Here is a 57,671-nt window from a genome sequence, read left to right as displayed (position 1 = left end):
TTCGCTGAGCCACAAGGCGGGCAGCGACAGATTAAGTTTTTCTCACGTTTCTTCAGCGCGTACGGGTACGTGCTAAATACGGTCGTCGCTGTACTCCATGGACACTCATGGGCCGTACGGCACCTACCGGCTGAACTGGAGAATACTGATGAATAAATTACTGATTTCGCTGCCGCTGGCTTTGGTCCTGATCACGACTTTTGCCTCGGCAGCGGGCTGGCCGCCAGAGACCGGGGCCAAAGTGGTGGGCAACGCACTGGAGGTTCCGACCAAGCTGGAAGCGACCGACGTTTCGCTGGAGAAGATGCTCAATGACGGCGCCCACGTGGTCTCTTCCTACGTAGCACAGGACGGCCCGGTGGTGACGGTGCTCAACAAGAAACACTATGCCATCTGCATGCTCAAAGGTGCCGGCATGGGCTCGGACCAGAACGTCGCGACGTCGAAATGTTATGTGATGAATTAGGTTGTGGCAGCGTTGCACGCTGCCTCCGCTTGATTCATGAGAGGGCAGGCTTTCGGTCTGTGCGTATGTTCATGGCACGGCACTGCCTCGTAGCAAACACCGGACCGTGGGAGGCGGCTTGCCGGCGATGCAGTCGACGCGGTTTGTCAGGAGAACCGCGTAGTCGTTCATCGCCGGCAAGCCTCCTCCCACAGGCTCCGCGCTCATGCATTGCAAACGAGCAGAAGATGGGCACAACCGGGTCCAGCCACAGACGTGTAATCTGACGGCAACCCACCAATCACGAGGGACCGATGCGCTGGCTCAACCGCCATAAATTCCTGCCTTTTCTGGCCTGGCTTCCTCAGCAGACCCGCGCCAGCGTCGGACGTGATGCGCTGGTGGGGTTGAGCGGTGCCATTCTGGCCCTGCCGCAATCCATCGCCTACGCGCTGATCGCCGGATTGCCTCCCGAGTACGGTCTGTATGCCGCTATCGTTCCGGTGATCATCGCCTGCCTGTGGGGTTCTTCCTGGCACCTGATCTGCGGCCCGACCGCCGCCATCTCCATCGTGCTGTACGCCAGCGTCAGCCCGCTTGCGGTTCCGGCCAGTCAGGATTACATCACCCTGATCCTGTTGCTGACGTTCATTGCCGGGGTCTTCCAGTTGCTGCTCGGCATGGTGCGCTTTGGCGCGCTGGTGAATTTCGTCTCGCACTCCGTGGTGATCGGATTCACGCTGGGGGCTGCTATCGTGATCGCGCTGGGGCAGATGCCCAATCTGATGGGCATTGACCTGCCCAGCCAGACCACAGCCCTCGACAGTCTCACAGCGCTGCTGGAACACCGGGGCGAGGTTGACACGGTGTCGCTCGCGCTGGGCCTGATGACCCTCACGCTGGGCATCGTGCTGAAATTGCTGGTGCCGCGCTGGCCCACGCTGTTGATCGCGTTGGTCGCGAGCAGCCTGCTGGTCTGGTTGTGGCCTGCAATGTTCGGCCACGTCAGGCTGGTCAGCGCCTTTGCCGGAAGCCTGTCGCCCTTGGCCCCTTTACCGCTGGATGCCGAATTGATCCTCAAACTGCTGCCGACGGCCGTGGCAGTCGGCATGCTCGGGCTGGTCAACAGCCTTTCGATTGCCCGCTCGCTGTCGACGCGCTCGCAACAGATGCTCAACGCCAACCAGGAAGTTCGGGCACAGGGTCTGTCGAACATGATCGGTCCGCTGTTCTCGGGCTATCTGTCGGCAGGCTCGTTCACCCGTGCGGCACTCAACTACGAAGCCGGGGCCCGCTCGCCACTGGCCGGGGTGTTTTCGGCGTTGTGGGTCGCGTTGTTTGCGGTGGTCGGGGCCTCGGTGATCGCGCACATCCCGATCCCCAGCATGGCGGCGTCCATTCTGTTGATCTGCTGGGGCCTTGTTGATCGTCGCGGCATTGCGGCGCTGTTCCGGGTCAGCCGTTCGGAGTTCTTCGTGATGGCGCTGACCTGTCTGGCCACGTTACTGCTGGAGCTGCAGACCGCGATTTATGCGGGCGTGCTGGCGTCGCTGTTCTTCTACCTCAAGCGCACTTCACAGCCACGCGTGCAGCAGCTGCGTGAAGGCGACGAAGATATCCTGCGCGTCGGCGGCTCGATCTTCTTCGGTGCCAGCCACTACCTGCAAACCCGCCTGCAACGCACCCATGGCCAGCGCGTGGTGATCGAGGCGCAGCAGATCAACTTCATCGATTACTCAGGCGTTGAAATGCTGCATCAGGAAGCGCGTCGACTGAACAGACAGGGCAGGGCGCTGGTCCTGCGCCATGCACGACCTCAGGTAATCGAAGAGCTGCACAAGCTGGAAGGGGCTGATCAATGCCCGATTGTGTTTGAGGATTGAAGTCGATCAGTGTCGGGATCATTACCTGACTCAGCCCGCCAACTGCCGGCGCAACTCAGCCAGCACCGGCGCTGAATCCGGACGGACACCGCGCCATAGCAGAAAGGCTTCGGCAGCCTGTTCGACGAGCATCCCAAGACCATCGACCGACTGCGCAGCGCCCTGCTCAGTGGCCCAGCGGCAGAATGCCGTAGGCTCCTTGCCGTACATCATGTCGTAGCAGAAGGTCTTGCCCGATTCAATCAGGCTGGGCGAGATCGGCGGCAATTCACCGGCAAGGCTGGCGGAGGTGGCGTTGATGATCACGTCCACGGACTCCTGAAGCCAGTCAAAACTGCTGGCAAACACCGGGCCCAGGTCCGCGAATTCCTGAGCCAGTCTTTCGGCTTTTTCCACCGTGCGATTGGCGATTACCAGCGCCAGCGGCTGTTGTGCAAGCAACGGTTCAAGCGCGCCACGGACGGCCCCGCCCGCACCCAGCAACAGAATGCGCTGCCCGCGCAGACTGACGCCGCAATTGATGGTCAGATCGCGTACCAGACCGGCACCGTCGGTGTTGTCACCCAGCACTGAGCCGTCATCCCGCTTGCTCAGCGTGTTGACCGCACCTGCGCGCTGGGCCCGTTCGGTCAGGTCGTCAGCAAGGCGAAAGGCTTCTTCCTTGAACGGCACCGTGACATTGGCGCCACGTCCTTGCAGGAAAAACGCTTGGGCGAACGCAGTGAAATCGTCCAGCGGTGCAAGCGACGCCTGATAATCCAGCGCCTGCCCGGTCTGCTCGGCGAACAGACGATGAATCAGCGGCGACTTGCTGTGGCCGATGGGATTACCGAAGACGACGTACTGATCCATTGAGGTTCCTGTTGATGTATTGCAGCGCTCGATCTGGCAAACGACGTTCAGCCTGCTGAAGAAACGCTATCTGACGTGGGAGGCGGCTTGCCGGCGGAGGCGTCGTGTCAGTCACTGAAGGGGCGCCTGAAGATTGCATCGCCGGCAAGCCGCCTCCCACATTTTCTGTTTGCTGCCAGACACCGCTATGTCAGAGAAAAAGAGGCATGTTCCACAGTCTTTCACTCACTGCACTATGCAATCACTCGTCGGCCAGCCAGTCCCGATCCGTCAGGAAGTATTCGGTCAGGCGAGCTTCTTCGCTGCCCGGCGCGGCTTTCCAGTCGTAGCCCCAGCGCACTTGCGGCGGCAACGACATCAGGATTGACTCGGTACGACCGCCGGATTGCAGACCGAACAGCGTGCCGCGGTCGTACACCAGGTTGAATTCCACATAGCGCCCACGGCGGAATTCCTGAAATTCGCGCTGCTGCACGGTGTAGGCGTTGGCCTTGCGGCGACGTACGATCGGCAGATAGGCGTTGATGAACGCATCGCCAATCGCCCGGATGAACGCAAAGCTGGTGTCGAAATCCCACTGGTTCACATCATCGAAGAACAGACCGCCGATCCCGCGCGGTTCATCGCGGTGCTTGAGGTGGAAGTAGCTGTCGCACCAGGCCTTGTAGCGCGGGTAGACGTCTTCGCCAAACGGCGCACAGGCCCGCTCGGCAACCCGGTGCCAGTGAATGCAGTCTTCTTCGACGCCGTAGTAGGGCGTCAGGTCGAAACCGCCACCGAACCACCAGACCGCCTCTTCGCCTTCTTTCTCGGCGATGAAAAATCGTACGTTGGCGTGGGACGTCGGCACATGCGGATTGTGCGGATGGATGACCAGCGACACCCCCAAGGCCTCGAAACCACGCCCGGCCAGTTCGGGACGATGCGCGCTCGCCGAAGGCGGCAGGTTGCTGCCGAACACGTGGGAGAAATTCACGCCGCCTTTCTCGATGACCGCGCCGTTCTCGATCACCCGCGTACGGCCACCGCCGCCTGCGGGGCGAGTCCAGGCGTCTTCGACGAAGTGCGCGTTGCCATCTTCCTGCTCAAGCGCAGTACAGATGCGATCCTGCAGGTCGAGCAGGTAAGCCTTCACGGCCTCGGTACGGGTACTCATGGCGATCCCTTACGGCTGACTTCAAACGGCTGAGCCCATGGAACACAAGCGGCGCAGGCAAATTGGCGCGTAGCATACCATCGGCGGGCGGGCGTGGCAGTTGACGAGGGTCGGGGGAAGGAGTTGGATAGGCGCTTTGCAGTCAGTTTAATCATCATGGAGAGAACAATGGCAAAGCGTATCCAGTTCAGCACCGTCGGAGGACCCGAGGTACTTGAATACATCGACTTCGAGCCCGAAGCGCTCGGTCCGAAGGAAGTGCTTGTGCGCAACAAGGCCATCGGCCTGAACTTCATTGATACCTACTACCGCAGTGGTCTGTACCCCGCGCCCGAATTGCCATCCGGTCTGGGCACCGAAGGGGCAGGCATGGTCGAGGCCGTGGGCGATGAAGTGACGCGCTTTGCGGTCGGTGACCGGGTTGCCTACGGCACCGGACCGCTCGGCAGTTACAGCGATGTTCATGCGCTGCCTGAAGCCAATCTGGTGAAGCTGCCCGACGCGATCAGCTTCGAACAGGCCGCCGCCGTGATACTCAAGGGACTGACCGTTCAATACCTGCTGCGCCAGACGTATCAGGTCAAGCCGGGCGAGATCATTCTGTTCCATGCTGCCGCTGGCGGCGTGGGCTCGCTGGCCTGCCAGTGGGCCAAGGCGCTGGGCGCAAAACTGATCGGTACGGTCAGCACACCAGAGAAAGCGGCGCACGCCAAAGCGCTGGGCGCCTGGGAAACCATTGATTACAGCCATGAAGACGTTGCCAAACGGGTATTGGAGCTGACCGATGGCCAGAAATGCCCGGTGGTCTACGACGGCGTGGGCAAGGACACCTGGCTGACGTCGCTGGATTGCGTCGCGCCGCGAGGTCTGATGGTGAGCTTCGGCAATGCCTCGGGAGCGGTCTCCGGGGTGAACCTGGGCATCCTCTCGCAGAAAGGCTCGCTCTACGTCACCCGTCCGACGCTGGGAAGCTACGCCAACAACGCGCAAAACCTCCAGACCATGGCCGACGAACTGTTCGACATGCTCGCCAGCGGCAAACTCAAGGTTGGCGAGATCAAGCAGTACGCGCTCGCTGATGCGGCTCAGGCGCACATCGAGCTGTCTGCCCGTCGCACCACGGGATCGACCATTCTGATCCCGTGAAGCGTGCCTCCGTTCGCGCCTGGCTCAGCCTGCGCGAACGACCTGCGCTGTCGCAATATCGCGAATCACGCTGGGGTTTCGGCGGCCGCCCAGGCTGCCGCCGAGCACCAGATCGATCTGGCCACGGAAATACTGCTCAACGCGCAGCCGCGACTTGGCAGCCGGCCGGCCCGCAGGGTTGGCTGATGTCGAGATCAACGGACCGACCAGCGCGCACAGTTCCCGCACCGTCGGGTGATCTGTCACGCGCAGGGCGACGGTCTCATGAATACCAGTGATCCACTCCGGCAACAGATTCTGATGGGGGACCAGCCAGGTGTTCGGCCCGGGCCAGGTGCTGGCCATGCGGTCCAGCCACAGTTCGGGAAAGTCTTCGAACAGAAAGTCGAACTGGCGAATGTTGTCGGCGATCAGAATCAGGCCTTTTTCCACAGGCCGTGACTTGATTGCCAGCAGGCGATAGACCGCCTCTTCGTCCCACGGGTCGCACCCCAGCCCCCAGACAGCTTCGGTCGGGTAGGCGATGACCGCTCCGGCTCGAATATCACGAGCGGCTTGTTGCACACGCCAACTGCTGACCATTGTCATCTCTCCACGAAATCCTGGCGGCAGTTTAACCTCAGGGCGCTCTGGCGAACCATCGTCCGGCTTCACTGCTGATCCGTCCATCGAGTTCCAGCTCGGTGAGTGCCGCCAGCACCTTGGGCAGCGGCCAACCGATCGAGACCGACAAGCCTTCGCTGGTGTGAGGAGCCGCATGCAGCAAATCGAGCAGGGGATGATCGCAAACGAGGAGCGAGGCAGACTCAGCGGTGTCGGGCGCAGTCACATGCCAGTGCTGCAAGCCTTCCAGAATGTGATCGACCGTTTCGACCAGTGTCGCGCCATCCCGAATCAACTGGTGACAGCCTTTGGCACCTGGGTGATGGATCGAGCCCGGAATCGCGTACACCTCGCGCCCATGTTCCGCTGCAAGACGTGCCGTGATCAGCGAACCGCTGGCAACGCTCGCCTCGACCACCAGCACGCCAAGGGACAAGCCGCTGATGATCCGGTTGCGCCTCGGGAAGTTGCTGGGCTGCGGTCCCGCGTCCAGCGGGAACTCGGAAATCACCGCGCCGCCCTGGGCGGCCATCTGCGCGGCGAGGGTCCGATGCTGCTGTGGATAAAGTTTTTCGAGTCCGGTGCCCAGAACGCCGATTGTAAGGCCTCCGACATCCAGCGCGCCCTGATGCGCGGCACCGTCGATACCGCGTGCCAGACCGCTGGTGATCACAAATCCGGCACCGGCCAGGCTTCGGGCGAACGCTGCGGCGGTGTCCAGTCCAGGTCTGGACGCGCGCCGACTGCCGACCATTCCCAACTGCGGGCGATCAAGGATCGAAGGGTCTCCAACAATGAACAGCAGAGGCGGCGGATCAGCGATCTGCGCCAGCAGGGCGGGGTAGCCAGGGTCGTCCCACATCAGTAAATGCTGGCCGGGACGCTCCAGCCAGGCCAAAGCAGCGCTTGCACCATCGCGTACCGACGGGTCGCGGCGAGCCTCCGCGCTGGCGGTAGGAAGACCCAGTGCACGCCATGCGCTGGCCGGTGCAGCGAGTGCCGCTGAAGCACTGCCGAAGGCATCAATGAGGCGGGAGAAGCGTTTCAGCCCGACCTCTGGCAAGCGATGCAGGCGAAGACGCGCTTCCAGTTCCGAAGGAGACGGAACGGCTTTTTCGAACAGCGGCATGAGATCGTCCTTGATCAATTGTGCACCTCAAGCAGTGCACAAACCTGTGGATAACTCTGTTGACAACAATTTGATAAGTGAGCGCCTCTCAGGAAAATTCCGTATCAAAACTGCAACATGGCGCTATGGGTTACGGACCTTGTCCATAATGGCCAAAGATCGGTTCGCGTGCAGGACCAAGGCGTAACTAAGCTTGTCGTAGGTGCGGAACACCATCAGCAGCCCCGACCGCTCGTCCGGGATTTTCACCGACTCGCCGGTTACCCGGTCACGCACTCTTTCGCCGGTCTTGTAGATCGCCAGCACGTTGCCTTCGGTCAGACCGTCGCGCCGCCCTCGGTTCAGCGTGACCACGTCCATGACACCAATCTGGGTCACGCCGCGAGGCACATCCAGAATCAATCCTTCGACCTGCGTTTGCGGCGCGCTGGGCATGAAAGTCGAGTTGATCGCCCGTTCTTCGCTGGCAAACAGACGGTCACCCAGCCTCACTTCCTGCGTTGAACGCTGAAGCATCAGGGTGGAGACATCGCCCTCGGTGGCCACGACTTCGCCGCCGCCGATGTCGTCGGCGTTGATGCCCAGCACCTCGTCAGTGTCCGGGTCGGTATAGACCTTGCCCTGACGGAAAATGCCGTAAACGGTATGGGCCGGATCCAGCGTGCCGCGTGCGTAAACCCGGTCGCCACTGCCGCTGAGCACGCGCTCGGCATTACCGGCAACGATATAAGGGGCCTGCTGGAATTGCTCGGCGTTATCGACGATACGGTTGCTGATCAGAAAAGCATTGATGGCACCCAGCGGGATGCTGGGGATCGCTTCGACCACCGGCGTGCTGCGCACACGCGGTGACAATTTGATCGTGCCGCGGGATTCGCCCCGGTTCAGAGTCACGCGCGGCTGACCATCGACGTAGGAGAGCGACAGCGTGTCGCCCGGATAGATCAGATCGGGATCACGCACCTGCGGGTTGGCGCGCCAGATCTCGCGCCATTTCCACGGTTCACGCAAAAATTTGCCGGAGATATCCCAGAGCGTATCGCCTGCGGCGACGGTATAACTCTGCGGATGGCCTTCCCTGAGCTGCACCTGCGCCTGGACAAGACCGCTGGCGGTCAACAGCAGCAAGGCGAGTAGTGATTTCCTCATGCGGTGAATCCCTTTATCATGTTGCCTCGCGTGAACAATAGAGTCCCATCATGGGCTGCCCGCTTTGACGTCCGAGCCCGCAGCCGACATTGACTTTACCTTAACAGTGCAGCTCTTACGTATATGGCTATTTTAAACATCCTCGAATTTCCCGATTCGCGCCTGCGCACCATCGCCAAACCTGTGGCGATAGTAGACGACGGCATTCGCCAGTTGGTCGACGACATGTTTGAAACCATGTACGAAGCGCCAGGCATCGGGCTGGCAGCGACCCAGGTCAACGTCCACAAGCGTGTGGTCGTCATGGACCTCAGCGAAGATCGCAGCGAGCCGCGCGTGTTCATCAACCCTGAAATCGAAATGCTGACCGATGAAATGGATCAGTATCAGGAAGGCTGCCTGTCGGTGCCCGGTTTCTACGAGAACGTCGACCGTCCGCAGAAGGTTCGCGTCAAGGCGCTGGGCCGCGATGGCGAGCCTTACGAACTGGTAGCTGAAGGTCTGTTGGCGATCTGCATTCAGCACGAGTGCGATCACCTGAACGGCAAGCTGTTCGTCGACTACCTCTCCAACCTCAAGCGTGACCGGATCAAGAAGAAGCTGGAAAAACAGCACAAGCTCAACGCCTGATCCGTCATCACCCCGAAAAGGCCTGTCGAAGGCCTTTTTCTTTTTTCAGAACGAGAAAGTCCATGACTGAGCCACTGCGCATCGTCTTCGCCGGCACTCCGGAATTCGCCGCCGAACACCTCAAGGCCCTGCTCGACAGCCCTCATCGGATCGTTGCGGTCTATACCCAGCCTGATCGCCCGGCCGGTCGCGGACAAAAACTGATGCCCAGCCCGGTCAAGCAGCTGGCGCTCGAGCACAACGTGCCCGTCATGCAGCCACCGACGCTGCGAGCCCCCGAAGCCCAGGCAGAACTGGCGGCCCTCAAGCCGGACCTGATGGTGGTAGTCGCCTACGGCCTGATCCTGCCGCAGGTGGTGCTGGATATCCCGCGTCTGGGCTGCATCAACAGCCACGCTTCGCTGCTGCCACGCTGGCGCGGTGCCGCGCCTATCCAGCGCGCCGTTCAGGCGGGTGATGCCGAAAGTGGCGTGACGGTGATGCGCATGGAGGCCGGTCTCGACACAGGCCCCATGCTGCTCAAGGCCGTCACGCCGATTACGGCGCAGGACACGGGCGGCACGCTGCATGATCGCCTGGCTGAGCTTGGCCCGCCTGCGGTGCTGCAAGCCATTGCCGGTCTGGCAGACGGTTCGCTGATCGGCGAGGTTCAGGACGACAGCCTGGCCAACTACGCCCACAAACTGAACAAGGACGAAGCGCGTATCGACTGGTCGCGTCCGGCCGATGAGCTGGAGCGTCTGGTCCGTGCATTCAATCCATGGCCGATCTGTCACAGCATGTTGAACGGCGAAGCGCTGAAAGTCCTGGCCGCCGATCTGGCTGAAGGGCAGGGCGCACCAGGCACGATTCTGAGCGCCAGCAAGGACGGTCTGACCGTTGCCTGCGGCGAGAACGCTCTGCGCCTGACACGTCTGCAACTGCCGGGCGGCAAGCCGTTGAGCTTCACGGATCTGTTCAACAGTCGTCGCGAGAAATTCGCCGTTGGCACGGTGCTGGGTCAATGAACCCGCGTCTGGCCGCCGCCAAGGCTCTGGCTGCCGTGCTCAGCGGCAAGGCATCGCTCAACAGCTCGCTGCCCACGCAACTGGACAAGGTCGAGTTGCGTGATCGCGGCCTGACTCAGGATCTGGCATTCGGCACCGCACGCTGGCAGCCACGCCTGTCGGCGCTCGCAGCCAAACTGCTGCAAAAGCCGTTCAAGGCCGCCGACGCGGACGTCGAAGCCTTGCTGCTGGTCGGCCTGTATCAACTGTTCTACAGCCGCATACCTGCTCACGCCGCCATTGGCGAAACAGTGGGCTGCGCCGACAAGCTGAAAAAGCCTTGGGCGAAGGGTCTGCTCAACGCGGTATTGCGCAACGCCCAGCGCGAAGGCGAGGCGTTGTTGATCGAACTGGAACACGATCCCGTCGTCCGCACCGCTCACCCGCGCTGGCTGCAGAAAGCCTTGAAAGCCGCATGGCCCGAACAGTGGGAAGCGATCTGCGCCGCCAACAATGCGCATCCGCCGATGATCCTGCGCGTCAATCGTCGCCACCACAGCCGCGATCAATACCTTGAGCTGTTGAAGGCAGCAGGCCTTGAAGCCAGCGCCTGCACGTTCAGTCAGGACGGCATCGTGCTGGCCGAGCCCTGTGATGTGCGTTCACTGCCCGGTTTTGCCGAAGGCTGGATCAGCGTTCAGGACGAAGCCGCGCAACTGGCCGCTGACTTGCTGGAACTTGCCCCCGGCCAACGTGTGCTGGACGCCTGCTGTGCACCGGGCGGCAAGACCTGTCACCTGCTGGAAGTCCAGCCGCAGTTGAGCGGCGTGGTCGCCGTGGATCTGGAAGCCAAACGTCTGGTGCGTGTTCGCGAGAATCTCGACCGCCTTGGTCTGGATGCCGAACTGATCGCCGCCGATGCGCGGGAAACCGCGCAGTGGTGGGACGGCAAGCCGTTCCAGCGCATCCTGCTCGACGCGCCCTGTTCGGCAACCGGCGTGATTCGTCGCCATCCGGACATCAAGCTGACGCGTCAGCCAGACGACATCGTCGCCCTCGCGACACTGCAAGGTGAGCTGCTCGATGCCCTGTGGCCTACGCTTGAGGTGGGTGGCATGCTGATCTACGCGACCTGCTCGACATTGCCGACGGAAAATACCGAGGTGGTCGAAGCCTTTCTGGCCCGCACTTCCGGTGCAAGGGAACTGGACATCGCCAGCGAGGCAGGTATCAAGCAGCCGCATGGTCGCCAACTGCTGGCCCAGCAGGGCGGGCATGATGGTTTCTACTACGCCAAACTGATCAAGATCGCCGCAACGCGGGCTTGAAGATGCGACGGGCAACAGTGCCCAGGAATTTCCACGGAGTGAACGGTTGAAAATCATCATCCTGGGTGCAGGTCAGGTCGGCGGCACGCTGGCCGAGCATTTGGCAGGCGAAGCCAACGACATTACCGTGGTCGACACGGACGGTGACCGGTTGCGCAACCTGGGCGACCGGCTGGACATTCGGACCGTGCAGGGCAAAGGCTCGTATCCGGCCGTGTTGCGTCAGGCCGGTGCCGACGATGCCGACATGCTGGTTGCCGTGACCAGCAGTGATGAAGCCAACATGATTGCCTGTCAGGTCGCGTACACGCTGTTCCACACGCCGACCAAGATCGCGCGAGTGCGTGAAGCCGCTTACCTGACGCGCTCGGAACTGTTCGACAACAGCGCCATTCCGGTGGATGTGCTGATCAGCCCGGAGCAGGTGGTCACCAATTACATCAAGCGCCTGATTGAGTACCCCGGCGCCCTGCAAGTGATCGACTTTGCCGGAGGCAAGGCTCAGCTGGTCGCGGTCAAGGCGTACTACGGCGGGCCGCTGGTAGGCCAGCAACTGCGCCAGCTCAAGGCGCACATGCCGAACGTCGAAACCCGCGTCGCCGCCATTTTCCGCCGCGACCGTCCGATCCTGCCGCAGGGCGACACCGTGATCGAAGCCGACGACGAAGTGTTCTTCGTTGCCGCCAAGGCTGACATTCGTGCGGTGATGGGCGAGATGCGCCGTCTGGACGAGAGCTACAAACGCATCGTTATCGCGGGCGGCGGCAACATCGGCGAGCGCCTGGCAGAGGCCATCGAGAGCCGCTATCAGGTCAAGATCATCGAAATGAACCCGGCACGCTGCCGTTACCTCTCGGAGAACCTGGACAACACCGTCGTGCTGCAGGGCAGCTCCTCGGATCGCGATCTGCTGATCGAGGAAAACATCGGCAACACCGACCTGTTTCTGGCCCTGACCAACGACGACGAAGCCAACATCATGTCATCGTTGCTCGCCAAACGGCTGGGCGCACGCAAGGTGATGACCCTGATCAACAACTCGGCGTATGTGGATCTGGTGCAGGGCGGGGAGATCGATGTCGCGGTCAGCCCGCAACTGGCGACCATCGGCACCCTGCTGGCCCACGTGCGACGCGGCGATATCGTCAGCGTCCACTCCCTGCGTCGGGGTGCAGCCGAAGCCATCGAGATCGTGGCCCACGGCGACTCGAAATCCAGCAAGGTCATCGGCCGCGCCATCAAGGACATCAACCTGCCGACCGGCACCATGATTGGCGCAATCATCCGCAACGAAGAAGTGCTTATCGCCCACGACATCACCGTGATCGAATCCGGCGATCAGGTGATCATGTTCCTTGTGGATAAAAAGTACATCCGCGACGTAGAGCGGCTGTTTCAGGTGGGGTTGAGCTTTTTCTGATCACGCCACCGTCGGTTGATAACCGTTGTATCCCTGGCGCAACATGTCAGACCGACTGAACCCGCCAGCGCCTGAATCTGTCGGCCACGCTCGTCGATTTCAGCGAATTCCTCTCTGGGCCTGCGTATCACAGGGTGATACGCAACCGCTCAACCGGCCGGATCACGGCCATGTTCAGGGAGAATTTCGTGATGACCAAAGCCGCTCAGTCCAAGGCTCCACTCCAGGGTTCGCAAACAGGCGGTTCGCCCGCCGGTGGTTGGGGCGCCTTGAATGCGGTCACCAAGCACCTCTTGCATCAGCACGTACTGATACGCGGCAATCGCGCGCTGATGTCGATGAACAAGCCCGATGGCTTCGACTGCCCCAGCTGTGCCTGGCCTGACCCGAAGAAGCCGCACACATTCGAGTACTGCGAGAACGGCGCCAAGGCATTGGCTTGGGAGTCCACCAAGAAACGTGTCACACCGGAGTTCTTCGCCCGCCACACCGTGAGCGAACTGGCGACCTGGACCGATCACGATCTTGAAGATCAGGGCCGCATTACCGAGCCGATGCGCTACGACGCGACGACTGACAAGTATCTGCCTGTCAGTTGGGAACAGGTATTTGCCGAGATTGGCGAGGAGCTTCGTCAGCTCAGCGATCCCTGGAAGCTGGAGCTTTACACCTCCGGGCGGACGTCCAACGAAGCGGCTTTTCTCTATCAGTTGTTCGGTCGGCTGTATGGCATGGCCAATTTTCCCGACTGCTCGAACATGTGCCACGAGACAACAAGCGTGGCGTTACCCGAAGCGATAGGGGTCGGCAAGGGCACCACATCGCTGGAAGACTTCGAGCACGCCGACGCCATTTTCATCATCGGTCAGAATCCCGGTACCAACAGCCCGCGAATGATGTCCGAGCTGCACGCCGCCGCGAAACGGGGCGCCAGCATCATCTCGTTCAATCCGTTGCGCGAGAAGGCTCTGGTCCGCTTTGCCTCGCCCCAGAACCCGCGCGACATGATCGGCGGCCAAGGCGTGAAAATCAGTTCCCAGTACCATCAAGTGAGAACGGGGGGCGACATGGTCGCCATGCAGGGCATTTGCAAGGTGGTCATCGAAGCGGATGACTTGGCGCGTCGTGAAAACCGCTCGCGTATTCTCGATGTGGCGTTCATTCAGAAGCACACCCATGGGTTCGAACGTTTCGCCGATTACTGCCGGAAACTGCCCTGGTCCATCATCGAGCGTCATTCGGGTCTCAGTCGCCAGGCCATAGAAGACGTGGCCGCCGTCTATATGCGCTCGGAGCGTGTCATCTGTTGCTGGGGCATGGGTGTGACCCAGCACAAACGGGGTGGCGATGCGATGCAACAGATCATCAACCTGCTGCTGTTGCGCGGCAACATCGGCAAGCTGGGTGCCGGAGCCTGCCCGATTCGTGGCCACTCCAATGTTCAGGGTGATCGCACCATGGGCATTTACGAAAAAGCCCATGAACCGTTTCTCGCCAGCATGAGCAAAGTGTTTGGTTTCGAGGCATCCCGAAAGGGCGGTCATGACGTGGCCGAAGCCTGCGAAGCGCTGTTGCGTGGAGAGGTGGAGGCGTTCATCTCCATGGGCGGGAATTTCTTTCGCGCCATCCCGGATATCGACGTCATCTGTCCGACCGTCAGCCGCCTGAAACTGACCGTGCTGGTCAACACCAAGCTCAATCGCAGCGCAACGGTGCACGGTCAAAAAGCCTTTCTCTTGCCATGCATCGCGCGCTCTGAGCTCGACCTTCAGAACGGTGTGGCCCAAACCGTCACTGTCGAAGATTCGATGTCGATGGTGCATGGCTCGACCGGCACGCTGGAACCCGCCTCAGAGCACCTGATCTCGGAGATCGCGATCATTGCTGGCATCGCCAAGGCCACACTTGCGCCCAATCCCAAGGTGGAGTGGGACAGCTATGTCGCTGACTATTCGCGTATTCGGGACAAGATCGAGGAAGTGATGCCCGAGCAGTTTTACGACTTCAATCTGCGCATCCGAGAGCCCGGTGGATTTCGGCTGCCGAATGGCGCCAGGGAGCGCAAATGGGATACCGAGACGGGCAGAGCCAACTTTCTCTTTCCGGCAGGCGTGTATGACGAGGACGACACGCCGCCGGACGCCGAGCATTTGCAGTTGATGACGATCCGCAGCCATGACCAGTTCAACACCACGGTCTACTCGAACGATGACCGTTATCGGGATATCTATGGTGACCGCATGGTAGTGATGCTCAACCCCGACGACATCGAGCGACTGGGGCTGAAGGCTGGCGACTACGTCGAGCTGCAGACAGCAATGGACCCCCTCACGACGCGCTCTGCGACAGGCTTCAAAGTGATCGCCTTTGACGTGCCTAAGGGGTGTTGTGCGGCCTATTACCCGGAAACCAACGGCTTGCTACCGCTGGCCAACCGCGACAGCCGCAGCAATACGCCAGCCGCCAAATCAATACCCGTGAACCTGATCCGCATCAACCCGCAGGCCGCACTGGAGCAACGGGGCTTGATCGCGACAGCGAGTTAGGCACTGACTCAACTGTAGGGGGCGCATTGAGTCAGGCACTCTGATCGTTCCCAGCGTGGTAACGCCGCCCAGGACGCTCCGCGTCCGTTCTCGAATGTAGCGCAGAGCGTCGTGGGCGGCATGCCCACGCGGAGCGATAGGCACGATCAGAGGCCGTTCAATACCAGCGCTTTTCACCCTCAGGCCGCTTCTTGAAGCGCTTCATGGTCCACATGTACTGGCTCGGGTAGGCGCGCACGTACTTCTCGACCACTTTGCTCATGGCCGCTGCCGAGGTTTCGGTATCAGTGCTGTACATGGCTTCAGGGGCCGCTTCCAGGACAACCTTGTAACCGGAACCGTCCGGCAGGCGCATGGCGTGCAGGAAGACGCCAACGGCCTTGCCGCCTGCCAGCATGTTCGGCACGAACTTGCTGGTCAGCGCCACGGTGCCGCAAAAGGGCACGAAGATACCGGCGGACTCTGCCGGTTCCGGGTCAGCCGGAATACCCACCGAACCGCCCTTACGGACTTCCTTGATGACGCTGAGGATGCCTTCCTTGGTGGACGCCGCCACGCGGTTGCCCAGCTGAACCCGCTGTTTGCGCAGCAGGTCATCCACGGCCTTCAACTTTGGCGGACGGTAGAAAATGATCGGTTTGCACTGGCTGCAATAGAAGTGATTGAGCACTTCCCAATTGCCCAGGTGGCTGGTGATGCCGACCACGCCCTTGCCGGATGCCAGCGCGTCCTTGAGCACGTCGAGGCCTTCGACCTCGCGCACCAGATTGATGGATTTCTGAGCAGGCCAGATCCACGCGCAAGCGCTTTCGGTCAGCGTCTTGCCGATGTCCATGAGGCTTCTGCCCACCAGCTTTTCAAGCTCGGGCTCGCTCAACTCCGGAAAACACTTGGACAGGTTGATCCGCGCCACTTCGCGCGAACGGTTGGGAAGCTTCCACATCAGCCAGCCGATGGCGGTGCCGACCCACTGCACGGCACGCCAGGGCAGGAGGGCAAACAGGCGTAACGCCCCGACCATCATGGCGCCTTTGAACTTTTCCACAGATCACTCCCGGATTCTTGAGGCAGGCATTGTACCGTCAGCGGCTCAGGATCGCGTACCGATCACAGTCAACGGTGTGGTCCATGACCATTCCACTGGCCTGCATATAGGCATAACAGATGGTCGGACCGACGAAGGTGAAGCCGGCTTTTTTCAGCGCCTTGCTCATGGCTTCGGCTTCAACGGTGATGGCGGGCACCTCGCTGCGGTCCTTGAAATGGTTGATCTTCGGCTGACCGCCGACAAACGACCAGAGCAGGTCAACCGGATCCTTCAGCGCCAGCCAGGCCCTGGCGTTGGTGCGCACGGCCCTGAGCTTGAGGCGGTTGCGGATGATGGTCGGATCAAGCATCAATGCATCGATTTCAGTGTCGGTCAGTTGCGCCAGACGCTCGGCATCGAAACCGAACAGCACCTCTCGATATCGGGCCCGGCGTTTGAGAATCGTGATCCAGGAAAGGCCGGCCTGGAACCCTTCGAGCAAAAGCAACTCGAAGAGCTTCTGCGCGTCGCGCAGCGGCACGCCCCACTCCTGATCGTGATAAGCGATGTAAAGGGGGTCTTCGTTGCACCAAAAGCAGCGTGTCATAGGGCTCCCAAGGGTGGACGTGCAGCCGAATCGGGTATACTCCCGCTCTTTGAATCGCAGCCCAGCACAGGTGAAATTTGTGAGCCAGCCTACGCCAGCCGTGCGTACCTTCCAAGACTTGATCCTCGCCCTCCAGCAATACTGGGCAGAACAAGGTTGCGTGGTACTTCAGCCCTACGATATGGAAGTAGGCGCCGGCACCTTCCACACCGCCACGTTTCTGCGCGCCGTAGGCCCGGAAACCTGGAATGCCGCCTACGTTCAACCAAGCCGTCGTCCTACAGACGGCCGTTATGGCGAGAACCCCAACCGCCTGCAGCACTACTATCAGTTTCAGGTGATCCTGAAGCCGAACCCGGACAACTTCCAGGAACTGTACCTGGGCTCGCTCAAGCACATCGGCCTCGACCCGCTGGTGCACGACGTGCGTTTCGTCGAAGACAACTGGGAATCGCCGACGCTGGGCGCCTGGGGTCTGGGCTGGGAAATCTGGCTCAACGGCATGGAAGTGTCGCAGTTCACTTACTTCCAGCAGGTCGGCGGTCTGGAATGCTATCCGGTGACCGGTGAGATCACCTACGGTCTGGAACGTCTGGCCATGTACCAGCAGGGCGTGGACTCGGTCTACGATCTGGTCTGGGCTGACGGTCCGTTCGGTAAGGTGACCTACGGCGACGTGTTCCATCAGAACGAGGTTGAGCAATCGACCTACAACTTCGAACACGCCAACGTCGACAAGCTGTTCGAGCTGTTCGATTTCTACGAAAGCGAAGCGGCCCGCCTGATCGAACTCGAGCTGCCATTGCCGGGTTACGAGATGGTCCTCAAGGCCTCGCACACCTTCAACCTGCTGGATGCCCGTCGCGCCATTTCCGTGACTGCGCGTCAGCAGTACATCCTGCGCGTGCGCACACTGGCTCGCTCGGTGGCTCAGGCTTATCTGCAAGCCCGGGCAAAACTCGGCTTCCCGATGGCGCCGCCCGATCTGCGCGACGAAGTGTTGGCTAAGCTGGAGGCTGCACAATGAGTGCTCAAGATTTTCTCGTAGAACTGGGCACCGAAGAGCTGCCACCCAAGACCCTGAGTTCGCTGGCCGACGCGTTTCTGGCCGGTATCGAAAAGGGTCTGCAGAGCGCCGGCCTGACTTACAGCGCCAAACAGGTCTACGCCGCACCGCGTCGTCTGGCTGTGCTGATCACCGAGCTGTCCACGCAGCAACCGGATCGTGCCATTAATCTGGACGGCCCGCCACGTCAGGCGGCGTTCGATGCTGATGGCAACCCTACACAGGCTGCCCTGGGCTTCGCCAAGAAGTGCGGCGTTGACCTGAGCGAAATCGATCAGAGCGGCCCGAAGCTGCGTTACAGCCAGAACATCGTCGGCAAGCCGACCGTGTCGCTGCTGCCGACCATCGTCGAAGACTCGCTGAACGACCTGCCGATTGCCAAGCGCATGCGCTGGGGTGCTCGCAAGGAAGAATTCGTGCGTCCGACCCAGTGGCTGGTGATGCTGTTCGGCGATCAGGTCGTCGATTGCACAATCCTGGCTCAAACCTCGGGTCGTCATTCGCGTGGCCACCGTTTCCATCATCCGGAAGACGTGCGTATCTCCTCGCCTGCCGGCTACCTGAGCGACCTGCGTGCAGCCAATGTACTGGCTGACTTCAACGAGCGTCGTCAGATCATCAGCAAACGCGTCGAAGAGCTGGCCACCCAACAGGAAGGCACCGCCATCGTGCCGCCAGGCCTGCTGGACGAAGTGACCGGTCTGGTCGAATGGCCAGTGCCGCTGGTGTGCTCGTTCGAGGAACGTTTTCTTGAAGTGCCTCAGGAAGCGCTGATCACCACCATGCAGGACAACCAGAAGTATTTCTGCCTGCTGGATGCCGACGGCAAGCTGCTGCCGCGCTTCATCACGGTCGCGAACATCGAGAGCAAGGACCCGGCGCAGATCATCGCCGGTAACGAGAAGGTGGTTCGCCCGCGCCTGACCGACGCCGAGTTCTTCTTCAAGCAGGACAAGAAGCAGAAGCTGGAGACCTTCAACGAGCGCCTGAAAAACGTCGTGTTCCAGGCTCAGTTGGGCAGTGTCTACGACAAGGCCGAGCGCGTTTCCAAGCTGGCCGCCTACATCGCACCACGCATCGGCGGCGACGCTCAGCGTGCAGCGCGTGCGGGTCTGCTGTCCAAGTGCGACCTGTCGACCGAAATGGTCGGCGAATTCCCCGAGATGCAGGGCGTGGCGGGTTACTACTACGCCAAGGCCGACGGCGAAGCCGAAGATGTGGCGCTGGCGCTGAACGAGCAGTACATGCCGCGCGGTGCAGGTGCCGAGCTGCCGACCACCCTGACCGGCGCGGCCGTTGCCATCGCCGACAAGCTCGACACGCTGGTGGGTATCTTCGGTATCGGCATGCTGCCCACCGGCAGCAAGGACCCCTATGCACTGCGTCGCGCAGCGCTGGGTATCCTGCGCATTCTGATCGAGAAGAAGCTGGACCTGGACCTGATCGAGACCGTGAAATTCGCAGTCACTCAGTTCGGTGCCAAGGTCAAGTCGGCCGGTCTGCCGGAGCAGGTGCTGGAGTTCATCTTCGACCGTCTGCGTGCGCGTTACGAAGACGAAGGCGTCGAAGTGGCCGTGTACCTGTCGGTCCGTGCGCTGCAGCCAGGTTCTGCACTGGACTTCGACCAGCGCGTGCAGGCGGTTCAGGCCTTCCGCAAGCTGCCACAGGCAGCCGCACTGGCTGCGGTGAACAAGCGCGTGTCGAACCTGCTGAGCAAGGCGGAGGGCAACATTGCCCAGACCGTCGAGCCCAAGTACTTCGACAACGCCAACGAGTTCTCGCTGTACTCCGCGATTCAGCAGGCCGACCACGCTGTGCAGCCAATGGCCGCCGAGCGTCAGTACAGCGAATCGCTGGCGCGTCTGGCCAGTCTGCGTGAGCCGGTCGATGCGTTCTTCGAAGCGGTGATGGTCAACGCTGAAGACGCCAACGTACGTGCCAACCGCTATGCGTTGCTGGCCCGTCTGCGTGGCCTGTTCCTCGGCGTTGCCGATATCTCGCTGCTGGGCTGACAAGGAGTCCATGGTGAAACTGCTGATACTGGATCGGGACGGGGTGATCAACCAGGACTCCGACGCTTATATAAAGTCGGTGGAGGAGTGGATTCCAATTCCCGGCTCGATCCAGGCGATAGCAGCGCTGAGCAAGGCCGGCTGGACAGTGGCGATTGCCACCAACCAGTCCGGCATTGCCAGAGGTTATTACGACCTGGCCACTCTCGACGCCATGCACGCGCGATTGCGCGAGCTGGTGGCAGAGCAGGGCGGCGAGGTTGGCTTGATCGTCTATTGCCCGCATGGGCCAGACGAAGGCTGCGACTGCCGAAAGCCACGGCCCGGCATGTTGCAGACCATCGCCCGACATTACGCAGCCGACCTGAAGGGTCTATGGTTTGTGGGCGACAGCAAAGGTGACCTGCAGGCGGCTTTGGCCGTCGATTCTCAGCCTGTTCTGGTGAAGACCGGCAAAGGTCAGAAGACCCTGGCTGGTGGCGTGCCGACCGGCACTCTTGTTTTTGACGATCTGGCGGCGGTTGCCGCAGAACTTATCCACACCAGCGTTGCGCAGAACAACCACTGAGTTCGGTCCGCAGCGCTCAAGGAGCGGGCACCTGCCCGTACGGTAAACGTAACTATGTCGATCATGCAGGCAATCAGGACTTTCTTCTTCTACCTGTTGCTGGGCACCAGCTCGCTGCTGTGGTGCACCTTGAGCTTTTTCATCGCACCGTTCCTGCCGTTCAAGGCTCGTTATCGATTCATCAACGTCTACTGGTGCCGCTGCGCTATCTGGCTGACCCGTGTGTTCCTCAACATCAAGGTTGAAGTCACTGGCGCCGAGAACGTCCCGAAAACGCCGTGCGTGATCATCTCCAACCATCAGAGCACATGGGAAACCTTCTTCCTGTCGGCGTACTTCGAGCCACTGAGCCAGGTGCTCAAGCGCGAACTGCTCTATGTGCCGTTCTTTGGCTGGGCCATGGCCATGCTTCGTCCTATTGCGATTGACCGTGATAACCCCAAGGCTGCGCTCAAGGCCATCGCCAAGAAGGGCGACGAACTGCTCAAGGACGGAGTCTGGGTTCTGATCTTCCCGGAAGGCACTCGCGTGCCGTATGGCCAGGTCGGCAAGTTCTCCCGTGGCGGCACGGCGCTGGCAGTCAATGCCGATCTGCCTGTACTCCCGGTGGCTCATAACGCAGGCAAATACTGGCCGAGGGACGGTTGGGCGAAAAAGCCCGGAACGATACAGGTTGTGATCGGCGAACCCATGTACGCCGAAGGCACAGGCCCCCGCGCCATCGCCGCACTGAATGAGCGCGTTCAGACGTGGAATGAAGAGACTCAGCGTGCACTGGGTTCGCCGGCTGCACCTGTATCGAGCGGCGAAAAAGTCCCAGCCTGATTTTGTGGATAACCTGTGTACGCTTTTTTGATAAACGGCGAAAAACGCACGTAACGTATTGATCGAACTATTTATTTCTTTAAGCCATTAATAACCCAAAAACGTGCATAAGTTTTGGTGATACAAAAAAACCGACCTGTTTCAGGTCGGTTTTTTATTGCCTTTCAAATGACGATTTTCATAAAAACTCAGGCCCCACGGTTTCGGTACACAGTTGCCGACTTTCGCCTCGAATGACGCCTGTGTACTATCCAACTCAGGCAGATGCTGCCCGCCGCTCGCTCCGCAAGGAAAGGTGAAAGCATTGCGACTCCCAACTCCACTGCATCGTTATCGACCGGTCGAGGCTTGGCAACGCGGGCACCAGCATGCTTCGACTCAGGGAGAAATGATGTCATCCATCGAGAACGCCAAACAGCTGGCCAAGACGCTACGTACCGCGCTGGCAGCGCGCGATCAGCACGTGTCCCACTCTGAAGCGCTGGAACTGGTTTCCCGGCAACTGGGCTACAAGGACTGGAACACCGCCTCGGCCCTGCTGCCGCAAGAAACGCCCCAGCCCACAGCCATTACCTTCAAAAGCCCAATCCCGATATTGCGGATGTTCGACGAAGCCAAGGCCCGTGAATTCTATCTGGACTTTCTAGGCTTCAGCGTCGAGTTCGAGCATCGCTTCGAAGCTGATCTGCCGTTGTACCTGGGCATCATCAGGGACAGTTTGCGGCTTCACCTCTCCGAACATCACGGCGACAGCAGCCCTGGTTCGACAGTGTTTGTCCCCATGCTGAATATCGAAATGCTGCGCGATGAATTGCAGGCCAAGCGTTACGGGTATGGACGTCCCGATATCGTGGAGCAGGGGTGGGGGAGAGTGCTTGAGGTTTATGATCCGTTCGGGAATCGGATTCGGTTTTGTGAGAGTTGAAGTGGCGCTTGCCTGATCCTGTATCCCCGTAACCCGTCCATAACGCGCACAAACAAAAACCCCGGCTTTCGTCGGGGTTGATGGTGAAGCATGCGTTGTAGGTTCACAAAATAGCTGATTCTGGAGGCCCAGCGAACGCTGCGAAAAAATCATTTTTTCTGTGAGTGGATAGCCGGAAAATCAAAAAAAAGATAAGAAAACCTGCTGGATTCACAAAATAGATGACCTACCGGGACACGCTTCGTCTTATTAGCTCCTCGTGGCTGAGGCTCCGCCAAAGTTGCGCCTAAGGTCAAGTGCGGCCCTTCGCGAGAGGCCGCAGTCTGCCAAGACCGAATTCGGCTAAGGCTTAATTCTTCTCCGTCTAATCATTGCTTTAAACAAGACGTGCCCCGACTCGATCGCAAACTGACCAACGCAACGCCAGCATATTCGCCAAGCTGGTAGGCGTGGACCGTGTAGGAAACACTTCCTGACTCTCGATTCAATCCCGCAGTGATCTGCGCGGCAGAGCCGGAACGCTGGTCGCCACAGCGCTCCCCTTGCCCCATCAGCGATTGATCTGATCTAGGGCGGCATGAACTTGGTGATCGAGATTATTTCTTTAAATCAATGATCGATTAAATACATCAAAGCGGCAAGAGTTCACATAAGACAGTGAGCCAACACGCTGTTCAACACTCTTTTCGAAAAAATAGAACTCTTTACGAGTGCCCTCACGACTTATGATGTCGCTCACAATTGCCAAAGCATACTCCTCATCATGTCGTGTGAGCCACTCCATCGTGCTTGCAAAAATTTTGGCACGCTTAGCCTCATGGTTAGCTGAGAGTTCCCTCGGTCGTTCAAGCCAGTGGTATAAATTTACTATTTCTCCTGGATTTCTCACCAACGCGCGATCCAGAGAATCGGTACTGACCGACTCATCTAGAAAATACTCGGTATTATCCGGGATTTTTTTTACTCGATAATCCAGATACCGAGTGCGAAAATCAAGCCAGCCCCTCTCTGTACATTCATGCCAGAGAGCCATGAGCTCGTCATCAGGAAAATAATCAAGATATGGTATGAGTTGCTGTAACTGGAGTGATTCCGACAACTCTTTTTTTCCGTTCAAGCTTACAGTAGCACCTGATACAAAGTATTTTAGCAAAGCACGTGGATGGGGAGATGTTGCGAGTGCTTTACTCACCAAATCAGCAGATTCTGGAGTACCCAAAAGCATTGCTTTCTGAACCATCAGTGGGCTATTTTTTAATTTCTCCCACCGACAGCTCAACATGGCGACCAATCTACTGGGTTCTACATGCCTGAACGTTTCAGCAACCACATATTCCAAATTTGAATTAGCCTTACTATCCTCAGCCACTTGATCAAGGATCGGATCAAGCGCGTCCGTAAAATAACCAGACCAAATATAGCGACTTACCTGAAGCCAATGTTCGGGGTTTTCGGGGATTCTCTGGAGAATTTCAGGAACAACGGAATAATCCTCCAACTTTACGCGAGCCCACAACGCACTCTCATATAGAAGACTTCCTACCGGAATCCTACAAACATGTTCTAGATCTAGATCATCAAGTGTCAACTGCCAAAAACTAAAGGCTTGCACCCGAATGTCATCTTTCTCTTTTTCATCGGAACAGATACTAAGTAATCGCTCTTTAGACTTCGACGACATAATTCTGCCCGATTTACGGGCATGACGCTCCCAATCGGATTTCAAGAACCGCCTAGATATAAATTCAGATTCCGCAGCGTATCGCACTAAATGCTCCAGCGCATCTGGATGATCTACAGTGCGTAGCATATATGTGATCGGCCGCCTGAGGATCTCAGACGTATTAGCCCTGTCGACGAAATAGCGTATGGCGTCATCAGGGGAGTAATCCCTGAACTCCCAAGCCACATGATCAGCAGCAAGCAGCTCGACCGGCTGCCCAACCGTGGAATGCAAATCTTCTGGTAAAGCCTCCCATGCATCGCATACAGGCCCTAATGTCGCCACTACCTCATCGCCACAACAACGCGCGGCTGCAAATAAATACGACCGAAGATCATCGTGTCCGCCTTCGTCCTGGCCCCAACACACTCGAATCGATTGCGCTAGGGATGAGTCCCCCAAATATCCGGCCAATCTTAAGGCCCCGGTTCTATTTCCTGCGTTTAAAAAGTGATTCAAATCCGGTCGGCGCAGCAGATTGTCAACAGCAGAAATTAAACCCGGGCCATACATACTCTTCACCAAAGCAAGTAGGTTTTGTTTTCCCGGAATTGTTATGCCGATATCATACATCGCAAGCAAAGACAGCCCTGCATTAAGAGCCCCATTCCTGAAAGCCGCCGAAAACAGAGGATACCAAGGGTGGTCATCTTCCTGAAACTGCGAGACAAGCCGCCTCACATACGGAGACGTAGTTTCGGAAAGTACTCGGGCAACTGCATATCGACGGCTTGTGAAAAAGTCGCTCCTAACCTCCTTCTTCTCCAGCCAGTGGCTAACCGCCTTCGCTGCAACCTCGGCATATTTACTACCAACGTCAGAAGCCAGTTTCAATGCTCGAGCTGAGACGAGAGGGTTCGCATCTGTCAGTTCTGCCAGTTGCATGTGCGGCAGTTCGATCTGCAACACAGCACCTGCTACCGCTTCAGAAAAGAACGGGTCGGTGGCGTATTCAGGAATTTTATTTGTTTTAAGCACCTCAGCAATCGCCCCGCTTAAGAGCTTATACATAACTCGGTCATGTCTGAATTCGAGAATTTCTTTTTCGCCCGTTGAAGCCATCCGTATCAGATTGCCTTCGCGTGCAACACTTCTAAGCAGTGCGATAGATTCTGCTTCCGAGAGCCAAATCTTGACTTCGCTCCATTTGGGATTAAGCGTTCGTTGCTCTAGCATACCGCGCATCAGCTGATGTAGTGCCTGCAGCACCTCGGACCGTGTACATTGCGCCTGATTAGCAACGATACCTAATCGTTCATCCATGTAGGCTTGGATAACATTTGTAGCATTGTCTTCCGAGACCAGATCGTGGAGACCGATCAGTAGAGGATCCTGACCAAGCTGGTCAGCAAGAGATTTTGCGCGGTGGTTACTGACATCTAACCCAAGACATTTTGCGCGCATCTGTATAGCCCGGATCGCCTCCTCTGGGTTATACCTGTCTACACGCAGCACCGTCACCGCAGCTAGAACACGTCTCTGATCCTCGATAATATCAAGGTACTGAGGCCATACAGGGCATACAACACACCAAGCTCTTGATGGTGCAAGCGCCCAAGACATAATTTTGTTAAGCACCAGCCCTGGATTTCGAGAACGGTTCACGTCCTCCACCAATATTAACAACGGTTCTTTATCTGAACACAGAGAGATTGCCTTATCACCCGCTCTGGACTCGATTTCTGGTTCTTGACGACGCAACTCTTCCTCAAGCGCAATCTCGATAGTGGCTGCGCTAGCTACAAACTCAGATTTGAGCAGGATTGCGGGCGATCCCCTCTCAATAAATGCATACATAGCAACCGCACAAGCTGTCGTTTTCCCCATCCCTGAGGCACCAGCGACTAGTGTATCGACTCGTCCGAGGACGAAACTTTCCCGACTGATGCTATCCTCTGTCGACACAAGAGGGAGGTGGTCTTGGATACCTCTTTTTCCCATCCTTAACAACAACTCTCGCGACAAAATCTTAATTGGTGTCCCCAAGTAGTTTTTCCGGATTATCTGCCCTATAGGGTCTGTATCTAGAAAGTGAGCAATTCTGGACACGGACCATATATCGACCTCAATTTCAGCAGCTTGAGCCAAGGACTCTACAGAAGAGAGCAAATCTAGTGATGGCTCTAGATTAGTCGTCAAAGCGAAGGTAACTTTCAGCTTTAGATGCGTATCGCGCAGTTTCAGAATTTCTTCAATACCCTTGACTAAGTCGCCCGCTGGTTTGGTCGGCTTGCTTCCAGGTCTTCTTGGTTTGACTGTCGCCGGATCGTGAAGCCATTTACCCTGCAAATCTTTCTGGCCAGTAGTGTGCGCAGCGCATACGAATCGCCTTCCTCCGACAGAATCTACCCATCCGATATTATCAAAAGGAGCCTTAACGGTTTTCCCTCCAGGTTTCACACCTGGATGGGACAAGCTTGCATAGGTCGCTGAACTCGCGCGCAACACAGCCGCGGCAATATGCTCGAAAGCCGCCGCATCGTTCATCTCAGCGAGACGCCGTCCGGTGCCACTATTTTCAAACATATTCTTTAAACCAAAATATGGAGGACTGTTCCATTGTATGGAACAGAGGCTGAGGCTACCAACGTTGTTATCACCAGATGAGGATTGACCCAGCTGCCGAAGTTTCGCTGACCCTGCCGTTTACTTAAGAAGCATTAGCAGTACTGGACTTTTGCCGGTGGTGCTGGGTCAGCGTGGCGACGGCTACTGGGTTAATTCGACGTCAAAGCTCACGTCATGAACTCAGTGAGAGGTCGAAGCCAACTCATTCGGGGAGAACGGTCACGGGAGGACGGTTCAAAGCAGTCACTTCATCCGTGGTAAACCATTCACTGCGCCTGATTGCAACCAACGCTGCATTGGGGTCCTTAGCCCAAAGAACCAAAGCGAGGCTTTCTTCAGCCCGGCTGCAAGTGACATAGAGCAGTCGTAAGGTTCGGTCAATAGCGGTCTCATTGCCTTCGCTAACATTCTCCAAGTCAGCCGGGCTCAAGCCTTCAGCACCGAAGAGCTTGTCATAGGAGAATAGCGTGCCGCCGGCTTCTTCATCATCCATGACAACCAATACGTGCTTGAACTCAGATCCCTTGACGACCTGGTGCGTCGCGAGTTCTGTTTCTCCGCCAAGGTACGCACTATATCGAGAAATCTGTTGCCAGGGTGTATTGAAGAACGCGTGCCATCCGCGCTTGCGTCGGTCCTCTTTGGCTTCCTTGGCCCTAGGCTTAGGATCGGGCGGAGGTGGTGAAGAATCCTCGTATGCATGTACCAGGCGGAAATCCGCTTCAAAAAGCTCTCCCTCAAGGACCGGTTCCAAAACTTGCCGGACAGTCGCGTCAGGTTTGGAGGTGGCAGCGGCGAACTTCATCACTGCGGCCTGAATGTTACCCAGCAAAGACTGACGCTCGGCATTGGTCTGTGGCACGTTTGCAAGTGCACCATTACGACGTAGAACCTCCATAGTGGAAAATTCGTTTATCGACCCATCCAGTTGTACACACTTGGCTAGCTCAAGCATCGGGCCAAGGAGGGGTCTAACCATCGACGGCCCCGACCGCTCACCGTTGCTCTTGGGCGTCGCGGCATCCTTGTCCAGCAGATCCATTGCGTAATATGCCTCGAAGAAGTCGCCTCGCTTGGCAGCCAGCTTGTGCTCAAGCGCGAGAGTTTTGTAACCGCGCGCGTTATCTCTCCAGGCGGCGTAGGATGATTGCTCAGCCATTACCAGTGCGCACTCGGCTTCCTTTAAGATTTTCTCTGCGGTACTGACTTTGGTATCGCCGATAAAGATATGAACGGTACCGCCGTTCTTCTCCGTACGCGAATGTTGGGGGACGCCGGTTTTTGGCTGAGTTCGACCTTCAATGTCTGCATCCCAAATCTTGTTGATAAGGTCAACGATGCGCTGCTGACTACGATGGTTCATCTGTAGTGCGGGCCGGGCCCAGCCCTCGGGTACATGTGAGGGGAGGTCGTCGTGACCATCAGGATAGATGCGCTGTCGATGGTCGCCCAATAGTCCGAGCGTAATCTGACAGGGGCGGTTCTGTGTGAGCTCGAACAGTGCGTCCAGCACATTCTTCATCGTGTCTTGTGACTCATCGATGAGTATCAAAGGGTGCCTATCCTCCAGAATGCGCTGTAGCGTTGGGCGCTCACGAATGAGCCACGCGGTCGCTTCCAAAACCTCTGTGTGGGATAACGCACCTGCTCCGTAGGTGTTGCGGTCCGGATGGTAGATGAACGCATCAGTGCCGCGGATTTCATCAACTTGCGCCTCAATTTCGGCGTACTTCCTTCGGTCGGTGTCCGACTCTCCCCTTACCTTGCCTGCTGCATAGGCCTTGGCATCTTCCAGTTTTTTGGCACAGCGTGCCAGCAACGCATCTTTGATGTCTTCGTCGAAGCCTTTGATGAGTTCCCAGCAGAAAGAGTGAATGGTTGAAACCGCCGTCAGGTAGTTCTCACCTAGTCGACTAGTGACAACTGCTGTTGCGTTTTTGGTGTAGGTAATGACGCTAACAGACTGGCCCCGAGAGCGAAGTTTCTGCGCATATTGGCTTCCTGCTTCGTGCTGAACCACGCCGGTAATTCTGCGCAAGACTTCAACTAACGTTCGAGTTTTCCCTGAACCCGCGCCAGCAAAGAGGAAGAAGCTACGGGGAGGGACGGCAGTGATGTAGCCGCAGATGTCTTCTACGATATGAGCATCACGCTCGTTTCCCAGTGATTGCAGTTCTGAGCTCAAGGGGTTTCTCCTGCTGTGACGTTTAGCTGGCTGCTTAGCCAAGTTAGTGCGTCACTAATGTAGGCGGGACATTGCAAAGCTTGACCCGCGTTCAGGCGTTCGAACAAGGTTGCTGCAAAGTCACCCTTGCTGAAGTTACCGCGCAGCATCGCGTGGAGTTCCTTGAGCAGATCGGTATGGTCAGGGTTGTCGAGTACAATACCAATCACTTTCGCCAATGTTCCGCGATGAACCTCTTTCTTGCCTGTGATGGGATCCGTCTCTTTATCTAACGCCTTGAACCAATCGGTGTTGGAGAGAACGAGGGAGTCCTCAAATGAGCTGGGCCATTGTTCGCTTGCGGCCGCAATGGGAAGCTGCCAAGCGAATCTTACTTTGGCGCCCGAGTCGGCGGTCCATTCCAGGTCGGCCGGGGTGGGCTTACCGTACGCTTGGAAATTGGTCAGCTTCGGATGCCAGGAACTCAATGTGTCGTTCCCACATTCAAGTTCTGCTTGCCCTGCAATGTGCACCGCCGCTCGCACTACGCGGCCCTTTGCATTCTTCGTTGGCACCACGGGGTCCAAGTCGGTGATAACGATAGCTGGTATCCCCAACCTCTCCACCAATGGTCTCAGGCGGTGTGCATGACTGCCTCCAATGTCAAGAAAGGACACGTATTTCTTGGCAAGTTTGGGGAAGTCTCGCTCAATAAAAAGCGGTACCAGCATCCGCTCAGCAGTGCCTTCTACGAAAATGGCCGCATCAGCAAAAAGAAGGTCTGTGTGTTGGACCTGAAAGTAACGCTCGGCGAATGTCCTGGTTTGAATGTCTTTACCAAAGGCATCTCCAAGATTGATTACCTCGGTGGTAGGTTTGGTACCAGCACCAGTACTTGCTACCCGCTTCACATATCTCAGGCGGGTAAAGCTGTCCCCATGGGCCATATGGCTGGAGTGCGTGCTGATGAGCAATTGGCTACGGAGGTTGCTATGCACCGCTTCCTTTGGACGAATGAGGTCGTGAGCGTTTGATGAGAAGTTGCGTTGAACCTGAACGTGTAAATGGGCTTCGGGCTCCTCAATCATCACAAGATGAACTGCTGCCGGGGTGCCTTGAGGAGGGGTGAGGCGTGCGGTACGAAACGACACGAGCATGAAGCTCAGCGATTGCAAGTTTTGATAGCCAAGGCCGATAGAGTGCTCAGGAAGGGACTCGTCGACAGAAGTTTCGTCCAGGGTGTACTGAACGGCCGTGCTATGGGCAAGGAGATCGGCTGTTTGGATTCTGGTACGAAAGTGAAACTGTTGCGGATCATGTAGGCCTGGATACCCCAAAATCTCTACATCCTCCATCGCTGGTTTGAGCGCCTTGTAAATCGATTTGTCGAGGTCGGCTTGCGCATTCGCGATAGCCTTCACCAAGTCTTCTCTATGTCCGTGCCCGGATGGCGCAACATTCAGGTGCTGTCGAGCGAATTTCAATAATTGGCTGGAGAATAAGCCAGGGCGGGTGTTTGCGGACTCGGATCGTACCTCGTCCTCCTCGGTGCCAAGTCCTCGTTGAGCTGGGACGAAGTCCACCCGAATGAGCTTGCGCAAAAATTGCAACTCGACAGGTTGCGGATTGGGCGGCAGCTCCTGCAGGTCACAGCGTTTCTTGTCTGCAAGAGGGCCCTTCAAAGGGTCCAGGCGGTAAGCTGCGATACGGCGCAGATCCGTGGAGTGCCGTAGCCAGTAGTCAAGTAAATCCATCGGCCAGGCGTGGCCATCCTTTGGAAGGTCTCGTACGGGAGAGCGTGCCTCACGGTAGCGCCAAGCTAGCTTACGGAGTTCGTTGGCATCTGCTGCGGGTTCGAGCCGAACCCTTACGCCAACCGCGCCACCCGACCACTTTAGTGAAGTGATGAAGGGAGCAACGTGGTTGTACGCGCCTTCCTTTGCATCGAACCAAAGGTCGATGAATGGCATGCAAGCCTGGAGCTGTCGATACTGTTCCTGCCATTTTTCGGCATCGCTAGAATCCGTCGTTGGGTCGTCTTCGAGCGTCTCCCAGAGTTGGCCCAATTCTCGCAACTTCGCCCACTGCGAGAGACTGATGTCGAAGGCGCGAATGCCAGGCGACTCGCCCAGGAAGTTACGAAGGACAGTGAGAAGGGCGGTTTTGCCGCTGTTGTTGGCGCCAACCAGGATTGTCGTGGTCTCATCAAGCTCGAGACGGGTTTTTGCGAGGCGGCGGAAGTTGGAAGCTTCGACGCAGGCTAGACGGATCGGAGCGGTGCTCAGAGGTGCAATTGCTTCGTTGGATGGTACCGCGGGCGCGCCTGGAGCGGGACTGGCGGTTGAGTTGACGAGAGGAGAGGGAACAGAAAACCCTTGCGTAGTCATAGCGCCTCCGTGCGGCCGCCTAGTTTAGTCGACGGCGAATTTTGTTGTCGTGGCTCGGGCTTAGCATTCAAGCCGAGAGCTCAGAAAAATGAGCATACTGAGAGAAAGCCGCGCTTACCATCTACGTTTCGACCGCAACGGATGGCGTGTCCTAGCGGGCATGAGTGTAGTGCTGACGCCTAAGCAGAAAAAATCCAAGAATTGGAGACTCGAATTGCTCACCTTGATGGGAGAAATCCGTTTTGCAAAAAGGCTCCCGCGCTCTTGATATCGAAAAAGGACGAGCCGTAGTGGAAACTTTTGGGCCTATAAGTCGACGGAGCGTGCGTTTCGCAGCTTGAAAACTGGGTGAGTACTACCGTGGGGCTACATGACAGCTCAAGAGGCGCACCGCAACATCAGTTATTACTAGATACATCGGCACAACTGAATTAGACCGCGCCAATTCTACAACGGACTGGCCCCAACTCAGGCCGAGAAAAACTTTACGTTGTGTCCGGGATTAGTTGACCACCACGGGGGTCGTGGTTGTCGCAGCGAAGTAAGCCAGCAACCTTAAAGAATTCATCGGATCGGCCGTTACTGCCTACGAGTTTGACACCAAGGTCCCAACAGCAGACATCACAAGGAAGGAGTTGATATTGCAAACTATCCAATGGAGCTCATGGGCTCCTTATCTGAATAACCCCGGGGTCCTGATGGGGTTTATAGCATTGCTGATCGCGTTTGTCGCACTACAGGTATTTGCTAAAAGTAGGACACGGGGCTCGTTGGGTCGTAACGTGATCGCTGCATTCTTCCTGGTTGCCGCATTCATTGTCGGGGTGGCGGCCTACAACAGTTTGCGAGCTCCCTCCAACCAGCCTGTGGCGGCGGCTCGACCCACGGAGAAATCGTCAACAGCGGACCCCGCCGTCAGTAACGCAGATACACGCATGGGTCAATTCACCAATATTCAGATCGTAAACGGGTCCCATAACTCGGTTCAAAATCATGCAGGAAAATCCCAATGACGCGACTGATAGGCATCGGCATGATGGTGGCGGTGTGCGGTTGGCCGCTCACCGCGGCGGCCGTGGGTCAACTGCCCGGAAACATGCAAATCGTCATGGGCGATTGTAACTTGGTGGTCAACGTCGCTGAGGGACAAGCTCTGAAGGTTCCTCCCAAGCCCTGCACGCAACTTTCGACCGTCAAAGGCATGGCCGATGCAGTGATCAAGATTGAGCGTTTTCTTGAGGTGACCAATCCAACTGAAATCAAGCTTTCTTCTGTCGATATGGAGCGCTGGGGCGGTGATGAGGAGGAATACCTGACTCTTACTCTAAGTAACGTTAGCGCATTGCCTGCGGAAAAATTACGGATTCAATTGTATGCGCCGGTGCGACAAGGCGAGAAAACGTCTCGCAAGCTTACATTTGCAGCCAGCCAAGCACTGCCTCGGCGGAGCCTGAGCCAGCTTAGCCTGGCGAGTCGCACAACGACCAAAGTTCCGGTGGCCCCTTTGTCAGGACTGTTGAGCTTGTCCTTCAATAGGATCCCCCCAGGCTACGAATTGCTGGGGGCGGGGACGTCACCGAACATACCGGAGGACGTCAGGCAGCGGATCCTTGATAAACATCACATCCAAGGAGGCTATGATCTCAAGATGGCCACCTCCAGCCTCGGGGTGGAGGTGAAATACACCACCATCTTCGATGGGAGCGTGAGCTTGTTGAGCGGTATTTATCTGTATTTTGGGCAGGTGAAGCCAGTGCCCAGCCTGAACAATCTCTGACGAATTTGCCAGCAGGAACAGTTAAGACGAATCGCCGCATTCATCTTGGGCTGAACGCAACTGCGTAGCGTTTGCCAGGTTGCAAAGAAAGAGGGCTACCTATCCGGTAGCCCTGATACGCTGGTCGGACGCATTAGCCATTGAAGGTAATTGCCCGGAATGCAGAGCTTGCAGTCTCACCCTACGTTGACGTTCCTACCGTCGACATGGCTCCTGCACCAGTGATAGCCGCAGGGAGGCCACTGGTTTCGCTCTCAAGAGCAAAATCATCTACCCTGATCGTGATGTCAATCTAATCGGTCTCTCAGTGGCGAGTCCGTAGGTATCGTCGTGCGCGATAATTCCGATGCTGAGCACGCCTAATGATTAACGCAGGATGAGTACAAGCTACATAGTCAATCGACACGTAGCCGGTGAAAGTCTTACCCGTTCAGAAGCAGGGGCTGTTGGGAGGATCGGGTCGAACTCGCGGCGCTATAAATTTCATCCCAGTGCAGATCTCGATCAAAAAAACTCACCGAACATTCGATGAAGCGCCTCAATTCATGGTTTGCAGCTTGCTATAACCAAGCAGATATAAGCATTTATCACACCGCACCATTCTCGCCTGAATGGCGCCTAGGGTGAAGCAAAGAGCCCAGCACTGGTAGCGAGGCTTACGGCCATGCTGCGCCAAATCGAGCCATGAAAGGCATTGTTGGCCAGCAAAAATCCTTTCCAATTACCGACTGTTTTATGAAAAATAGCACTCACAACCCCGTCCTACTGACGTGGCCTCGGACGATCACTGGACCTGATAAGAAATTATTAAGAGCGCCCCTGGTGCTAATAGACGTGTGTAACGCAATAGGATAACTACACTATCGTCAAAACTCATGAGCAATAGGCTATGAAAACATGCACAATTTTTGGGAATATGCAGTCCGAGAGAACCGCTGATCAATACCCGACCGTGACCCTGTGCAATGACTGCATCAAGCAGGACAGTTTTTCTAACGAAGACAGTCAAATTGTCACCCTTGGAGACTATGACAAATCCTACGGTGATAGTTGTGAGTGGTGTGGGGTCACTGCCGAGGATGAGCAGGCAGCAGTCACGGATAGCCGCCTCAACCGTGATACGGTTTAGCGCCGTATCAATTCTAGTTACCCCTGCTAATGAGCAATTACTGGCCAATTCAAAGCTGACATCCAGCCTACAACTGAGCCTGTTGAGGAAATGCTCCTAAGAAGTAAAAGGGTGGGATCCGCTGAGCAGAATTCACGTTTGGACTGCCGTAGACAAGGACACGGCTTTTTGCAACTCAGCAAACTGAGCAAATAGGCCAGTGTTATTAGTATGTCTATAGCCTTCGGCTATATCGCTGGCAGGACATTGTCCTAATGCAATTTTCACTTTTACTCGCTGCAGCAGGAAGCTACTACGGTATTTCTCGTTTTCTTCGATAGCCCCCTCAACGCACTCATTGGCGAGATCAAGAGCCTGGGCTAACTGACCCAGCCCGAGCTTCACCTGTGACAGGTTATGGGCCAACCAGATCCTGCCGCTGGTATCGCTGATTGCCTCCAAGATGGTCTCCGACTCTGCATAGCGACCGAGTTTGTAAAGCGCCTCGCCCCATTTGCGCTTCTGATAAATGCTCGGCAACCTCAGTGTCTCGAAAGCTTCCAAGGCCCGATTTAGGTAATCGAGTTCGTTGTCGATGCCGGCTGCGAGCATCATGATTTCAGCATAGCTGCCGCGGCTTTGGTCATCATCCAGCATCAAAGGCGTTGGTTCGGGTAAGCGCTCCAGTAAACTTCCAACACGGTCCGGTGCATGCCAAACCAGTGCTCGAACAAAGCTCGCAACAGAATGGTAGCCTTGCGGAATACCCAAGGAGGCGCTGCGTAGCGCCTCCTCAAGAAACAGTTCCTCATGCTGTTCGATAAGATCGCCCGCCCAAGTTTGACGAGCTCCGTTGAGTGCATCCCCTAGTGCCATCAAGATTGAGGGAGAAACGCTGCCGCCACCCAACTTTGTAGCAATGATTTCTGACGCATACCGTTTGGCTACCTCGAAGCTTTCCGGTCGGCGGCCGACAGACCGCACAAGTTGAAGTTTGGAGTCATTTAGCGCATGACTGGCAACCACCTCCTCGAACAGACGCTCGGCTTCCATATTCTTCCCTAGGTTGCGAAGCGTTTTCGCATGATGGTGCTTGATTTCGGCGGTTTGCTTAGCACTGAGATCGACGATGGCTTCAAGATCGCTATAGGCTTGCAACACGCTGCCCAGCCATGTCCTGGCAGCTACTTCCCCAGACGTTTGCCAAAGGTAACGTTCTCTAGCCTCAATAGTTTGGAGGACCACAAGGATGTCTACCTCGTACTGATTTGCGCTTAGCAACCTGAGTCGACCCGCTTCAGCCAGCGGGTCGGGCAACAAATGAACTGGGATGGCGCTACCTGTCCAGGTCATGGCTACTGCATAGAGATATGCGGGGCGACGATCGCCGTTCGCAATGTTATTAGAGATTTTTCGCCGTAGCTGAGAGGCAATTAGTTGCAAACCATGCCCGTCATCGCGAATTTGTTGAAGAATAAAAGACTCGAGGTGTCCGTCAATCTCTTTGGCCTTCTCATCAGTCAACCAATTGAGTGATTGCAGGGCTGCAAAGACGATGTCGTGGATGCGAAGTGATGCCGGACTTTCGGGTGCTGTGAGGCCATGATGCTCGAAAGACCTCAAACGCAACCGCCCGACAACATGTTTGAAGAAGTCGCGATCACAATGGCTCTGACCCGCCCATTGAAACAGGCACAGTTCCTCTTCAAGTACCGGTTTCAGTCGTCCGAGAATACAATCTGCGAGCCGTGCGCCATCTACAGGCAGCTTTGCGACATGGGTACAGTCATCGGCCAAGTCAGTCCAAGACACCCCTTCGCGGGCGGCAGCATTGAGTAGCGCCAAGCTCAAAGGATGCCCACCCACAGAGCGCCATATGGTGTTGAACTGCTTTCGAGGCGGCGGCGCATCGAGCCCCCTTCCGAGTAGTGTGCGTGCCTGTTTAGGGTCCATTGTAGGCATGACGTAGGCTCCAGATGACGGATTCTGCCGAGTAATCAAGATCCGTGAACCAGGTCCGCACAAATTGGCGAGCTGATTGACAGCCAGGCTAGGGCTAGCATCATCCACGACGAGAAAAGTGCTGTTTTTACGTAGCAAAGCGCTAACGTTTCGCTCGGCACCACCTCGACGAACGGGTACCGAAGACAGCCGCTCGACGCTGTCGATGTCTCGACCGCTCACCCAAAACCGATAATTAAAGCGGTCCTCCATACGCAGCAAATACGCTGCGGCCGCTTGGGACTTTCCAATACCGCCAATTCCGCTAATCTCGACGCACGCCTCAGACTCAAGCCGACGATCCAGCTCTTTATTTACAACTTCATTTTCAACATAGACCGGACTTAGTGGCGGTGCCTTCAACGATGCCGGATGGTCATCGCGAATCTCGGCCAAGACTGGCAGATGCTGTGCCAAATCGTTGATCGCATCGTCGCATAGCATCAGCGTGTCAATGATTACCTCGGCGATGGACCGGCTGTCCATCAGATGGAGACGTCTTCCGGACATACGGGCATCCTGAAGGGCCTTATCCACCATCGCCACTATTACACCTGTCTCAGCGAGCTGCGAACTCAGCAGGTAAACATCTTTGGCACGTGGTGCAAGCGATAGTGTGTGGTCGAGATCGCCCCAGGGCTTTTGCATCGCGCCTAAAAAGTAGCGCTTCTCGATCGACGCTTCGACGACGATGGTGCCGTCTTCCGAGACAGCATCCAACGCCCCCCCGACCGGGCTACCATTTACCGACGAACCTCGCTGTACCATACGGATATTTCGCATACGCTCAACTAGAACCACTCCGAACCGCTCGAAGAGCGGACCCGGTGCTAAAGTGCGAAGCGAGTCAATCACACGCTGGATCAGCAGATTACGTGTCAGGGAATTCATGAACGTTTCCGGCTAAAATCTGGGATGCGGACCATAGATCCATCAGTTGGTTAGCGACGCATTAGTTAACAACGGTTCAACCAATAGCCAAACATCGTGCGCAACGTCCAAGGGCGACTGATCGCCATTGATAACATGACACCGCTCCGGGTTCTCGCGAGCAGTGGCCAGTAGCCCGCTTCGGATAGCTGCGAAGTCCCGAGTCTTTTCTGTCGGGTCGAGGTCGCCATGGCGCCGCTCCCGTCGAGCCTTGGCGACTTCAATTGGAAGGTCGAGGATGATCGTTAAAGCAGGAAGTGTGGTCCCAACGACAACGTCACATGCCGCCCTGAACAACCGATGAAGATCCACATCAGACACCGCGACCTGAAACGCGTATGTCGAGTCAATAAAACGATCGGAGATAATCCACTGGCCGTTGACCAACGCGGGTTGGATCACACTTCGCACGTGGTCAAATCGTGCAGCGCTTACCAACAGGAGTTGTTCTGCCGGAGCGAGTTGAAGGCCAGGATTGGTTAGAATTGCTCGGACCGCCATGCCCAACTGGCCACCGTCAGGCTCTTTAGTCTGTAGAACTGATTGGCCGATACCCCTAAGATGCTCGACCAGCAACCTGACTTGCTCGGTCTTGCCGCTACCGTCTATGCCTTCAAAGCTTATAAATGGCATGGCATCCTTTCCTTCAGATTCAGCACATAGTGGTATTTAGTGAAGCGTTCGAATACAGTTGCGTTCATATCCGCAGGTATGCTATCGCCCAAGAAGCGCGATCATATCCTTGCGCGCCGGCAGTTATATCTTAACTATGGCGTGTTATCGCTGGCGACCATCTTAGATGCCATTGGGACCGAAACAGTTCTGGTACATGGCGAGCACAGAGGACCCGCCGAGGTGCTGCGCAGGCTACTCGAACAAGGCGCGCTACCGTCTCGATATCCGATAATGCTATCAATTCCCAGCTTCTACGCTCTTCCGTGGGCGCAGGAATTTTGCCGCCTCGCCCGCCATACAGATCCAGAAGCTAAGATCATTGTCGGAGGACGCTGGGTGGTTGGACCAGATCCTGACTGGTTACGTGAGAAACTACCCGAGGCAGATCTGCTGATCTCAGGGTTGGCAGAACCTCAAATCGCCAGCCTGCTTACAAACGCGCCAGACTTACGGATCCTTCCAGCCCCGACACCCAATATCGCCCTGAATCATACGCTTGTATCAGGCTTCGAGCAGTATCAACCGAGCATTGAAGCCTCGCGCGGTTGCGGCATGGGTTGCGCATTCTGCGAAGAGCGAGATATCCCTTTAGAAAAGCTGGGTGCGCCATATCAGGTTGCTAACGCTCTAGCAGCTGTTGTTGCTCAGTACGGCACCTGCGAGATCCGCCCATATTTTCAATCTTCAATGTTCGTCCCCAACGTGAAATGGGGTACTGGGCTCGCGAATGCTATCAGAACTGCTGGTCTCAACATTCGCTGGCGTACGGAGAGCCGCGTCGATGCGCTTACGCCTGAAACCATTGCCTGCCTAGCCGAGGCAGGCTTAAGAGTGCTTGATCTTGGGCTAGAGACAGCATCACCCACCCAGATCCTGAACATGAACAAATCGCCACACCCAGACCGCTACCTAAAGAGAGCGTCTACGTTGTTGAAGGCGTGCAACGATCACGGAATCGCCACCAAAGTAAACATTTTGCTTTATGCCGGTGAAACGACGAAGACCTTCGATGAAACGCGTTCGTTTCTCGACGAGCATAAGAGCTCAATTGCCGGAGTATCGGTAGGCCCAGTCGTCGCTTATGGGCCGCCAAAAACCGCAGACATCCTTCTTCGCGAGTGGTCCAGAAGCGGTGCTACGCCTGTAGACCCGGACAGTGCGGACAGGTGTGGTATATCTATGATACACCTCAGCCGTGACTTTGACGCAAAATCGGCTGAGTTAGCGTCGCTCGAACTGTCCAGACGGTACATGGATACGGAAGCGTATTTCAATTTGAAGAGTTTTTCCTACTACCCACGTGATTACACGCGTTTAGACTTTGATCGAGATGTTGCCGCGAGCGATGCCTCACAGTTGCCGTTTCGAACATCCTAATAAAGCGTTTTTTTACGCAAGGTGAGCTTCTAGACAAGCATCTCGGTTGGGCTCACGACCGCGTTACCTTCAAAGAACAGCAAGAATACGTCTCAGGCTTCTTAATGGGCGAAGATGCCTGGGATCTTGAATGCCGCGACTGAATGTGGATCCTATTTAATCTGGCGCCGCTTCACGGTATACATTGTCATCAACTGCCTACGCCTCGCCGAAAAGGATCCCACGTGATGCAGATGAAGGCTGAAGATAAGGTAGTCTCGCCCTCCCAGTTCATGCGTCAGATCCGACCCGAGCTCTATTCAGACTCTACCCGCAAGATCAAACACCAGCTCAAAGCTGAGGTCCTGTCTCATCACCTGGAGACCATCACCGAGCGTAATCAGACGCATGACTTTGAATTGTTCTGCCGCAAGCTTTGCGAGCGGACGATTTGTCCAAACCTGAGGCCGGCAACTGGGCCGGAGGGCGGTGGTGACAGCAAGGCCGACACCGAGACCTTTCCAGTTTCTGATGACATCAGCACTCTGACCTTTGTTGGTACAGCAAATAGCGGCACCGAACGCTGGGCTTTTGCTTTCAGCGCAAAAAAAACTTGGGCAGACAAGATCAGATCCGATGTGAATGGCATCGTGGCGACAAGCCGCGGTTACACCAAGATATTTTTTGTCACGTCGAGAGCTGCGCGTGCGAAGGATCGAGCCCGTGTAGAAGATGAGCTGAGCCGTTTGCACGGTGTCCAGGTGACCATTCATGACCGAGCTTGGATCATCAATGAGGTTATCGATAAAAACCGCCTAGACCTCGCGTTCAACTACCTTAAAATCGGTGACGAAGCGGACGATCTGGTTCTAGGCCCATCGGACTATTCACGTAAGCAGCAACTGGCGGACACTGAGCGAGAGCTTGAAGACCCTTCTGCATTTGTTGGGATGAAAATGCAGCGCGCTTCGGAGGCACTTTTGGCAGCAACACTGGCACGAGAGCTGGAGCTGCCGCGAACGGATGTGGATGGCAGATTCCTTCGCGCCGTCCGCCTGGCGGACGATGGAGGAACGTATCGACAGCAGCTCACCGCGCGTTACGAATCGCTTTGGACAGAGTTTTGGTGGTTTGATGACCTCAAAGCGATTCTCGATGGGTATGACGGGTTCGAGAATCGGGTCATCGAAAATGAGAATTCGATAAACCTCGGGATGCTCTGCAACCTCCTGCAGCTGCTTTTCAACACCGTCATTCATCGCCACCGTACGCCGGAAGAGGTACAACTACAGCCCCGGATCGCCCGATTGTCCTCCCGTCTCGCCGAACTGGCGAGCGACAGCAGCCGCCCAAACAATGCGCTTGAGGCAAGGACCTCTCTGCTCACTATCCAGCTCAACGAAGCTTTAACATTTGGAGAGCCGGAGCGGGTTTCATCGCTGTGGCCGCAGTTCGCGAACATTCTCGTCGAGGCTGAAGGTTTAGGAGAGTTCAACGCCAAGCGCCTGGTGAGGCTTATCGAAGTGTTTGGCGAGGCCGCAGGCAAAGATCGCGGTTACAGAACGCTAATAGATCAACTATCTGACTTCGTGGCTAAGCGCTCAGGAGAAGTTCAAGGGGCAGTGGTATTGCTCAAGCGCGCTAAGCAGCTCGACTTCGACGAGAAAATGGAGATGATCCGGCTTCTCGGTAAAGCAGTCCGGCTGCTTTCCAAAAAGGAGAATGCGGGAGATCTCGCCGACGCACAGCTTCAACTGGCGCTTGCTTACCAAAGTGCAGGCTTGCTTTGGGCAGCACGTGCGAGCTGCACCTCAGCAGCGACGATCTTCTTCATCGAAGGCGAAGAGGATGGAGAGCTCCCGTTAAACGTGTTCCCCGCGCTCATGAATGCAGCATGGCAAGCATGCCAGCTTAAGCACTTCCCCGAATTGCTAGAAACTATTCAGATTGCGCGGGGATGTATGACCTCTCTGCCTTTCGGTGAAAACGCAAAGAAGCGCGCCGCCGAGCAGTTGAAAGACTATGACATGGTACTGGCCTGTCAGCTGGCGAACCTCTCGAGGGAAGAGATTCCAAGGCTGGAATCGATTCCGGATGTCCTCGCGGGATTAGGCCTGGATGTGAGCAGAACTACGCTGCTATACCTGCTGGGGTATGAGGACGTTCTGAGAGAGGAAGGCTGGATACCTGAAAGCGAAACTACTGAGGCTGTTGAGATCTTTTTCAATCAGTTAGCGGGACAGCCGGCGGGCGATGCGAGTGGGCGCCCGCCAATTTTCAACGGCCCGGATGCTCAGGAGTATGTCACCTCGGTACTAGGCGTTCAGGTACATGTTCGACATGAACCTACCGACGTGAGTATAACCGTCGCCGAAGCCATTGCCGGGACGATCGAGGCTTTCTTCGCAACCGCGTTCGAGCTAGAAGCATTCGCTCACACAGAGCGTTTCCGAATCAAAATTATCGAAGCGGACATCGCGTGTTTCGAGGTGGCTGCTGATTTGGATCATATGAGAGTGACCGTCCGCTGGCCTAAGGATATGTTCCCGTGGAACCCGGCGGTTCACAGCGATTTTCTCTCCATGCTGCTAGAAGTCGCAGCCACAATTTTCTCTGCGACTTGCACCGCGAAGAATTTCGGAGCTGCCGTTGACCAGCTATTCAAAGCAGATGCCGCAATGGAACGGGTCGCGATGATCGGTTCGCTTTGTTTTAGTCGGGAGCGCATTTTCAATGGTGTGGCACGCCTTGAGTCTTGGGAAAAGCATGCACTAAAAACGTTCGAAGCCACTCCAAGTAGGCCGCAGGTTAGACGAGATCCGAAGGCAGCCAGAGCAGGCGTGCAACCCGGGAAACCAGTACCCAACGACGCAGAACCTCCGAAGTTTACGGACCATCGCGGTGTAGCAGTACGATCAGTGATCGACGTTCACCTTTGGGACCGCGCTGGCTGGACAGGCGTGGCTTATGGGGCGCTCGATCTAGCAGCTCCGCCCTTCATGGCGCTAATGTTCAAACATCGGGCTGCGGCCGTAAAAATTTTTGAGCGGTGGCGAGAGCGATTCGGGACAATAGATAAGAACGATGAGATTCTTATCGACATTGTTCGCCATTTTTCCTCAGAGCATCCATCGCATTACGGAATGGCTATCACTTCAAACATCCAAAGGGATGAAGAAGATCAACGAACGCCGATGCTCACTGTACGCTCCATAACAATGGAGCCTGCAAATGAGATAAATCTTTCAAAGTTTTTGGCAGACTACAAGAAGGCTGGGGCTTACCTGTTAATGCCCATGGTCCTACTCCCAGCGCGCCCACCGCAACTAATCAAAGAGATATACCTTCTGAAGAAGTCATTGACCGTCAGTGAGGCCTCTGATGTAGGTCCAAACGACTTAGGGAATATGTTCCTTCATTCCCGAGGCTTCGGGACCAGTCCTAGATAAACGTCGGGCATCCTCGGCACAACCGCCCTGATAGGCGCCTTCCTCATACGCTCCCTAAGGTGTTGGTTCAGCACCTTGTCTTTCAGAAGGTAGATATCGAATTTCGAGCGCAGAAAAAAAGGCCAATTCAACGAATTGGCCTTTTTTGTCGACTCCCCGTCGGAGGGGCGTCTGATTAACTATTTGTTAAAACGATCAACAAATTTGTGATCCTACACTGGATCAGAAATCCAGGTTCGAAACCGCCAAAGCATTACTCTCGATGAAGTCACGGCGTGGCTCGACCGCATCACCCATGAGGGTGTTGAAGATCTGATCAGCGCCAATGGCGTCTTCGATGGTGACCTTGAGCATGCGGCGCACGCTTGGGTCCATGGTGGTTTCCCACAGCTGATCCGGGTTCATCTCGCCCAGACCTTTGTATCGCTGGATGGTGTGGCGCTTGGTGCTTTCGGCCATGAGCCAGGCGAGGGCGTCCTTGAACTCCGTAACCTGTTTCTTGCGCTCGCCACGTTGCACGTAGGCGCCTTCTTCCAGCAAGGAGCTGATCTGCAGGCCCAGGGCAGTGACGGTCTTGTAGTCGTTGCTGCCGAAGAAGTCGCGGTTGAACGTGACGTAGTTCGACAGACCGTGGGAGATCAGTTCTACCTCTGGCAGCCAGACGTTACGTTCACGGTCTTCGCGCAGGCTGGCCTTGTAGACCAGACCCGACTTCTCACCGGTGCGCAGACGCGCATCGAACAGGTCCAGCCAGGACTGCATGGCAGCATGGTCGGAAAGCTGTTCCAGCGTGACAGGAGGCAGGTAGACGAAGTGCTCGGTCAGTTCCTGAGGGTACAGGCGCGACAGACGCTTGAGCGTCTTCATGACCATGCGGAAGTCGTTCACCAGACGTTGCAGCGCTTCGCCCGAGATACCCGGTGCGGACTCGCTGAGGTGCAGGCTGGCGTCTTCCAGAGCCGACTGGGTCATGTACTCTTCCATAGCCTCGTCGTCTTTGATGTACTGTTCCTGCTTGCCTTTCTTGACCTTGTAAAGCGGCGGCTGAGCGATGTAGATGTAGCCACGCTCGATCAGCTCAGGCAACTGACGGAAGAAGAAGGTCAGCAGCAGGGTACGGATGTGAGAACCATCGACGTCAGCATCGGTCATGATGATGATGTTGTGATAACGCAACTTGTCGATGTTGTACTCTTCGCGGCCGATGCCACAGCCCAGCGCAGTGATCAAGGTGCCGACTTCCTGCGAAGAGATCATCTTGTCGAAACGCGCTTTTTCAACGTTCAGGATCTTGCCCTTGAGCGGCAGGATGGCCTGGGTTTTACGATTGCGCCCCTGCTTGGCTGATCCGCCAGCAGAGTCCCCTTCCACCAGATACAGTTCGGAGAGGGCAGGGTCTTTTTCCTGGCAGTCAGCGAGCTTGCCTGGAAGACCAGCGATGTCCAATGCACCTTTACGGCGGGTCATCTCACGGGCCTTGCGAGCAGCTTCACGCGCGCGCGCAGCGTCGATCATCTTGCCGACGACAGCCTTGGCTTCGTTCGGATTTTCCAACAGGAAGTCGGAGAAGTACTTGCCCATTTCCTGCTCGACAGCAGTTTTGACTTCGGACGAAACCAGCTTGTCCTTGGTCTGCGAGCTGAACTTGGGATCAGGCACTTTCACCGAGATAATCGCTGTCAGACCTTCACGCGCATCATCACCGGTGGTGGCGACTTTGTGCTTCTTGGCCAGGCCTTCTTGCTCGATGTAGTTGTTCAGGTTACGGGTCAGTGCAGAGCGGAAGCCCACGAGGTGAGTACCACCGTCGCGCTGCGGGATGTTGTTGGTGAAGCACAACAGGTTTTCGTTGAAGCTGTCGTTCCACTGCAACGCGATCTCGACACCCACACCGTCATCACGCTGGACGTTGAAGTGGAACACTTCGTTGACCGGCGTCTTGTTGGTGTTCAGGTATTCAACGAATGCACGCAGACCACCTTCGTACTTGAACAGCTCTTCTTTGCCGCTGCGCTCGTCCTTCAGCATGATGCCGACACCAGAGTTCAGGAAGGACAGTTCACGAATCCGCTTGGCCAGGATGTCCCAGCTGAAGTGGATATTCTTGAACGTATCTGCAGAAGGCTTGAAGTGGATCTGGGTACCCGTAGTATCGCTTTCGCCTACGATCTTCATAGGTTCCTGTGGAACACCATGAACGTAGGTCTGCTCCCAGATCTTGCCGCTGCGACGCACAGTCAGCAGCAGAATTTCCGAGAGGGCGTTTACTACCGAGACGCCCACGCCGTGCAGGCCGCCGGACACCTTGTACGAGTTGTCGTCGAACTTACCGCCAGCGTGGAGCACGGTCATGATGACCTCGGCTGCCGACACGCCTTCTTCTTTGTGCACGTCTACCGGAATACCGCGACCGTTGTCGCGGACGGTGATCGATTCGTCAGGATGGATGATGATACTGATGTCGTCGCAATGGCCTGCCAATGCTTCGTCGATCGAGTTATCAACCACCTCGAATACCATGTGATGCAGACCGCTACCGTCGTCTGTATCGCCGATGTACATCCCGGGACGCTTGCGTACGGCATCAAGTCCTTTCAGCACTTTAATGCTGGACGAGTCGTACGTTTGATTTTCGCTCATGCAATCACTCCCGATGGTCGTGGGTCTGGGTGATACGGCCTTGTTCCACGTGGAACAAAGCGACTGGCGTTTCCGTCTGCCAGCCTTCCCTCAAAAATTCTTGGTCTACACAGGTGATAAATACCTGGCAGCGTAATTCTTCCAGCAAACGGCAAAGCGCCCGGCGATGGTTGTCATCCAGTTCGGAAGGCAAGTCATCGACGAGATAGATACACTGGCCGCGCCGGACCTGACTAACCAGATGTCCTTGCGCGATGCGCAACGCACAGACCACCAGTTTCTGCTGACCCCGGGACAAAATGTCCGCGGCGTTGTGTGCGCCCAATCTAAGACGCAAGTCAGCGCGTTGTGGTCCGGCCTGTGTATGGCCCATCTGCTGATCGCGATTCAGGGAAGAAGCGAGCACAGTGCTCAGCTCTTTTTCCTTGTCCCATCCTCGGTAGTAGCTCAGGGTCAATCCTTCAAGCTCAACAAGTTCGCTCAAAGTTTGTTCAAAGACTGGCTTCAATGCCTTGATGTATGCCCGACGAAACTCGTCGATCTCATCACTCGCCAGGCACAGTTCACGGTCCCATGCCGCCTGCGAAGCGGCGTCAAGTGTACCATGCCGGAGCCATGAGTTTCGCTGCCTCAGGGCCTTCTGGAGCCTCTGCCAAGTGGCCATGAAACGAGGTTCCACGTGGAACACTCCCCAGTCCAGAAACTGTCTGCGAATCTTCGGTGCGCCTTCAAGCAATCTGAAACTGTCCGGATTGATGAGCTGCAACGGCAGAATTTCAGCAAGCTGTGCAGCACTGCGCGCATTCTGCCCGTCGATGCGGATCTGGAATTCACCTTGTCTGTCACGCGCTACACCCAGACTGCTATGCCCACCTTGGGCAAGCTCGACTTGACCGAAGACCGTGCAAGACGGTTGCTCGTACTGGATGACTGGAAGCAGGCGACTGCTGCGGAACGAACGAGCGATGCCCAGCAGATGGATGGCTTCCAGTACGCTGGTTTTGCCGCTGCCGTTGGCGCCGTAAAGGATATTGATACGCGGAGAGGGGGAGAGGGTCACCGGGTGCAGATTGCGCACCCCGGTGACCGAGATGCGGCTGAGAGACATCTAGGTTGCGCTGTACATGGTTACAGACGCATCGGCATGACAACGTATGCCGAGTCATCATTGTCTGACTCTTGCACCAGCGCACTGCTGTTGGAGTCAGACAGAATCAGACGCACTTGCTCGGTGGTCATCACGCCGAGAACGTCGAGCAGGTAGCTGACGTTGAAACCGATTTCCAGCGAGTCACCGTTGTACTCGACGCCGATTTCTTCTTCCGCTTCTTCCTGCTCAGGGTTGTTCGCCTGAATCTTGAGCTGACCGCTGGCCAGTTGCAGACGAATACCACGGTACTTTTCGTTGGACAGAATCGCGGTACGGCTGAAGGCTTCGCGCAGCGCCTGACGATCGCCCAGCACTAACTTGTCACCACCTTTTGGCAGCACGCGTTCGTAGTCAGGGAATTTACCGTCGACCAGTTTCGAGGTGAAGGTGAACTCGCCTGTGGTTGCGCGGATGTGATGCTGCCCCAGTACGATGCTGACCATGCCGTCCTGCTCGGTAAGCAGACGAGCCATTTCCAGAATACCTTTGCGCGGCACGATAACCTGATGGCGGTCAGCATGTTCGATGTCGGCAGTCATGGAACACATTGCCAGACGGTGGCCATCGGTCGCGACAGCACGCAGTACGCCTGCGCTGACTTCAAGCAACATGCCGTTGAGGTAGTAACGCACGTCCTGCTGAGCCATGGCGAAGCTGGTGCGCTCGATCAAACGGCGCAGCTTGCTCTGACCCAACTGGAACGTCAGTGAACCCGGACCTTCTTCCACGGTAGGGAAGTCGTTGGCAGGCAGGGTGGACAAGGTGAAACGGCTACGGCCGGCCTTGACCACCAGCTTGGCGTCGTCGACCTTGATATCGATCAACGCATCGTTGGGCAGGCTTTTGCAGATGTCCATCAGCTTACGCGCAGGGACAGTGATTTCCCCAGGCTCGGCCGGCTCTTCCAGCTGCACGCGTCCAACCAGTTCGACTTCAAGGTCGGTACCGGTCAGCGACAACTGCTGGCCTTCGACGACCATCAATACGTTGGATAGCACCGGCAAGGTCTGACGGCGTTCAACCACGCCGGCCACCAATTGCAGGGGTTTCAACAGGGCTTCGCGTTGAATGGTGAAATGCATGGTCTAGTCCCTTGCCTTAATAAGCTGCACTGGCGTCATCACGTAGTCAGAGTGCGCAGCAGGTTCTTGTAGTCCTCGCGGATATCCGCGTCGGATTCCTTGAGCTCGTTGATCTTTCGGCACGCGTGCAGAACGGTTGTATGGTCGCGACCGCCAAACACGTCACCGATTTCCGGCAGACTGTGGTTGGTCAGCTCTTTGGACAACGCCATCGCAACCTGTCTTGGACGGGCTACAGAGCGGGAACGACGCTTGGACAACAGGTCGGAGATCTTGATCTTGTAGTACTCGGCAACGGTGCGCTGAATGTTATCCACACTCACCAGCTTGTCTTGCAGAGCCAACAGGTCTTTCAGCGACTCACGAATCAGTTCGATCGTGATGTCACGTCCCATGAAGTGCGAGTGCGCGATGACTCGCTTGAGCGCACCCTCAAGTTCACGGACGTTGGAACGAATGCGTTGCGCGATGAAAAATGCAGCGTCATGGGGCAGATCGACCTTGGCCTGATCTGCCTTCTTCATGAGGATCGCCACGCGGGTTTCCAGTTCGGGTGGCTCGACCGCCACGGTCAGACCCCAGCCGAAACGCGATTTGAGACGCTCTTCGAGACCTTCGATCTCTTTCGGATAACGGTCGCTGGTGAGGATGACCTGTTGTCCGCCTTCAAGGAGCGCGTTGAACGTATGGAAAAACTCTTCCTGCGAACGTTCCTTGCGAGCGAAGAATTGAATGTCATCGATCAGCAACGCATCGACCGAGCGATAGAAACGCTTGAACTCGTTGATCGCGTTGAGCTGCAGCGCCTTGACCATGTCGGCCACGAAACGCTCCGAATGCAGGTAGACGACCTTGGCGTTCGGGTTTTTCTTGAGCAGATGGTTACCCACAGCATGCATCAAGTGCGTCTTACCCAGACCGACACCGCCATAAAGGAACAGCGGGTTGTAGCCGTGCTTCGGGTTATCTGCGACCTGCCAGGCGGCAGCGCGCGCCAGCTGGTTGGATTTACCCTCTACAAAATTCTCGAACGTGAACGTACGGTTCAGGTAGCTGGTGTGCTTGAGCGCACCTTCGACCTGCACGGTACGTTGTTCAGCGCGCGCTGGTGCCTGTTGAGAACTCGCACCGGCCATGGGATCGAAACTGTCACGCGATGGCTCGTTGTGAGCCGGCAGTTCCTGAGCAGGAGAGGGCGACGCTGCCTGGGCAACGGGCGCGGCAACCGGAGCAGGAGCCTGAACGCTGCTGGCCGAATTCGCAGACAAGGCTTGCGAAGCAGCTGCGGCGAGCGGCGCGTTAGGTGCGGCACGCGGCGCAGAGCTGCGTTTGCTTCCTATTAATAAGGAAAGCGCAGGCGCCATCCCTTGACCGTGTTCGCCAAGGAGCTCGAGCAATCGGCCCAGGTATTTTTCATTCACCCAATCAAGCACGAAGCGGTTCGGTGCATAGACACGCAACTCGTCGCCTTCGGCTTCGACCTGTAGCGGACGGATCCAAGTGTTGAATTGCTGGGCAGGCAGCTCATCGCGCAAAAGCTCCACGCACTGCTGCCAAAGTTCCACTGACACGGATATCCCCTAAGTCAAAAGCCGGTGTGGCAAAAACAGCCGCCATTGTAACGGTCCGTTGAAGACTTATCCACATGTAGGTTGCTAACAGTCGGCTATAAATCATTGATTTGAGGCATCTACAGACGACGAACGGTATGTGCATAAGCTCTGTGGATAAGCCTACTTCAGCCCATTGCATAAGTCGGGGTTCAAGTCTGTGGATAACACGCCTGTGGATAAATCAGCCTTTCATGCACAGCTTTTCCGAGGGTGCAGCACAGGCAGAGCACGGTTTCTCGACAACCTTTTGAAACGCTGTACACCTTTTATAGCAAGGCTTACAGCGTTTTATCCACAGATATGCCCGACGTAAGAATTATAAGCTTTATAGAAAAGCTTTAAATACTCTCTCTCTTTTATTTCTATAACTGTGCAGCGTGCGTGACGATTCGTCCCCTTCAAGACCGGCAAATTGGCCATAAAGAACGTTATTGAAGAAAAGCTGGTTGGAAATTGACCTGCGGGCCTGCTTTCTCTAGAATCCCCGGTCTCTTAAAACGGGGGCCATTCCGGCCCGTAGTGGACGAACCAGGTAACACGCCATGAAACGTACTTTCCAACCCAGCACTATCAAGCGCGCCCGCACCCACGGTTTCCGTGCACGTATGGCCACCAAAAACGGCCGTGCCGTTCTGTCGCGTCGTCGCGCCAAAGGCCGTAAGCGTCTGGCAGTTTGATAAATCGGCGCAGGAGGTGAGTCGAGACTTCAGTCGGGAAAAGCGTTTGCTGACTCCCCGGCATTTCAAGGCAGTCTTTGACTCCCCTACCGGCAAGGTTCCGGGGAAAAATCTCCTGCTCCTTGCGCGCAACAACGACCTTGATCATCCCCGCCTGGGGCTTGTGATAGGTAAAAAGAGCGTCAAGCTCTCCGTTCAGCGCAATCGTTTGAAACGCCTGATGCGCGAATCATTTCGCCAACACCAAGACAGTTTGGTCGGTTGGGATATCGTTATCGTCGCGCGTAAAGGTTTGGGTGATGTAGAAAACCCTGAACTGATTCAGCATTTCGGCAAGCTGTGGAAACGTCTGGCACGCAGCCAACCTGCTCCACAGACAAAAACCGAACCTGCAGGGGTGGACAGTCCCGATGCGTAAACTGGCACTCGTTCCGATCCAGTTTTATCGCTATGCCATTAGCCCGCTGATGGCCAGTCACTGTCGTTTCTACCCCAGTTGCTCCTGCTACGCGTATGAAGCCATCGATAATCATGGCCTTTTGCGCGGCGGCTGGCTGGCAATGCGCCGCCTGGGTCGCTGTCATCCGTGGAATCCCGGTGGTTATGACCCGGTTCCACCTGTCCCCACCTCCCGTTCTTCTTCGATGGCCGAGTAATCATGGATATTAAACGCACGATCCTGATCGTCGCCCTGGCAATCGTGACCTACGTCGGGGTTCTGAAATGGAACCAGGACTACGGTCAGGCAGCCATGCCGACCCAGAATGTTGCAGCCAGCAACACCGCACCGGGTATTCCGGATACGGTTGCTGGTAATAATGGTTCTGCCAGCGCTGATGTTCCAAGCGCGAATGCAACCACTGCCGCGGCTCCTCTTGAAACTCCGGCCGTAGCCAGCAAAGACCTGATTCAGGTCAAGACCGACGTGCTCGATCTGGCGATCGATCCGGTGGGTGGTGACGTGGTTCAGCTTCGTCTGCCTCTTTATCCACGCCGTCAGGACCGTCCTGAAGTGCCGTTTCAGCTGTTCGACAACGGTGGCGAACGTACTTTTCTGGCCCAAAGCGGCCTGACGGGTACCAACGGTCCCGATGCTCGTGCCGCCGGTCGTCCGGTTTACACGTCCACACAGAAGACTTATCAACTGGCTGATGGCCAGAACGATATGGTCGTGGACCTGAAATTCTCGGAAAACGGCATCAATTACATCAAGCGCTTCACATTCAAACGTGGCCTTTACGACCTGGTCGTGACCTACGTTGTGGATAACCAGAGCGCTCAGCCGTGGGCCGGTAACCTGTTCGCGCAATTGAAGCGCGATTCCAGCTCCGATCCGTCATCGACTACAGCTACCGGTACCGCCACTTATCTGGGTGCGGCGCTGTGGACAGCTGCCGAGCCCTACAAGAAAGTGTCGATGAAAGATATCGACAAGGGTCAGGTCAAGGAAACGGTTCAAGGTGGCTGGGTTGCCTGGCTGCAACACTACTTCGTGACTGCGTGGATTCCTGATCACAACGTAACCAACGTAGTTCAGACCCGTAAAGACAGCCAGGGCAATTACATCATCGGCTTCACCAGCCCGACGTTGACCGTTGCTCCGGGTGCCAAAGGCGAGACCACTGCGACCTTGTACGCAGGTCCGAAAAGCCAGGCGGTACTCAAAGAGTTATCCCCAGGTCTGGAACTGACAGTCGATTATGGCTTCCTGTGGTTCATTGCCCAGCCTATCTTCTGGCTGCTGCAACATATCCACGCGATCCTCGGTAACTGGGGCTGGTCGATCATCGTTCTGACCATGCTGATCAAAGGCCTGTTCTTCCCGCTCTCAGCAGCCAGCTACAAATCGATGGCCCGCATGCGCGCTGTGGCTCCGAAACTGGCCTTGCTGAAGGAACAACATGGCGATGATCGCCAGAAAATGTCCCAGGCAATGATGGAGTTGTACAAGAAAGAGAAGATCAACCCGCTGGGTGGATGCTTGCCGATTCTTGTGCAAATGCCGGTGTTCCTGTCGCTGTACTGGGTACTGCTGGAAAGCGTGGAAATGCGTCAGGCTCCATGGATCCTGTGGATAACCGACCTGTCGATCAAGGACCCGTTCTTCATTCTGCCGATCATCATGGGCGCGACCATGTTCATTCAGCAGCGTCTGAACCCGACTCCTCCGGATCCGATGCAGGCCAAGGTCATGAAAATGATGCCAATCATCTTCACGTTCTTCTTCCTGTGGTTCCCTGCCGGTCTGGTTCTGTACTGGGTTGTGAACAACACCCTGTCGATCGCACAACAGGCGTACATCACTCGCAAGATCGAAGCGGCTACCAAGAAAGCAGCTGTCTGATCTAACCTGTGAATAAGTTCTACAAGGCGCCCCCTCAGTGGGGCGTTTTGCTATCTGTCAGTTGTACAGGAGCCAGACCATGAACGTCCCTCGTGAAACAATCGCCGCCATCGCAACTGCTCAAGGTCGTGGTGGCGTCGGCATCGTCCGTATTTCAGGTCCGATGGCCAGCAAGGCAGCGCAGGCAATAATCGGGCGTGAGCCCAAACCCCGTTATGCCCATTACGGACCTTTCGCCGATGCATCGGGCCAGACACTGGACGAGGGTATCGCGCTGTACTTTCCCGGACCCAACTCCTTTACCGGCGAAGATGTTCTGGAGCTGCAGGGCCACGGTGGTCCGATCGTGCTCGACATGTTGCTGCAACGTTGCCTGGAATTGGGTTGCCGTCTGGCCCGTCCTGGTGAGTTCAGCGAGCGCGCGTTTCTCAACGACAAGCTGGACCTGGCACAGGCCGAAGCGATTGCAGACCTGATCGAGGCAAGTTCTGCACAGGCTGCCCGCAATGCACTGCACTCGTTGCAGGGTGCGTTTTCCCAACGTGTGGATAAGTTGACCGAGAAACTGATCGGTCTTCGGATCTACGTCGAGGCGGCAATCGACTTCCCGGAAGAGGAAATCGACTTCCTCGCCGATGGCCATGTGTTAAGCATGCTTGATGACGTGCGCGATGAGTTATCCACAGTCCTGCGCGAAGCAGGGCAGGGTGCGTTGTTGCGTGATGGCATGACTGTGGTGATTGCCGGACGACCCAACGCCGGAAAATCCAGCTTGCTCAACGCCCTAGCCGGACGTGAAGCTGCCATCGTGACGGAGATCGCCGGCACTACGCGCGATGTACTGCGTGAACATATCCACATCGACGGCATGCCGCTGCACGTGGTGGACACTGCAGGTCTGCGTGACACTCAGGACCAGGTTGAAATGATCGGCGTGCAGCGTGCACTCAAGGCGATTGGCGAAGCGGACAGGATCCTGCTGGTGGTAGACGCAACGGCACCGGAAGCGAGTGATCCCTTCGCGCTGTGGCCCGAGTTTCTGGAACAGAGGCCTGATCCGGCCAAGGTCACGCTGATTCGAAACAAGTCTGACCTGAGCGGCGACACTACAGGCCTGGAAACCAGTCCCGACGGTCATGTCACCATCAGCCTGAGCGCCAAGGCTGGCGGTGAAGGGCTTGAACTGCTGCGTGAACATCTAAAGGCGTGCATGGGCTATGAACAGACCTCCGAGAGCAGCTTCAGCGCTCGTCGTCGCCACCTTGAAGCGCTGCGCCACGCCAGTGACTCCCTGGAGCACGGCAGGGCACAGTTGACGCTTGCCGGTGCTGGAGAGCTGCTGGCAGAGGATTTGCGCCAGGCTCAACAGTCATTGGGGGAAATCACCGGAGCTTTCAGCTCAGATGACTTGCTTGGCAGGATCTTTTCCAGCTTCTGCATCGGTAAATAGTCACGAAACAGATGCTGTCACGCCTCTGACAGCATCAGGCATCAGATTCGAATCAGTCTGAAAGGGACGGCAATCGTCCCGCTGCCTGTTGATAACCCTTCCGCAAAGCCAAAACCTTCCCTCGCATACGGTCTGATCGCGGTTTCAGCTTTGGACGATTGATCGCTTTAAATCCTTCAGATGCCTCGAGACGCTCTCCCCACGTCGATCCAACAGTCCTTTTTTCACTGACCAGCAGTCGGGCAACCGCCGATTTCATCATTTTCTGTGAAATAAGCCCTGTGCATAACCGCGCCTCAGCTCGGTTGATAACCGGGCCTGAAACCTGAAGATAAACCGGCCTGTGGACAAAGTGCACTTTAATCCACAGGCTCAGGACGGTTATCCCAACCCCTCACAGGCACATGACCACAGACTTTTTAATCTCTGTACACATTGAAAATAAAGGCCTGTAGAGATCTATCCACAGAAATATGGCTCAGTAAGAATAAACATAAAAACAAGGCTTTATAAACTTTCTTTCCTTTTTATTTTCTTTATCCGCGAGTTTTCCACAGCTGGTTAAATTTTGTGCAACGGGTTTCATTCAGGTGGGGTAAGTCCCTATACTTGTCAGCTATCCCAATTTCCCATCGACAACAGGCACGAGGTGCGTGGTGGATTTCCCTTCCCGTTTTGAAGTGATCGTCATCGGTGGCGGTCATGCCGGTACCGAGGCCGCACTTGCGTCGGCACGCATGGGTGTCAAAACCCTGCTGTTGACGCACAACGTGGAAACACTCGGCCAGATGAGCTGCAACCCTGCGATCGGTGGCATCGGCAAAAGTCATCTGGTCAAGGAAATCGACGCCCTTGGCGGCGCGATGGCCATGGCCACTGACAAAGGCGGCATACAGTTCCGCGTGTTGAACAGCCGCAAAGGCCCGGCCGTACGGGCAACCCGTGCCCAGGCAGACCGCGTTCTGTACAAGGCCGCGATTCGCGAGACGCTTGAAAACCAGCCGAACCTGTGGATATTTCAGCAATCCTGCGACGATCTGATTGTCGAGCAGGACCAGGTCCGTGGCGTTGTCACGCAAATGGGCCTGCGTTTCCTGGCTGATTCCGTTGTATTGACCACCGGTACGTTCCTGGGCGGTCTTATCCACATCGGTATGCAGAATTATTCGGGTGGCCGAGCGGGTGATCCGCCGTCCATCGCGCTTGCACGCCGTCTTCGCGAGTTGCCATTACGGGTAGGGCGCTTGAAGACCGGTACGCCGCCACGCATCGATGGCCGCTCTGTCGATTTCTCGGTGATGACCGAGCAACCGGGCGATACGCCGATTCCCGTGATGTCGTTCATGGGTTCCAAGGAACAACATCCTTCGCAAGTGAGTTGCTGGATTACCCACACCAATGCTCGGACACACGAAATCATTGCGTCCAACCTTGATCGCTCGCCGATGTATTCCGGTGTGATCGAGGGCATCGGTCCGCGTTACTGCCCATCGATCGAAGACAAGATTCATCGCTTTGCCGACAAGGAAAGCCACCAGGTCTTCATCGAGCCGGAAGGTCTGACCACGCACGAGCTGTACCCGAACGGTATCTCGACCTCTCTGCCGTTCGACGTGCAGTTGCAGATCGTTCGTTCGATTCGCGGCATGGAGAATGCGCACATCGTTCGCCCGGGCTACGCCATCGAGTACGACTACTTCGATCCGCGTGATCTGAAGTACAGCCTCGAAACCAAGGTGATCGGCGGTCTGTTCTTCGCAGGCCAGATCAACGGCACAACCGGCTACGAAGAAGCGGGTGCTCAAGGTTTGCTGGCCGGAACCAACGCGGCATTGCGTGCACAAGGTCGCGACAGCTGGTGCCCGCGTCGTGACGAGGCGTACATCGGAGTGTTGGTTGATGACCTGATCACGCTGGGTACGCAAGAGCCTTACCGGATGTTCACATCCCGCGCCGAATATCGTTTGATCCTGCGCGAAGATAACGCTGACCTGCGTCTGACCGAAAAAGGCCGTGAGCTGGGTCTGGTCGATGACGCGCGTTGGGCCGCGTTCTGCACCAAGCGTGAAAATATCGCGCTGGAAGAACAGCGTCTGAAAAGTACCTGGGTTCGTCCGGGTACCGAACAGGGCGATGCCATTGCCGCGCATTTCGGCACGCCGCTGACCCACGAATACAACCTGCTCAATCTGCTGACGCGTCCGGAAATCGATTATGCCAGCCTGATTTCCCTTACCGGTGAGGGCTGCATTGATCCACAGGTCGCCGAGCAGGTGGAGATCAAGACAAAGTACGCCGGTTACATTGATCGGCAGCAGGACGAAATCGCCCGTTTGCGTGCCAGCGAAGACACGAAGCTGCCTGAAGACATCGATTACGCCGGGATTTCCGGTCTGTCCAAAGAAATTCAAAGCAAGCTGGGGATAACTCGCCCCGAAACTCTCGGACAGGCTTCGCGCATTCCGGGCGTCACGCCAGCAGCCATTTCCCTGTTGATGATTCACTTGAAAAAACGCGGCGCCGGCCGTCAGTTGGAGCAAAGCGCTTGAGTTCTATGGTTACCCCGCAACACGCTGAAGAGTTATCCACAGGCGCTCGCGCTTTGGGCATCGAGCTCACTCCGGTCCAGCACGAACAACTGCTTGCCTATCTGGCGCTGTTGATCAAGTGGAACAAGGCGTACAACCTCACAGCTGTGCGTAACCCGGACGAGATGGTGTCCCGGCATTTGCTCGACAGCCTGAGTGTGATTTCTTTCATCGAAGGTAGCGCCGAAGGCGAACGCTGGCTCGATGTCGGCAGCGGGGGCGGCATGCCCGGTATTCCCATGGCGATCATGTTTCCGCAGATGAAGGTTTCGCTGCTGGACAGCAATGGCAAGAAGACCCGCTTTCAGACCCAGGTCAAACTGGAGCTGAAGCTGGATAACCTCGAAGTTATCCACAGCCGCGCAGAAACCTACCAGCCGGACGTACCGTTCAACGGAATCATTTCCCGTGCGTTCAGCAGTCTGGAAGACTTTGCTGGATGGACTCGCCACATGGGCGACACACAGACACGCTGGCTGGCGATGAAAGGGCTGCATCCTGCCGATGAACTGGTAGCATTGCCCACGGATTTTCACCTTGATAGCGCACAAGCCTTGACCGTTCCGGGTTGCCAAGGCCAACGCCATCTGCTGATACTGCGCCGCACGGCATGATTGGGAACACAAGCGATAATGGCTAAGGTATTCGCGATAGCGAACCAGAAAGGTGGGGTAGGCAAGACCACCACATGCATCAACCTCGCCGCGTCACTGGTTGCTACCAAACGACGCGTGCTGCTGATCGATCTCGATCCCCAGGGCAATGCGACCATGGGGAGTGGTGTGGATAAACACAACCTCGAAAACTCCGTTTACGACCTGCTGATTGGCGAATGCGATCTGGCCGAGGCCATGCAGTTCTCCGAGCACGGCGGTTATCAACTGCTTCCGGCCAACCGCGACCTGACGGCAGGCGAGGTGGTGCTGCTGGAAATGCAGATGAAGGAGAGCCGTCTGCGTAATGCGCTGGCGCCAATCCGCGAAAACTACGATTACATTCTCATCGACTGCCCTCCGTCGCTGTCGATGCTCACACTCAACGCCCTGGTGGCGTCTGATGGCGTGATTATCCCCATGCAGTGCGAGTATTTCGCACTGGAAGGTCTGAGCGACCTTGTGGATAACATCAAGCGGATCGGCCAACTGCTAAACCCGCAGCTCAAGATCGAAGGCCTGCTGCGCACGATGTACGACCCGCGTCTGAGCCTGATCAACGATGTTTCGGCGCAGCTCAAGGAACACTTTGGCGAGCAGCTGTACGATACCGTTATCCCGAGAAACATCAGACTGGCCGAGGCGCCGAGCTTCGGTATGCCGGTGCTGGCCTACGACAAGTCTTCCCGCGGGGCGCTGGCTTATCTGGCGCTCGCCAGTGAACTGGTTCGTCGTCAACGTCGCGGCGCGAAAACCGCTCAGCCTACCTAAGGAATTTCCATGGCCGTCAAGAAACGAGGTCTCGGACGTGGGTTGGACGCACTTCTGAGCAGTCCAACCGTCAGTTCGCTGGAAGAACAGGCCATCAAGGCCCCCGAACGTGAGCTGCAGCATGTGCCATTGGACATGATCCAGCGCGGCAAGTACCAGCCGCGCCGTGACATGGATCCCCAGGCGCTTGAAGAACTTGCGCAGTCGATCAAGTCTCAGGGCGTGATGCAGCCGATCGTGATTCGCCCGATCGGCAACAATC

At 56.6% G+C, this 57,671-nt stretch carries 41 protein-coding genes (1 of these 41 cut by a window edge); 25 read left to right on the top strand and 16 right to left on the bottom strand.

Features of this window, described 5'->3' with window-relative positions; genetic code table 11:
- Positions 1-148 precede the first annotated feature (148 nt).
- On the top strand, positions 149-466 hold the full coding sequence (locus tag AO065_RS09885; RefSeq protein ID WP_004882484.1) for a hypothetical protein: 318 nt from the start codon (positions 149-151) through the stop codon (positions 464-466).
- Positions 467-759: 293 nt separating this feature from the next.
- Positions 760-2,328, top strand: a complete 1,569-nt coding sequence (locus AO065_RS09880) for a SulP family inorganic anion transporter (protein WP_004882483.1) — start codon at positions 760-762, stop codon at positions 2,326-2,328.
- 30 nt (positions 2,329-2,358) lie between these two features.
- Here the strand turns inward: AO065_RS09880 and aroE are convergent, their stop codons facing one another.
- Both aroE and hemF read right to left on the bottom strand, forming a co-directional pair.
- On the bottom strand, positions 2,359-3,180 hold the full coding sequence (gene aroE / locus AO065_RS09875) for a shikimate dehydrogenase (protein ID WP_004882482.1): 822 nt from the start codon (positions 3,178-3,180) through the stop codon (positions 2,359-2,361).
- A 241-nt stretch (positions 3,181-3,421) separates the two neighbouring features.
- On the bottom strand, positions 3,422-4,336 hold the full coding sequence (gene hemF, locus AO065_RS09870; RefSeq protein ID WP_004882481.1) for an oxygen-dependent coproporphyrinogen oxidase: 915 nt from the start codon (positions 4,334-4,336) through the stop codon (positions 3,422-3,424).
- Positions 4,337-4,504: 168 nt separating this feature from the next.
- On the opposite strand from hemF, the gene AO065_RS09865 reads away from it, so the two are divergent.
- Complete coding sequence (locus AO065_RS09865; RefSeq protein WP_004882480.1) at positions 4,505-5,482, top strand: NADPH:quinone reductase; 978 nt, start codon at positions 4,505-4,507, stop codon at positions 5,480-5,482.
- A 24-nt stretch (positions 5,483-5,506) separates the two neighbouring features.
- On the opposite strand, the gene tsaC is transcribed toward AO065_RS09865, so the two are convergent.
- From tsaC to AO065_RS09850, 3 genes are all read right to left on the bottom strand, one after another.
- Positions 5,507-6,064, bottom strand: coding sequence for an L-threonylcarbamoyladenylate synthase type 1 TsaC (gene tsaC / locus AO065_RS09860; RefSeq protein ID WP_004882479.1), 558 nt, complete (start codon positions 6,062-6,064; stop codon positions 5,507-5,509).
- Between the two features lie 37 nt (positions 6,065-6,101).
- The gene (dprA, locus tag AO065_RS09855) at positions 6,102-7,214 is read right to left on the bottom strand and encodes a DNA-processing protein DprA (RefSeq protein WP_004882478.1); all 1,113 of its coding nucleotides are present in this window, start codon (positions 7,212-7,214) and stop codon (positions 6,102-6,104) included.
- Between the two features lie 123 nt (positions 7,215-7,337).
- Positions 7,338-8,363: a LysM peptidoglycan-binding domain-containing protein gene (locus AO065_RS09850; protein WP_032651042.1), complete on the bottom strand. Its 1,026-nt coding sequence runs from the start codon at positions 8,361-8,363 to the stop codon at positions 7,338-7,340.
- A 123-nt stretch (positions 8,364-8,486) separates the two neighbouring features.
- On the opposite strand from AO065_RS09850, the gene def reads away from it, so the two are divergent.
- The 5 genes from def to AO065_RS09825 all read left to right on the top strand — a co-directional run bounded on the left by def (position 8,487) and on the right by AO065_RS09825 (position 15,273).
- Positions 8,487-8,993: a peptide deformylase gene (gene def / locus AO065_RS09845; RefSeq protein WP_004882476.1), complete on the top strand. Its 507-nt coding sequence runs from the start codon at positions 8,487-8,489 to the stop codon at positions 8,991-8,993.
- A 62-nt stretch (positions 8,994-9,055) separates the two neighbouring features.
- Entirely contained in the window at positions 9,056-10,000 is a 945-nt protein-coding gene (fmt, locus tag AO065_RS09840; protein ID WP_004882475.1) for a methionyl-tRNA formyltransferase, read from the top strand.
- Positions 9,997-11,307 carry a 16S rRNA (cytosine(967)-C(5))-methyltransferase RsmB gene (gene rsmB / locus AO065_RS09835; RefSeq protein ID WP_004882474.1) on the top strand — a complete coding sequence of 437 codons (1,311 nt, stop codon included), beginning with the start codon at positions 9,997-9,999 and terminating at the stop codon, positions 11,305-11,307. The genes fmt and rsmB overlap by 4 nt, the downstream gene beginning before the upstream one ends.
- Positions 11,308-11,353: 46 nt before the next feature.
- Positions 11,354-12,727: a Trk system potassium transporter TrkA gene (gene trkA / locus AO065_RS09830; RefSeq protein WP_004882473.1), complete on the top strand. Its 1,374-nt coding sequence runs from the start codon at positions 11,354-11,356 to the stop codon at positions 12,725-12,727.
- Positions 12,728-12,918: 191 nt separating this feature from the next.
- Complete coding sequence (locus tag AO065_RS09825) at positions 12,919-15,273, top strand: FdhF/YdeP family oxidoreductase (protein ID WP_032651062.1); 2,355 nt, start codon at positions 12,919-12,921, stop codon at positions 15,271-15,273.
- Positions 15,274-15,430: 157 nt separating this feature from the next.
- Here AO065_RS09825 and AO065_RS09820 read toward each other — a convergent pair whose 3' ends face one another.
- Entirely contained in the window at positions 15,431-16,318 is an 888-nt protein-coding gene (locus AO065_RS09820; RefSeq protein WP_004882471.1) for a lysophospholipid acyltransferase, read from the bottom strand.
- A gap of 37 nt (positions 16,319-16,355) precedes the next feature.
- On the bottom strand, positions 16,356-16,907 hold the full coding sequence (locus tag AO065_RS09815) for a DNA-3-methyladenine glycosylase I (RefSeq protein WP_004882470.1): 552 nt from the start codon (positions 16,905-16,907) through the stop codon (positions 16,356-16,358).
- A 79-nt stretch (positions 16,908-16,986) separates the two neighbouring features.
- On the opposite strand from AO065_RS09815, the gene glyQ reads away from it, so the two are divergent.
- The 5 genes from glyQ to AO065_RS09790 all read left to right on the top strand — a co-directional run bounded on the left by glyQ (position 16,987) and on the right by AO065_RS09790 (position 22,303).
- The gene (gene glyQ, locus AO065_RS09810) at positions 16,987-17,934 is read left to right on the top strand and encodes a glycine--tRNA ligase subunit alpha (protein WP_004882469.1); all 948 of its coding nucleotides are present in this window, start codon (positions 16,987-16,989) and stop codon (positions 17,932-17,934) included.
- Complete coding sequence (gene glyS, locus AO065_RS09805; protein WP_004882468.1) at positions 17,931-19,985, top strand: glycine--tRNA ligase subunit beta; 2,055 nt, start codon at positions 17,931-17,933, stop codon at positions 19,983-19,985. Before glyQ ends, glyS begins: the two co-directional genes overlap by 4 nt.
- Before the next feature lie 10 nt (positions 19,986-19,995).
- Complete coding sequence (gmhB, locus tag AO065_RS09800) at positions 19,996-20,553, top strand: D-glycero-beta-D-manno-heptose 1,7-bisphosphate 7-phosphatase (RefSeq protein ID WP_004882467.1); 558 nt, start codon at positions 19,996-19,998, stop codon at positions 20,551-20,553.
- A 54-nt stretch (positions 20,554-20,607) separates the two neighbouring features.
- Entirely contained in the window at positions 20,608-21,378 is a 771-nt protein-coding gene (locus tag AO065_RS09795; RefSeq protein ID WP_004882466.1) for a lysophospholipid acyltransferase family protein, read from the top strand.
- Positions 21,379-21,769: 391 nt separating this feature from the next.
- Positions 21,770-22,303, top strand: coding sequence for a glyoxalase superfamily protein (locus AO065_RS09790; RefSeq protein ID WP_004882465.1), 534 nt, complete (start codon positions 21,770-21,772; stop codon positions 22,301-22,303).
- Between the two features lie 604 nt (positions 22,304-22,907).
- On the opposite strand, the gene AO065_RS09785 is transcribed toward AO065_RS09790, so the two are convergent.
- From AO065_RS09785 to AO065_RS09775, 3 genes are all read right to left on the bottom strand, one after another.
- A complete protein-coding gene (locus tag AO065_RS09785) occupies positions 22,908-26,552 on the bottom strand; it encodes a hypothetical protein (RefSeq protein ID WP_004882464.1) in 3,645 nt (1,214 codons plus the stop codon).
- Positions 26,553-26,796: 244 nt separating this feature from the next.
- Positions 26,797-28,779, bottom strand: coding sequence for a UvrD-helicase domain-containing protein (locus AO065_RS09780; protein ID WP_004882463.1), 1,983 nt, complete (start codon positions 28,777-28,779; stop codon positions 26,797-26,799).
- Entirely contained in the window at positions 28,776-31,145 is a 2,370-nt protein-coding gene (locus AO065_RS09775) for an AAA family ATPase (protein WP_004882462.1), read from the bottom strand. The genes AO065_RS09780 and AO065_RS09775 overlap by 4 nt, the downstream gene beginning before the upstream one ends.
- A gap of 1,009 nt (positions 31,146-32,154) precedes the next feature.
- Here AO065_RS09775 and AO065_RS09765 point away from each other — a divergent pair.
- Entirely contained in the window at positions 32,155-32,922 is a 768-nt protein-coding gene (locus AO065_RS09765) for a hypothetical protein (protein ID WP_004882460.1), read from the top strand.
- A 1,261-nt stretch (positions 32,923-34,183) separates the two neighbouring features.
- On the opposite strand, the gene AO065_RS09755 is transcribed toward AO065_RS09765, so the two are convergent.
- Both AO065_RS09755 and tmk read right to left on the bottom strand, forming a co-directional pair.
- Complete coding sequence (locus AO065_RS09755; RefSeq protein WP_004882458.1) at positions 34,184-36,922, bottom strand: tetratricopeptide repeat protein; 2,739 nt, start codon at positions 36,920-36,922, stop codon at positions 34,184-34,186.
- 42 nt (positions 36,923-36,964) lie between these two features.
- Positions 36,965-37,594 carry a dTMP kinase gene (gene tmk, locus AO065_RS09750; RefSeq protein ID WP_004882457.1) on the bottom strand — a complete coding sequence of 210 codons (630 nt, stop codon included), beginning with the start codon at positions 37,592-37,594 and terminating at the stop codon, positions 36,965-36,967.
- Between the two features lie 39 nt (positions 37,595-37,633).
- Here tmk and AO065_RS09745 point away from each other — a divergent pair, with 39 nt between their 5' ends.
- Together AO065_RS09745 and AO065_RS27290 are read left to right on the top strand one after the other, a co-directional pair.
- A complete protein-coding gene (locus tag AO065_RS09745; protein ID WP_004882456.1) occupies positions 37,634-39,013 on the top strand; it encodes a B12-binding domain-containing radical SAM protein in 1,380 nt (459 codons plus the stop codon).
- Between the two features lie 227 nt (positions 39,014-39,240).
- Positions 39,241-42,441, top strand: coding sequence for a hypothetical protein (locus tag AO065_RS27290; protein WP_004882455.1), 3,201 nt, complete (start codon positions 39,241-39,243; stop codon positions 42,439-42,441).
- 222 nt (positions 42,442-42,663) lie between these two features.
- Here the strand turns inward: AO065_RS27290 and gyrB are convergent, their stop codons facing one another.
- Genes gyrB through dnaA form a run of 4 tightly spaced genes read right to left on the bottom strand, consistent with a single transcriptional unit; the run spans position 42,664 to position 48,884 of the window.
- Complete coding sequence (gene gyrB / locus AO065_RS09735; protein ID WP_004882454.1) at positions 42,664-45,081, bottom strand: DNA topoisomerase (ATP-hydrolyzing) subunit B; 2,418 nt, start codon at positions 45,079-45,081, stop codon at positions 42,664-42,666.
- 4 nt (positions 45,082-45,085) lie between these two features.
- Positions 45,086-46,189 (bottom strand): DNA replication/repair protein RecF, encoded by a 1,104-nt coding sequence (gene recF, locus AO065_RS09730; protein WP_004882453.1) that lies wholly within the window; start codon positions 46,187-46,189, stop codon positions 45,086-45,088.
- A gap of 20 nt (positions 46,190-46,209) precedes the next feature.
- Positions 46,210-47,313 carry a DNA polymerase III subunit beta gene (gene dnaN / locus AO065_RS09725; protein ID WP_004882452.1) on the bottom strand — a complete coding sequence of 368 codons (1,104 nt, stop codon included), beginning with the start codon at positions 47,311-47,313 and terminating at the stop codon, positions 46,210-46,212.
- A gap of 38 nt (positions 47,314-47,351) precedes the next feature.
- Complete coding sequence (gene dnaA / locus AO065_RS09720; RefSeq protein WP_004882451.1) at positions 47,352-48,884, bottom strand: chromosomal replication initiator protein DnaA; 1,533 nt, start codon at positions 48,882-48,884, stop codon at positions 47,352-47,354.
- 584 nt (positions 48,885-49,468) lie between these two features.
- Here dnaA and rpmH point away from each other — a divergent pair.
- The 9 genes from rpmH to AO065_RS09675 all read left to right on the top strand — a co-directional run.
- Entirely contained in the window at positions 49,469-49,603 is a 135-nt protein-coding gene (gene rpmH / locus AO065_RS09715; RefSeq protein ID WP_002551315.1) for a 50S ribosomal protein L34, read from the top strand.
- Positions 49,604-49,619: 16 nt separating this feature from the next.
- Positions 49,620-50,021, top strand: a complete 402-nt coding sequence (gene rnpA, locus AO065_RS09710) for a ribonuclease P protein component (RefSeq protein WP_004882450.1) — start codon at positions 49,620-49,622, stop codon at positions 50,019-50,021.
- The gene (gene yidD / locus AO065_RS09705) at positions 50,014-50,259 is read left to right on the top strand and encodes a membrane protein insertion efficiency factor YidD (protein WP_004882449.1); all 246 of its coding nucleotides are present in this window, start codon (positions 50,014-50,016) and stop codon (positions 50,257-50,259) included. The genes rnpA and yidD overlap by 8 nt, the downstream gene beginning before the upstream one ends.
- 2 nt (positions 50,260-50,261) lie before the next feature.
- Entirely contained in the window at positions 50,262-51,947 is a 1,686-nt protein-coding gene (yidC, locus tag AO065_RS09700) for a membrane protein insertase YidC (protein WP_004882448.1), read from the top strand.
- Positions 51,948-52,026: 79 nt separating this feature from the next.
- Complete coding sequence (gene mnmE / locus AO065_RS09695) at positions 52,027-53,397, top strand: tRNA uridine-5-carboxymethylaminomethyl(34) synthesis GTPase MnmE (RefSeq protein ID WP_004882447.1); 1,371 nt, start codon at positions 52,027-52,029, stop codon at positions 53,395-53,397.
- 656 nt (positions 53,398-54,053) lie between these two features.
- On the top strand, positions 54,054-55,946 hold the full coding sequence (gene mnmG / locus AO065_RS09690; RefSeq protein WP_004882446.1) for a tRNA uridine-5-carboxymethylaminomethyl(34) synthesis enzyme MnmG: 1,893 nt from the start codon (positions 54,054-54,056) through the stop codon (positions 55,944-55,946).
- Positions 55,943-56,599 (top strand): 16S rRNA (guanine(527)-N(7))-methyltransferase RsmG, encoded by a 657-nt coding sequence (gene rsmG, locus AO065_RS09685; RefSeq protein ID WP_004882445.1) that lies wholly within the window; start codon positions 55,943-55,945, stop codon positions 56,597-56,599. Before mnmG ends, rsmG begins: the two co-directional genes overlap by 4 nt.
- 18 nt (positions 56,600-56,617) lie before the next feature.
- A complete protein-coding gene (locus tag AO065_RS09680; RefSeq protein WP_004882444.1) occupies positions 56,618-57,409 on the top strand; it encodes a ParA family protein in 792 nt (263 codons plus the stop codon).
- Between the two features lie 9 nt (positions 57,410-57,418).
- A protein-coding gene (locus AO065_RS09675) for a ParB/RepB/Spo0J family partition protein (protein WP_004882443.1) crosses the window boundary here: on the top strand, positions 57,419-57,671 show its beginning. 620 nt of this gene lie beyond the right edge of the window; 253 of the gene's 873 nt are visible here — the first part of the coding sequence; its start codon is at positions 57,419-57,421; its stop codon lies beyond the right edge, outside the window.

Origin of the sequence: Pseudomonas viridiflava, assembly GCF_001642795.1 — a bacterium.
Lineage (GTDB): Bacteria > Pseudomonadota > Gammaproteobacteria > Pseudomonadales > Pseudomonadaceae > Aquipseudomonas > Aquipseudomonas viridiflava.
The sequence above is the reverse complement of the archived record's forward strand: the minus strand, read 5'-3'. Positions and strand labels throughout refer to the sequence as shown.

Bases quoted from the DNA above. Each gene is read 5' to 3' on its own strand.
- AO065_RS09885 (WP_004882484.1), top strand. From the start codon at position 149: ATGAATAAATTACTGATTTCGCTGCCGCTGGCTTTGGTCCTGATCACG.
- AO065_RS09880 (WP_004882483.1), top strand. From the start codon at position 760: ATGCGCTGGCTCAACCGCCATAAATTCCTGCCTTTTCTGGCCTGGCTT.
- aroE (WP_004882482.1), bottom strand. From the start codon at position 3,180: ATGGATCAGTACGTCGTCTTCGGTAATCCCATCGGCCACAGCAAGTCG.
- hemF (WP_004882481.1), bottom strand. From the start codon at position 4,336: ATGAGTACCCGTACCGAGGCCGTGAAGGCTTACCTGCTCGACCTGCAG.
- AO065_RS09865 (WP_004882480.1), top strand. From the start codon at position 4,505: ATGGCAAAGCGTATCCAGTTCAGCACCGTCGGAGGACCCGAGGTACTT.
- tsaC (WP_004882479.1), bottom strand. From the start codon at position 6,064: ATGGTCAGCAGTTGGCGTGTGCAACAAGCCGCTCGTGATATTCGAGCC.
- dprA (WP_004882478.1), bottom strand. From the start codon at position 7,214: ATGCCGCTGTTCGAAAAAGCCGTTCCGTCTCCTTCGGAACTGGAAGCG.
- AO065_RS09850 (WP_032651042.1), bottom strand. From the start codon at position 8,363: ATGAGGAAATCACTACTCGCCTTGCTGCTGTTGACCGCCAGCGGTCTT.
- def (WP_004882476.1), top strand. From the start codon at position 8,487: ATGGCTATTTTAAACATCCTCGAATTTCCCGATTCGCGCCTGCGCACC.
- fmt (WP_004882475.1), top strand. From the start codon at position 9,056: ATGACTGAGCCACTGCGCATCGTCTTCGCCGGCACTCCGGAATTCGCC.
- rsmB (WP_004882474.1), top strand. From the start codon at position 9,997: ATGAACCCGCGTCTGGCCGCCGCCAAGGCTCTGGCTGCCGTGCTCAGC.
- AO065_RS09825 (WP_032651062.1), top strand. From the start codon at position 12,919: ATGACCAAAGCCGCTCAGTCCAAGGCTCCACTCCAGGGTTCGCAAACA.
- AO065_RS09815 (WP_004882470.1), bottom strand. From the start codon at position 16,907: ATGACACGCTGCTTTTGGTGCAACGAAGACCCCCTTTACATCGCTTAT.
- glyS (WP_004882468.1), top strand. From the start codon at position 17,931: ATGAGTGCTCAAGATTTTCTCGTAGAACTGGGCACCGAAGAGCTGCCA.
- gmhB (WP_004882467.1), top strand. From the start codon at position 19,996: ATGGTGAAACTGCTGATACTGGATCGGGACGGGGTGATCAACCAGGAC.
- AO065_RS09795 (WP_004882466.1), top strand. From the start codon at position 20,608: ATGTCGATCATGCAGGCAATCAGGACTTTCTTCTTCTACCTGTTGCTG.
- AO065_RS09790 (WP_004882465.1), top strand. From the start codon at position 21,770: ATGTCATCCATCGAGAACGCCAAACAGCTGGCCAAGACGCTACGTACC.
- AO065_RS09785 (WP_004882464.1), bottom strand. From the start codon at position 26,552: ATGTTTGAAAATAGTGGCACCGGACGGCGTCTCGCTGAGATGAACGAT.
- AO065_RS09775 (WP_004882462.1), bottom strand. From the start codon at position 31,145: ATGACTACGCAAGGGTTTTCTGTTCCCTCTCCTCTCGTCAACTCAACC.
- AO065_RS09765 (WP_004882460.1), top strand. From the start codon at position 32,155: ATGACGCGACTGATAGGCATCGGCATGATGGTGGCGGTGTGCGGTTGG.
- AO065_RS09755 (WP_004882458.1), bottom strand. From the start codon at position 36,922: ATGAATTCCCTGACACGTAATCTGCTGATCCAGCGTGTGATTGACTCG.
- tmk (WP_004882457.1), bottom strand. From the start codon at position 37,594: ATGCCATTTATAAGCTTTGAAGGCATAGACGGTAGCGGCAAGACCGAG.
- AO065_RS27290 (WP_004882455.1), top strand. From the start codon at position 39,241: ATGCAGATGAAGGCTGAAGATAAGGTAGTCTCGCCCTCCCAGTTCATG.
- gyrB (WP_004882454.1), bottom strand. From the start codon at position 45,081: ATGAGCGAAAATCAAACGTACGACTCGTCCAGCATTAAAGTGCTGAAA.
- recF (WP_004882453.1), bottom strand. From the start codon at position 46,189: ATGTCTCTCAGCCGCATCTCGGTCACCGGGGTGCGCAATCTGCACCCG.
- dnaN (WP_004882452.1), bottom strand. From the start codon at position 47,313: ATGCATTTCACCATTCAACGCGAAGCCCTGTTGAAACCCCTGCAATTG.
- rpmH (WP_002551315.1), top strand. From the start codon at position 49,469: ATGAAACGTACTTTCCAACCCAGCACTATCAAGCGCGCCCGCACCCAC.
- yidD (WP_004882449.1), top strand. From the start codon at position 50,014: ATGCGTAAACTGGCACTCGTTCCGATCCAGTTTTATCGCTATGCCATT.
- yidC (WP_004882448.1), top strand. From the start codon at position 50,262: ATGGATATTAAACGCACGATCCTGATCGTCGCCCTGGCAATCGTGACC.
- mnmE (WP_004882447.1), top strand. From the start codon at position 52,027: ATGAACGTCCCTCGTGAAACAATCGCCGCCATCGCAACTGCTCAAGGT.
- AO065_RS09680 (WP_004882444.1), top strand. From the start codon at position 56,618: ATGGCTAAGGTATTCGCGATAGCGAACCAGAAAGGTGGGGTAGGCAAG.